Here is a 57,671-nt window from a genome sequence, read left to right as displayed (position 1 = left end):
GGACCCGGCCGACCACGGTCACCTCACCGCTCGGGGTGGCCGGCAGCTCGGGCCGCGCCGTCGCGTCCCCGCCGGGGGTGGGTGGCACCCAGCCCCGGTCCACCAGCACGGCCGAGCCGTCGGCCAGCAGCAGCGGGGTGACCAGCTCGAAACCGACCTGCCGTTCGACGCTGCGCCCCCGGATCCAGACCGAGTTCGTCGCGTCGTACCGCCCGGTGACGGTGACCCGGGTCCAGACGGTCGCCGCGTCCGGCGCGGCTCCGGTCGAGCCGGCCGCTCCGGTCGGCGCGGCGAGCACGTCGCGCAGCGGCACCGGCGTCATCCGCGCGGTCGCGTCGATGCGCTCGTTGATCGCCGAGCGCCCCTGGTAACGGTCGAGCTGCCAGTTGCCGAGCTGCACCATGACCGCGGCGGCGACCAGCGCCAGGACGAGGTAGCCCAGCCAGCGTGGCGTCAGGAGGAACCGGTACACGCCCCGAGGCTACTCGTACGACCGGAGCACCCGTCCCCGCCACCGGTGGACGGGTGAACGCGTGGCGGGGCGGTTACCGCCGTTCGGCGGAGTGGTTGGGTATCGTCACGCGGACGAACCGCCGGGCGGCGTCCGGGTCACCGTGGCACAACCGCCCGCGCGCCGCCACCGACCGTGCGCGTTCGCGCGTACCGCCGCCACGGAGGATCGATCATGAGCGTCGTGCCACGCCTCGTGGTCGCCGCGCCCTCGTCGGGGCACGGCAAGAACGCCGTCTCGATCGGCCTGGTCGCCGCCTTCCGGAAACGGGGGCTGGACGTCGCCGGGTTCAAGGTGGGGCCGGACCACGCCGACGCCGCGTACCTCGGGGTGGCCGCCGAGGTGCGGCCGGGCCGCAACCTCGACCCGCGACTGGTCGGGCCGGAACGCGTCGCCCCGCTCTTCGCGTACGGGGCGGCCGGGGCGAAACTGGCCCTGGTGCAGGGCACCATGGGTCTCTACGACAGTGTCGCCGGACCGTCCGAGGTCGAGTCCACCGCGGCGGTCGCCACCGCGCTGCGCAGTCCGGTGGTGCTGGTGGTCGACGTGTCGGCGATGGGGCAGTCGCTGGCCGCGCTGGTGCACGGCTTCCGCTCGTACGACGAGCTGCTCTGGCTGGGCGGGGTGATCCTGAACCGGGTCGCCTCGCCCCGGCACGAGGAACTGCTGCGGGAGGCCCTCGACGACATCGGCGTCCCGGTCTTCGGGTCGCTGCGCCGGGGGGACCTGCCCCCGATGTTCCCGGCCCGGTCGTACGGGATGACGCCGGCGTTGACCGGTGACCCGGACGTGACCCGGGCGGTCCGGCGGCTGGGGGAGGGGATCGCCGGCCGGGTCGACCTGGACGGGCTGCTCGGGCTGGCCCGCACCGCGCCGCCGCTGGCCGTCGAGCCCTGGTCACCCGGAGCGCCGACCACCGTCGCCCGGCCGGACCGCCCGGTGGTCGCGCTCGCCGGCACCGCCCGGGGCGCCTACGGGTATCCCGAGACGGCGGAACTGCTCGCCGCCGCCGGGGCCGAGGTGGTCCCGGTGGACCCGCTCCGCGACGAGGCGCTGCCGGCGGGCACCGCCGCGCTGGTCGTCGGGGCGGGGCTTCCCGAGGCGTACGCCGAGCAGCTCTCCGCCAACGGCCGGCTGCACGCGGCGGTGGCGGAGCTGGCCCGCGCCGGCCGTCCGGTGCTGGCGGAGGGGGCGGGCCTGCTCTGGCTGGCCCGGGAGCTGGACGGCCGGCCGATGTGCGGGGTGCTCGACGCGACCGCCGCGACGCAGGAGGGCATGGTGCTGGGCTACCGGGAGGCGACGGCCGCGACGGAGAGCCTGGTGGCGCCCCGGGGTGCGGTACGGGTGGGCTACAAGCAGCACCGGGCGGTGCTCACGCCCCGGGCCGGGGAGCGCCCGGCCTGGAGCTGGCCGGGTGGCCCGCCCGAGGGGCACGTCTGGTCCGGTGGGTACGCCTCACAGCTCGCCCTGCACTGGGCCGGCGCGCCGGAGATCGCCGCCCGGCTGGTGGCCGCCGCCCGGCGTGCTCCGGCACCGACCAGGCCCGGCCCCGCCCCGGCCGACCGCACCCTGGGAGTCCCGGCGTGATCGGTCAGGTGGCGGTGCGCCGGTTCCCGGAGCTGACCGTCTCCACCCCGCGCACGGAGGTACGGCGGCACACCGCGCGGGACGCCGACCCGGTCTCGGAGATCTTCGCGGACCGGTTGACCCAGCGCTGGCTGCCGTTGGCCGACGAGTCGGGGCAGATCGACGGGCTGGCCTGGTGTACCGACCTGGCCCGGCAGCGGCGGGACAGCGGCGACGGCGACCACTTCGCGGTGGTCCGCCGGGAGGACGCCCGGGTGGTCGGCTGTCTCTGGACCAGGCGGACCGACTGGGGTGCCCGGCTGACCGAGGTCTCGTACGCGATGGCGCCGGAGGCACGCGGCTACGGCCTGGCGGCGGAGGCGGTCCTCGCACTGGCCATCGCGCTGATCCTGGAGCACGGGTTCCAGCGGGTCGAGCTGCGGGTCGCCCCGGGCAACGTGGCGTCCCGGCGGGTGGCCGAGAAGGCCGGCTTCAGCTACGAGGGCCTGCTGCGCAACGCCGGCTACGTCCGGGGCAACCGCGTCGACCTGGAACTCTGGTCCTTCGTCACGGCCGACCTCCACTGACCCCCGTCCCGGCCGCCCGGCGGCCGGGACGGCGCGCGGTCAGCCGACCATGCGGTCGGGAGGCGGCGTGAACTGGCGGGTGGGTTGGCCCTTGAGCGCGTCCCGCAGGGTCTTCGCGACCGCGTCGATCGGCTTCTGCGACTGGCCGTCGCCGACCGCGTTGAACGGGTTGTCCGGATCGGCGATGAAGCTCGCCGCCGCCAGTTCCGGGGTGTAGCCGACGAACCAGGCGGCGCGGGTGCTGTCGGTGGTACCGGTCTTGCCGGCGACCGGTCGGCCGACCGTCCCCCGGACGCTGTCGGCGGTGGACCAGCCTCCGCAGCTGCCCCGGGCCGGCCGGTCGCCGGTCGGGCAACGGGCGGCGTCGGTGGCGGCCCGGGCCGCACCGGCGTCCACGACCTGTCGGCAACGCGGCTTGGCCACCTCCCGTTCCAGGCCGGCCGGCGTCCGGTAGGTCGCCGGGGTGCCGTCCCGGTTGGTGATCGACAGCACCGGGATCGCCTCGCAGTACCGGCCGTCGGCGGCGATCGCCGCGTACGCGTTCGCCAGCTCCAGCGGGGTCGCGTCGGAGACGCCGAGGGTGAACGCGCCCCACTTCTTCACCTTCTCCGGGGACGCCTGGGCCTTGTCGACGTCGGTGCGCCAGCGCAGTCCGAGCTGCTCGGCGAGGCGGACCGCCCGGTCGGCGCCGACCTTCTCCTCCAGCCAGACGAAGTACGTGTTGACCGACTTGCCGAAGCCGGACCACATGGTCTGCCGGCCGGTCATCGCCCCGCTCGCGTTCGACGGCGCCCACCCGTCGTAGACCTCGGAGCGGTAGCGGTGCGGCGCGTCGAACGCGGTGGACAGCGGCATGCCGGAGTCGAGGGCGGCGAGCATCGGGAACATCTTGAACGTCGACCCGGCCTGGTAGCCCGGCAGGTTGCCGCCGCCGAGCAGCGGCGCGACCGTGTTCGGGAAGTTGGCCTTCACCTTCGGGTCGGCCTCCGGGTTCGACGTCGGCCCGTTCTCGCTGGTGTCCAGGGAGTACGTCCGGTTCACCGCCATCGCCTTGACCCGGCCGGTGCCCGGCTCGGCGACGACCACGCCGTGCGCGAACGGGCTGCCGGTGCTGCCCTTCGCGTCGATGTTCTTCTCCGCTGCCTCCTGGATCCTCGGGTCGATGCTGAGCACGATCCGGTAGCCACCCCGGCGCAGCTTGTCGATGCGTTCCAGCCGGTTCTCCCCGAACGCGGGCTGGGCGCTCCACCAGTTCTTCAGGTAGTCGCAGGCGAAACCGAGGCTGTTGTGCCGCTGCGGGATCGAGGCGCAGTCGTTGCGCGGGTCGCTCTGGTCGATGCGCAGCGGTTCGGTGCTGGCCCGTGCGGCGGCCTCCGGCGAGAGGTAGCCGAGCTGGCCCATCCGCTCCAGGACGTAGTTGCGGCGGCCGATCGCCTCCTGCTGGTCGGAGGTGACCGGGTCGTACTCGGACGGGGACTTGACCAGCCCGGCCAGGGTGGCGGACTCGACCGGGGTCAGGTCCTTCGGCTTCTTGGAGAAGAAGATCTGCGCGGCGGCGTAGATGCCGTACGCCCGGTGCCCGAAGTACGCCGAGTTGAGGTAGCGCTCGAGGATGTCCTCCTTCGACATCTGCTTCTCCACGTCCAGGGCGAGCCGCATCTCCCTGACCTTGCGGATGCTGGTCTGGGCGGTCGCCTCCTGCACCTCCTGCGGCGTGGTGGCGCTGTCCCGCAACGCCATCCGGACGTACTGCATGGTGATCGTCGACGCGCCCTGGGAGACCCCGCCGGACTGCGAGTTGGCGACGAACGCCCGGAGGACACCCTTCGGGTCCACGCCCCGGTGCTGGTAGAAGCGGGAGTCCTCGGCGGCGACCATGGCCTGCTGCATGCTCGGCGCGATGTCATCGAGTTTCGTGTACTGCCGGTACTCCTCGTAGAACATCGTCAGCAGGGTCTTGCCGTCGGCGGCGTAGACGTAGGAGGTCTCGGCGGGCAGCGTGGTGCGGAGCAGGTCGGCCTTGTGCTCGGAGAACTCCGCGCCGACCTTGGCGCCGATGCCGGCGGCGGCCACGATCGGGTACGCCACGGCGGCCAGGATGATGCCGGCGATCAGCCCGGCACGCAGGAGAGGGACACAACGACCGAGGGAGGCAAGGGGTCGATAGCTCACGCCGTCAAGCTATGACATATCCCGTTAAGAGATGAGCAATATTCATAATTCTTCCGAGGTGGTGACGCGCCCCACGCCCCGATCCGCTGTCCTCCGCACCGGCTTCCCGGCAGGATCGCGGGCATGCGTGGTCAGCCGATCGGAGCGCCCCTGGGCGTCGTGCCGGAACCCGACCTCGGCCACCACGGTGACGTCGAGGTCGGCGAGGGCCTGGTCGACCTCGCGGTCAACGTCCGCCGGGCCCCGATGCCACCCTGGCTGGCCGGGCCGCTGGCCGCCTCCCTCGGCGACCTCGCCCGCTACCCCGACCCGGCCCCGGCCCGCGCGGCGGTCGCCGCCCGGCACCGCCGGCCCCCGGCGGAGGTGCTGCTCACCGCCGGGGCTGCCGAGGGTTTCGTGCTGATCGCGCAGGCCCTGCGCGGGGTGCGCCGGCCGGTGGTGGTGCACCCGCAGTTCACCGAGCCGGAGGCCGCACTCGCCGCCGCCGGGCACGAGGTGGAGCGGGTGCTGCTCGACGCGGCCGACGGGTTCCGCCTCGACCCGGCCCGGGTGCCCGCCGACGCCGACCTGGTCATGGTCGGCAATCCCACCAACCCGACCTCCGTGCTGCACCCGGCCGCGACCATCGCCGTGCTGGCCCGGCCCGGCCGGGTCTTGGTGGTGGACGAGGCGTTCGCCGACACCACCGCCGCGCCCGGGGTGCCGGGGGAGCCGGAGTCACTCGCCGGGCGGCGTGACCTGCCCGGCCTGCTGGTGCTGCGCAGCCTCACCAAGACCTGGGGGCTGGCCGGCCTGCGGATCGGCTACCTGCTCGGCGAGGCCGCCCTGGTGGACCGGCTGGCCCGGGTGCAGCCGCTCTGGGCGGTCTCCACCCCGGCGCTGGCCGCCGCGACCGCCTGCGCCGCGCCGGAGGCGGTCGCCGCCGAACGCGCCATCGCCGCGGGCCTCGCCGCCGACCGTGACCACCTGCTGGCCCGCCTCGCCACCCTTCCCGGGGTACGCGTCGCGGGCCGACCGGCCAGCGCGTTCGTGCTGCTGGAGATCCCCGGCGCGGACCGGATCCGGCTCGCCCTGCGGGAGCGGGGCTGGGCGGTACGCCGGGGCGACACCTTCCCCGGGCTCGGCCCGGACTGGCTGCGCGTGGCGGTCCGCGACCGGCGGACCACCGACGCGTTCGTCGAAGCGCTGGCGGACATCCTGGAGGCGTGATGTTGGAGACCACGATCGCGGCGATCGGCCCCCTCGACCAGACGGCGACGGCCGCCGCCCGGGACCTCCAGTCTCGGTTGACCAAGCCGGCCGGCTCCCTCGGTGCCCTGGAGGACCTCTCGATCCGCCTCGCCGGCCTGGCCGGCACCTGCCCGCCGCCGCTGCCCGAACCGGCCGCGGTGGCGATCTTCGCGGGCGACCACGGCGTCCACGCCCAGGGGGTCACTCCCTGGCCGCAGGAGGTCACCGCGCAGATGATCGGCAACTTCCTGGCCGGCGGGGCGGTGGTGAACGCCTTCGCCCGCCAGGCCGGCGCCTCGGTCACCGTGGTCGACGTCGGCGTGGCCACCCCGCTGCCGCCCGCCGTCGCCGACGGGCCGGACGCCCCCCAACCGGTGGCGTCGAACGCACCCCGGCTGGTCGAGGCCCGGATCCGCCCCGGCACCCGCGACCTGACCGTCACCGCCGCGCTCACCCGGGACGAGGCGCGGGCGGCGGTGGAGACCGGCATCCGGGTCGCCGACGAGCTGATCGCGGCGGGCGCGGGCATCCTGCTCACCGGGGACATGGGCATCGGCAACACCACCCCGTCGGCCGCCCTGGTCGCCGCCTTCACCGGGGCCGACCCGGCCGAGGTGACCGGCCGGGGCACCGGCGTCGACGACGAGACGTACCAGCGGAAGGTGGACGTGGTACGGCGCGCGCTGCGCCGGCACCGACCCGACCCGGCCGACCCGCTCGGTGTGCTCGCCGCCGTCGGTGGCCTGGAGCACGCCGCGCTGGCCGGGCTGATCCTGGCCGCCGCCGCCCGCCGCGTCCCGGTGCTGCTGGACGGCGTGATCGCGGTCTCCGCCGCGCTCGCCGCCGCCGCGTTCGCCCCGGACGCGGTGGGCGCGATGGTCGCCGGGCACCGCTCCACCGAACCGGGCGCCACCGTCGCGCTGCGCCACCTCGGGCTCGACCCCCTGATCGACCTGGGGCTACGTCTCGGTGAGGGCACCGGCGCGCTGCTCGCCCTGCCGGTGGTCACCGGGGCGGCCCGGGTACTGCACGAGGTGGCCACGTTCGACGCGGCGGGAGTGGCCGAGAAGTGAGCGAGCGAACCATCGGGCCCGGTGGCGGGGCGTCCCGCGCCGCCGGGGAGCGGAGCGAGGCGGCGGCGTGAGCGTGAACCCGTACCCGCTGGGACTGCGGCTGGCCGGTCGGCGGGTGGTCGTGGTCGGTGGGGGCACGGTCGCCACCCGCCGGGTGCCGGCGCTGCTGGACGCCGGTGCGGACGTCCTGCTGGTCTCCCCGGAACTCACCCCGGCGTTGCGGGCGCACGTGGACGCCGGCCGGCTGCACTGGGAGCCGCGTCGCTTCCTCCCGGCCGACCTGAACGGGGCGTGGCTGGTGCACGTGGCCGTGGACGACCGGGCCGCCGCCGCGGCGGTCAGCGCCGTGGCCGCCGAACGACGGATCTTCTGCGTCCGCGCCGACGACCGGTTCGCCGCCAGCGCCTGGACCCCCGCGGTGACCCGGCACGGTCCGGTCACCGTCGCCGTGCTCGGTGGCGGGGACCCGCACCGCTCGCGGGCGACCCGCGACGCCGTCCGCGCGTTGCTGGACGGCCCGGACAGTCCCCTGCGGACGGAAGCGACGGCGGGGACACGGCGGCGGGCCGGGCAGGTGGCCCTGGTGGGGGCGGGGCCGGGCGACGCCGAGCTGATCACCCTGCGGGGCTGGCGGCTGCTCGCCGAGGCCGACGTGGTGGTCGCCGACCGGCTGGTCCCCGGACTGCTCCTCGACGAGCTGCATCCCGACGTGGAGCTGGTCGACGCCTCGAAGATCCCGTACGGGCCGTCCCGGACCCAGGAGGAGATCAACCGGATCCTGGTGGACCGGGCGTCGGCCGGCGCGTTCGTGGTCCGGCTCAAGGGCGGCGACCCGTACGTCTTCGGCCGGGGCGGCGAGGAGCTGCTGGCCTGCACGGCGGCCGGCATACCGGTGACCGTGGTCCCGGGGGTGACCAGCTCGATCGCGGTTCCGGCGGTGGCCGGCATCCCGGTCACCCACCGGGGGGTGGCCCACGAGTTCACCGTGGTCTCCGGGCACCTCGCCCCGGACCACCCGGAGTCCCGGGTCAACTGGCCGGCACTGGCCGCGCTGCGGGGCACGTTGGTCATCCTGATGGGGCTGAAGAACCTGGCGGCGATCACCGCCACGCTGCTCGCGCACGGGCGGGACCCGGCCACCCCGGCGGCGGTGGTGCAGGAGGGGACGACCACCGACCAGCGGACCCTGCGCGCCACCCTCGCCACGGTGGCGGCGGAGGCGGCCGGGGCGGGCCTGCGGCCCCCGGCCGTGGTGGTCGTCGGCGACGTGGTCACCGCCCTCGACCGCCCCTGACCTGGACGCCCCCGGGCGGGAACACACGACGACGGCGGCGGGGAACCGGAGTTCCCCGCCGCCGTCGTTCGTCAGCGGATCAGACCTTGAGCATGTTGTCCAGCAGCAGGGCGCACCGGATCAGCCCGAGGTGGCTGTACGCCTGCGGGTGGTTGCCCAGCCCGCGTTCGGCGAGCGGATCATACTGCTCGGGGAGCAGGCCGGTCGGCCCCGCCGTGTCGATCATCTGGCTGAACAGCTCCTCCGCGTCGGTGCGCCGACCGGTGCGCAGGTACGCCTCGATCAGCCACGCCGTGCAGATGTGGAAGCCGCCCTCCCGGCCGGGCAGGCCGTCGTCCCAGTGGTACCGGTAGACGACCGGGCCGCTGCGCAGGTCCGCCTCGATCCGCAGGACGGTGGAGAGGAAGCGCGGGTCGTCGCCGGGGAGCAGCCCGGACAGGCCGATCCAGAGCGACGAGGCGTCCATGTCCTCGTCCCCGTACGCGACGCTGTACGCCTCGACGCCGTCGTGCCAGCCGTGCTCCAGCACGTTGGCGCCGATCCGGTCACGCAGCTCCACCCACTCGGGCCGGTCGCCGTCGCCGTGCTGCCGGACCACGTGCAGCGCCCGGTCGACGGTCATCCAGCACATCACCTTCGAGAAGATGTGGTGCCGGGGAGGCAGACGCGCCTCCCAGATGCCGTGGTCGGGCTCGTGCCAGCGGCGGCGGACCGCCTCGACCATGTTCTCCAGCACCCGCCACTCGGTCTCGCGCACCGAGCCCCGGGCGTCCGCCACCGCGGCGATCAGGTCGGCGATCGGGCCGAAGACGTCGAGCTGGAGCTGGTGGTTGGCGAGGTTGCCCACCCGCACCGGCCGGGAACCGGCGTAGCCGGGGAGGGTGTCGATGACCGCCTCGGCGCCCAGTTCGTACCCGTCGACGGTGTAGAGCGGGTGCAGCCGCTCCGGGTGCCCGCCGGTGCGCTCGACGCAGCCGTCCACCCAGCGCAGCAGCCCTTCCGCCTCCTCGAGCGAGCCGAGGTCCACCAGCACCCGGGCGGTCATCGCCGCGTCCCGCAGCCAGCAGTAGCGGTAGTCCCAGTTCCGGACGCCGCCCAGCTCCTCCGGCAGCGAGGTGGTCGCCGCCGCGAGGATCGACCCGGTCGCCTCGTGGCAGAGCCCGCGCAGGGTGAGCGCGCTCCGGGCGACCAGGTCCCGGGCGGTCTGCGGCAGGCGCAGCGAGGCCACCCAGTCCTTCCACGGCTGCTCGGCGGCGGACTGCCGCTCGTGCACCGGCACCCGGTGGTGCTCCAGGCTGTGCGTACCGAAGCGCAGCTCGCAGGTGACCTGCCCACCGGCGGCGGAGAGGTCGACCACCGCCTTGGCGGTCTCGTACCCGCCGTCGTTGGTCACCTGCCACTGCACGCCGGGGGAGTAGAGCGCCACCGGCTCGTTGGAGCCGAGCACCAGCAGCCCGTCGGCGAGCGGCTGGAGCTGCACGGCCACCTGACCGAACTCCGGCCGGGGGGCGAACTCCAGCCGGACCCGGCCGGAGCCGGTGAAGACCCGGATCAGGGTCGAGTCGCCGGAGACGACGGTCGACTCGTTCGGCACGTGGTCGCGGGACGGCCGGTCGAGCCAGTCGGTCACGGTCAGCCCCGACCAGCGGGTCTCCACCGTCATGGTGCCGTTGCGGTACCGCTGCCCCAGCGGGATGCCGCCCCGCTCGGGGGCGACGCTGAAATGCCCGGCCGGGCTGCCGCCCACCAGGTCGGCGAAGATGGCCGCCGAGTCCGGCTTGGGGTGGCACAGCCAGGTGACCTTGGCTTCCGGGGTGAGCAGCGCCACGGTCCGCCCGTTGGCGAGCATGGAGTGCCGCTCGATCGGCACCGCCCGCTCGCCGAACAGCCAGTGCCGCCGGGTCTCCAGCAGCAGCGCCAGCGCCCGGGCGGCCTCGATCGGCTCGGCGACCCGGAAGTGCGCCTTCGTCTCCCCGGTGCCGATCTTGATGCCGACGTCGGGGCCGTGCAGGTTGCCGAAGGCGTTCTCGTCGGTGACGTCGTCCCCGATGAACAGCACCGCGCTCGCGGAGAGCTGGGTACGGAGCTGGTCGACGGCGGTGCCCTTGTGCGTGGCGACCACCGACAGCTCGATGACCTCCTTGCCCTGGGTGACGGTGACCCCGTCCCAGGTGGCCGGACCGCTGCGGACCGCCTCGATGGCGCCGGCCGCGATCTGCGGCGGCACCCCCCGGGTGTGCACCGCGACGCTGGCCGGCTTGCGCTCCAGCCGCACGCCCGGGTGGGCGGCGGCGATCTCGCGCAGCTCGTTGCGCAGCCGGGTACGGACGGCGATCAGCTCGGGGCTGAGCCGCTCGACGAAGCCGATGTCGAACTCGGAGCCGTGGCTGCCCACCAGGTGGACCTCGCTCGGCAGCCGGGACAGGGCGGCCAGGTCGCGTAGCGCGCGTCCGGAGACCACCGCGACGCTGGTCTGCGGTAGCGCGGCGAGCGCCCGGACGGCCGCCACCGACTCGTGCAGCGGGACGGCCTTGGTCGGGTCCTCGACGATCGGGGCGAGCGTGCCGTCGTAGTCGCAGGCGACCAGAAGTTGGGGGACCCGGGCGATCCGACCGATCGCCGCCCGCAGTTCGGGGTCGATGACCCCGTGGGTCTGTGCGGGCTCGGTGACACTCGTGTTCACGCAGCCTCCACGCCGGGTGTGCCGAGTTCGCTGAGGAACGACCTGGCCCAGTGGCCCACGTCGTGGGTCCTGAGGTGTCGTTGCATGATTCGCATGCGGCGGCGGGCCTCCGTCCGCTCCACGTGCACAGCCTTCAGCAGGGCTTCCTTGACCGCTTCCGGGTCGTGCGGGTTACACAGAAACGCCTGGCGCAGCTCCGTCGCCGCACCGGCAAACTCACTGAGCACGAGCGCGCCGCCCTGGTCGGCGCGCGATGCCACGTACTCCTTGGCCACCAAATTCATTCCGTCTCGCAGCGGGGTCACCATCATCACGTCCGCCGCAACATACATGGCGGCGAGCTCACTGCGAGAGTACGACTGGTGGAGGTAGTGGACCGCCGGCACGCCGACCCGTCCGTACTCGCCGTTGATCCGGCCGACTTCGCGCTCGACCTTCACTCTGAGTGCCTGGTAATGCTCGACCCGTTCCCGACTCGGGGTGGCGACCTGCACCATGACGGCGTCCGGGACTGTCAGCTTTCCGTCAGAGAGCAGCTCGCGGAAGGCCTTCAGGCGCAGCTCGATGCCCTTGGTGTAGTCCAGCCGGTCCACGCCCAGGATGATCGTCTTCGGGTTGCCCAGCTCCTCCCGGATCTGCTTGGCGCGGGCCTGGATGGCCGGGTCGGAGGCGAGCCGCTCCATCTCCCGTACGTCGATCGAGATCGGGAACGCGCCGGCCTTCACCTGGCGTCCGTCGACCTGGATCATCTGCCCCTCGTAGCGCAGCCCGAGCAGGTGCCGGGCCAGCCGGACGAAGTTCTGCGCGGCCAGCCGCTGCTGGAAGCCGACCAGGTCCGCCCCGAGCAGGCCGCGCAGCACCTCGGCGCGCAGCGGCATCTGCATGAACAGCTCGATCGGCGGGAAGGGGATGTGCAGGAAGAAACCGATCCGCAGGTCGGGGCGGAGTTCACGGAGCATCGCCGGGACCAGTTGGAGCTGGTAGTCCTGCACCCAGACCGTCGCGCCCTCGGCCGCCACGTCCGCTGCGGCCTCCGCGAACCGGGCGTTGACCAGCCGGTACGCGTCCCGCCAGCGCCGCTTGTACGCCGGGGTCTCCACCGCGTCGTGGTAGAGCGGCCAGATGGTGGCGTTGGACTGCCCCTCGTAGTAGCGCTCCAGCTCGTCGCCGCTCAACGGCACCGGGTGCAGCCGGATGCCCTCCAGCTCGAACGGTTCGGGGGCGGCGCCGGTGCCACCGGCCCACCCGACCCAGGTGCCCTGACGCTCGGCGAGGACCGGGTGCAACGCGGTGACGAGTCCGCCCGGGCTCCGGCGCCACTGCCGTCCCTCCGGAGTGCTCACCTCGTCGACCGGTAGACGGTTCGCCACTACGACAAAGGAGCTACGGACGGTCACGATCGGCCACCTCCGGTAAGCGACGGGTCCACCGCATGAGCGTACTGAGCGTATCTGCGGTGTCTGGGGCCCCGTGCGGCAGTTACTTCCCCGGTCAGCGGGCACCGAACCTGGACGTGATCTGCCCGACGTTCCCCGTGGCGCGGTGGGCGGGGGGCAGGTGGCGGCGTGGCCGCAAGGGGCGGGGTGATGTGGGCGGAGCACGGCGTACCTGTCAGGATTGACGATGGCGTGCGTGCGCCCGGCCGACGGCCGGCGGCACGCGGGCGGTCCGGTCCGCCCTTCGCTCGCCGGCTCCCAATCGCAACGTACGGAGGTAGCCCGCACCGTGGCCCAGTACATCTACGTCCTGGAAAAGGCGCGCAAGGCGCACGGCGACAAGGTCGTGCTCGACAACGTGACGCTGAGCTTCCTGCCCGGTGCCAAGATCGGTGTGGTCGGCCCGAACGGCGCGGGTAAGTCCAGCCTGCTCAAGATCATGGCGGGGCTGGACCGGCCGAGCAACGGCGAGGCCCGGCTGATGCCCGGCTTCTCCGTCGGCCTGCTCGCCCAGGAGCCGCCGCTCAACGAGGCCAAGACCGTGCTCGGCAACGTCGAGGAGGCGGTCGCCGAGACCAAGGCCAAGCTGGAGCGGTTCAACAAGATCGCCGAGCAGATGGCGACCGACTACTCCGACGAGCTGATGGAGGAGATGGGCAAGCTCCAGGAGGAGCTGGACCACGCCGACGCGTGGGACATCGACTCCAAGCTCGAACTGGCGATGGACGCGCTGCGCTGCCCGCCGCCGGACGCCGACGTCACCCAGCTCTCCGGTGGCGAGCGCCGCCGGGTGGCGCTGTGCAAGCTGCTGCTGGAGGCGCCCGACCTGCTCCTGCTCGACGAGCCCACCAACCACCTGGACGCGGAGAGCGTGCAGTGGCTGGAGCAGCACCTGGCCAAGTACGCCGGCACCGTCCTGGCGATCACCCACGACCGGTACTTCCTGGACAACGTGGCCGGCTGGATCCTCGAGCTGGACCGGGGCCGGGCCGTCGGGTACGAGGGCAACTACTCCACGTACCTGGAGAAGAAGGCCGCCCGGCTCTCCGTCGAGGGTCGCCGGGACGCCAAGATGAAGAAGCGCCTCTCCGAGGAGCTGGAGTGGGTCCGCTCCAACGCCAAGGCCCGGCAGACCAAGTCCAAGGCCCGGCTCGACCGGTACGACGAGATGGCCGCCGAGGCGGAGAAGACCCGGAAGCTGGACTTCGAGGAGATCCAGATCCCGCCGGGCCCGCGCCTGGGCAACACGGTCATCGAGGCGAACGGCCTGACCAAGGGCTTCGGCGACCGGGTGCTGATCGACAACCTCTCCTTCTCGCTGCCGCGCAACGGCATCGTCGGCATCATCGGCCCGAACGGCGTCGGCAAGACCACCCTGTTCAAGACCATCGTCGGGCTGGAGCAGCCGACCGGCGGTCAGGTCCGGGTCGGTGAGACCGTCTCCCTCTCCTACGTCGACCAGAACCGACAGGGTCTGGCCGGCGACAAGACCGTCTGGGAGGTCGTCTCCGACGGGCTGGACCACCTCATGGTGGGCAGGGTCGAGATGCCGTCCCGGGCGTACATCGCGGCGTTCGGATTCAAGGGACCGGACCAGCAGAAGCCGACCAAGGTGCTCTCCGGTGGCGAGCGCAACCGGCTCAACCTGGCGCTGACCCTGAAGATCGGCGGGAACGTGATCCTGCTCGACGAGCCGACCAACGACCTGGACGTGGAGACCCTCTCCAGCCTGGAGAACGCGCTGCTGGAGTTCCCCGGGTGCGCCGTGGTCATCTCCCACGACCGGATGTTCCTGGACCGGGTCGCCACGCACATCCTGGCCTGGGAGGGCGACGAGGAGAACCCGGCGAAGTGGTTCTGGTTCGAGGGCAACTTCGAGTCGTACGAGAAGAACAAGATCGAACGGCTCGGCGCCGAGGCGGCCCGCCCGCACCGGATCACCTACCGCAAGCTCACCCGCGACTGAGCATGAGCGACCGGTTCGTCTACCACTGCACGCTGCGCTGGTCCGACCTGGACGCGTACGGCCACGTCAACAACGCGCGCTTCCTCACCCTCTACGAGGAGGCGCGGGTGGCGTTGATGTTCGCCGGTGGCCGGGCGTGGGGGGTCGGCTCGTTCGCCGAGGGCGTGGTCATCGCCCGGCACGAGATCGACTACGTCCGCCCGGTCGACTACGCCCTCGGCCGGGCCAGCGCGGAGGCGGCCCCGACCGTCCGGATCGAGCTCTGGGTGGAGGAGATCCGGCGGGCCGCCTTCACCATCGCGTACGAGCTGTTCGACGGTGACGTGCTGGCCAGCCGGGCCCGGTCGGTGCTGGTCCCGTACGACCTCGCGGAGAAGCGGCTGCGCCGTCTCACCGACGCCGAACGGACCTTCCTGGAGAACTACGCGCTGCCGCCGGTGCGGGAGCCGGCGTGACCGGCGCTCCGGTGGCCGGTCGGCCCGTGTCCGCCGCACCGTACGGGCACGGGCTGGCCGGCGTCGCCGACGCGGGCGCGTTCCTGGCCCGGCTGGTGCGGTTCGACCCGGCGGCGGTGGTCCGGCTCCGTCCGGTCGGGCCGTCCGGCCCGACGGCGCTCTGGGCCCGGCTGCCCTGGGGGGTGCTGGTCTGCCGGACGGTCGCCGGTCCGGGACCGGGCGACGCGACGGTGGCCGCCGCCGACCTCCTGACCGAGCTGGGCCGGGACGGCCGGGCCCTGCCCGGGCGGCGGGACGCGCAGTGGCGCTGGCCGCTGCCGCCGGCCGCCGGCCGGGTGGTGGAGACGATCCCCGCCGGTGAACTGCGCCGGGTGGCCGAGGCGGCGGCCGGCACCCTGCGCGCCGCCGCGACGCACGGGGTGGCGGGACGGGCGGTCGGGCAGCGCGCGGTCCGCGACGCCCTGCTGGACCACGTCGCCGTGGTGGTCACCGGGGAGGCGGGGGAGCGGGTCGAGGTGACCCAGCGGCTGGTTCAGGGGGTGGTCCGGATGGGCTTCCTCGGGCCGGCCGGTGCCGCCGTTCCGCGGGATGTGCAGGTGCGCCTGGCCAACCGGTGGACCGGCCTGGTAGCGCCGTACGGAGTGGTCTGGTCGCAGAAGGTGGCAGACCTTGCCATAAAGCCCCAGGGTGATCACCCGAACGGATGACCCCTATTCCTTCTTCTGTCCCGGGGCTGGCGTTGGGGGGATGCTTCACGCCGGCTGTCCGGGTACCGTCCATCCTCGGATCCAACGCACGGTAGGCGTCCGGATCCGCTGGGGAGTGAGGTGCGCGAGTGATGCCGTGGTGGTCATGGCGCCCCGGCCACGCCAGTGGTGGCGAGCCGGACAATCGGAGTGGGATCACAGTGGAGGGCAACGTCCGGGTCGGACCACCGGCACCACGCGAGCCGGGAGACGACTGTCTCTCCGCCGCGGCCGCTGACCGGACGGTGCGTACGGAGATGTCGGCCGCCGTCGCCCCGGTGAACCTCGGCCGGGTCTGCGACGCGCTCGACCTGTTGGACGTCCGCTACCTTGCGGACGGCGACGGCAACCTGTTGGCCATGTGGGAACGGCACGCGGTGCTGGTCACGCTGGAGGGGCCGGAGGACGAGATCCTCGTCATGCGGGCCCGTCCACACGCGACCGTTCCGCCGGACTGGGCCGACCGGGCGTACCGGGTGGTCAACGAGTGGAACCACACGCGTCGGTTCTGCAAGGCGTACATCGGTGACCCGACCGAGCGCGGGCAACTGCCGATCTACGCCGAACTCCAGGTGCCGCTCGGCGCGGGGACTCACGACGCGCTCCTGGTCGAGCTGCTCGACTGTGGCGCGGCGGTCGCGACGAACTTCGTCGACTGGCTGCACGACGAGGGTGCCCTGCTCTGAGGAGATGACGTCGCGGCGATGCCGGTCGGTACCCCCGGCCGGCCGCCGTCACCTCCGCCGGTCGGGGTGCGCCGTGACGCCCGCGGGCCGGGCGGTCCCCGCCCGGTGGGCTCGGATCAGCGTACGGCCGGGTCGTCCATCATGTTGACCATGAAGTACGCCGCCCGCTCCAGGTAGTCCCAGAGCGTCGTGGCCACGTCCGGCGGCAGGTCCAGGGAGTCGACCGCCTGTCGCATGTGCCGCAACCAGGCGTCCCGCTCGGCGGGGCCGATCCGGAACGGCGCGTGCCGCATCCGCAGCCGGGGGTGCCCGCGCTGGGCGGAGTAGGTGTTCGGCCCGCCCCAGTACTGCATCAGGAACAGCGTCAGCCGGTCGGCGGCCGGGCCGAGGTCCTCCTCGGGGTACATCGGGCGCAGCAGCGGGTCGGCGGCGACACCGGCGTAGAACTCGTCGACCAGCCGGCGGAATGTCGGCTCACCCCCGACCGCCTCGAAGAAGGTCGTCGTCGGCTGGGTCCGGTCGGAGTCACCTGCGGCAGTCACCGTTCCATCCTGCCAGGTGCCTCGGGACACGGCGGGTACGCCCGCCCGCGCTGCGGTGCGGGCTCGGTCACAGCGTGGCGGTGCCGCCCGCCGCCGCGCGCCGCCCCGGCATCGGGCCCTCGTCACGTGTCCCCTCGGCGACCGGCGCGGCAGCGCGCCCGGTCGTCTCGGCGGGGGTGCCACCGCCTGCCGGTGCGGCGGAGCCGGGGCGCGGACCTGGCGCCTTGGCTGCGGCGATGGCGGCGTCGAAGGCGGCGGTGCTCGGCCAGCGGGCCACCACCACCAGCATCAGGAGCACGCCGGCCGCGCTCCAGAGGCCGACCACGCGGGGAATGGAGAACCGCTCGGCGAGCAGGCCGGTGACGATCACGGCGGAGCCCTGGATCACCTGCATGCCGGTCGCCATCACGCCGAACGCCCGGGCGCGGTAGCCGTCGGGCAGGGCCCGGACGAAGAGCCCGTTGGCGACCGGCAGCAGCCCGGCCACCGAGAAGCCGCAGACCGCGACGAGCAGCGCCACCACGCCCGGCGGTGGGTCGAGTAGAGCCGGCACCAGGACCAGGGGCGCCAGCACGGCGAACGGCCGGATAAGGGCCACCCGGCGGGCGGGCCGGACGGCGCGTCCGATGATCAGACCACCGAGGATGAAGCCGACCGGCGCGGCGGCCATGATCACCGCCTGGGTGGCGGCGGCGTCCACGCCTCCGCCCGACCGCTCACCCGCCCAGGCGCCGGCCAGCCCCTCGGGGACGATGGAGAAGAGCATCGAGCTGAACACCAGCACGGCGATCGACCGCAGCACCGGGGTGCCGAAGACGATCCGGAACCCGTCCCCGGTCTCGCGCAGCAGGGACGCGCGGGGATCGCCGGTGGCGACCCGGGGATGGTCGCGGACACCGAGCCGCACGATCAACGCGGACGCGCCGAAGCTGGCCGCGTTGACCAGCAGCGCGACCGTGGGGCTGGCGGTGGCGATGGCGGCGCCGACGAGGTAGCCGGTCACCTGGGCCGCCTGCCCGACGCTGCTGTTGACCGAGAGACCGACCACCAGCTTGTCGCCGGTGAGGATCACCGGCATGAGCGCCGAGCGCGCGGCCTGGCTCGGTGGGTTGGCCAGGGTGGTGGCGAAGAGGAGACCGAGGATCGCCCAGACCGGCAGGTGCGGCACGGCGACCAACGCGACCAGCGCCATCCGGAACAGGTCGGAGTTGACCATCACGGACCGGTACCGGCACCGGTCGGCCACCGTGGACAGCAGCGGGCCGCCGACGAGCCACGGCAGGTAACTCACCGCGAACGCCGCCGCCGACAGGGCCACCGACTCGGTCTCCCGGTAGACCAGGACGGTCACCGCGGCCTTCGCGATGTAGTCGCCGATCCAGGAGAGGGTGGTGGCCGTCAGGACCGCCCGGTACTCGCGCTGGGCGAACACTTCACCGAAGGTGGCCGGACCTTCGTGGAGGGGTCGCTCGTCGGACACCGTGGCCTCCATCGTCCCCGACGGCGCCACTCGTGGTGGTCGGGCCGGGAATCGTCGTCAGATCTACGGAGCAGCGAGGACGTGATCACGCTCCGGAGGAGCTCGTTCCCGGATTCTGCCCGATCGTCTGAAGGCTGGCTAGGGTGAACGGATTGATCGTCGCATCTCCGACTGAACGAACGGACGATACCCGAGGGGCCGGGCGGATCGCGACCCCTCGGTGGTCGGCCACCTCGACTATGGCTGGTCGACCGGGGCGAGGCGCAGGTCAGACCGGGGCGGTCGGCGCGGCGGTGGGGATGCCGGGGTAGAAGCGGGCTGCGGCGATCTTGGCGGTGATGCCCGAGTTCTCCAGGGCCTCGGCCAGCCGACGGCGCAACTCCCGACCGACCGCGAACTGTCCGTCCGCGCTCGTCTTGACCACCGTACGGATCACCGCGCCGTCGATGGTCACCTGCTCCACGCCGAGCACCTCCGGTGGCTCCACGATCTGCGGGGCCAGATCCGGGTCGAGCGCCACCGACGCCGCGGCGGTCCGCAGCACGGCGGTGGCCTCCTCCGTGCTGGCGAAGCCGATCGGCAGGTCGACCACGACCAGTGCCCACCCCTGGCTCTTGTTGCCGACCCGGACGATCTCGCCGTTGCGGATGTACCAGAGCACCCCCCGGGCGTCGCGGACCGTGGTGACCCGCAGGCCCACCGACTCGACCACCCCGGTCGCCTCGCCCACGTCCACCGTGTCGCCCACGCCGTACTGGTCCTCCAGCAGCATGAACAGCCCGGCGATCAGATCCTTGACCAGGCTCTGCGCGCCGAAGCCCAGCGCCACGCCCGCGATGCCGGCGCTGGCCAGCAGGGGCGCGAGGTCGAAGCTGAACTCCTTGAGGATCATCAGCAGGGCGATGCCGAACACGAAGGCGGTGACCATGCTGCTCAGCACCGACCCGATCGCCTCGGCCCGCTGCCGACGCCGCTCGGGTACGAACTCCCCGGGCTCGGTGGCGGCGGTGGGGATCCGCTCCCGCAAGGGCTTGAGCAGGGTCGGCACCGCCGCGTCCGTGGTGCTCCGGACCAGCCGCCTGATCGCCCGGTGCAGCAGGAACCGGGCGGCGACGGCCAGCAGGAGGATCATCACGATCCGCAGCGGCTTGAGCAGGATCCAGTAGCTGCCCTCGGCGAACCAGGTGGAGCCGGTCAGGTCGTAGACGTTCTTGCAGAGCGCGTCGGAGAGGCAGTCGGGGCTGAGCTCCAGCGTCGGGGTCTCCGTGGCCGGTGGCGTCGGCGGGGCAGCAGTCACGTCTGTCTTCGTACCGCACGCTTCGCCGGGGGCGCAGGCCACCCCGCCTGCCGGCGGCTCCGACCGGGTTTCGGGGGGCGCACCGTTGATCAACCGGTGCGAAACCGGTCATCCTTGCACAGTCGAAAAAAGCTTCACCAGGGACCCCGGATTAGTGCGTGCAATCCGGGTTCCGATCAGGGACGATTGGCGCACGGAACGTCGGTGATCCCTCCGGCGTCGACCGTGGCTGGCCTCGTGTCCTCCGCGGTCGGCCGCGAGGACGCGACGCGGCTGGACCGGGAGGGTGAGCACGATGCCTGACATACGACCCGCAATGGGCTCCGGCGCGTTGGTCCTCAACGCCACCTACGAGCCGTTGTGTGTCGTGTCGGTGCGTCGGGCCGCGATCCTGGTGCTCACGGCCAAGGCCGTCTGCGTGGCCGACGGGGACGGCGTCCTGCACAGCGCCTTCGACGCGTTGCCGGTTCCCTCGGTGGTCCGGCTGACCCGCTTCGTCCGGGTGCCGTACCGCACCCACGTCGGGCTCTCCCGGCGGGCGATCTTCGCCCGGGACGGGTGGCGGTGCGCGTACTGCCGGGGCCCCGCCGAGACCATCGACCACGTCTTCCCGCGCAGCCGGGGCGGCCGGCACGCCTGGGAGAACGTGGTCGCCGCCTGTGCCCGCTGCAACCACACCAAGGGGGACAAGACCCCGGCGGAGATGGGATGGCGGCTGCACGCCATGCCGACGACCCCCAAGGGCACGGCGTGGCGGGTGCTCGGCCACCGGGCGCCCGACCCCCGCTGGGCGGACTGGCTCGACCTGCGGGAGAACGAGCTGACGACGACGCCGGTCGCCGAGGCGGCCTGACCGGCTCCGGCGTCCGGCGCGGCCCGAGGGTGGTCAGGGCTGACGCGCCCGGACCAGGGAGGCGAAGACGACGACGTTGTCGGCGTACCCGGTCGCCCCGCCCACCCAGCGGCCGCCACAGGTGATCAGCCGCAGGCTCGGGCGGCTGAAGTCGCCGAAGACCTCGTCCACCGGCAGCCGTTCCTTGTCGAACCGCTCGACCGCGTCCACCTCGAAGACCGCCACCGACCGGTCCGCCCGGTCGACTTCGATCCGGTCGCCGGACCGCAGCCGCTTCAGGTCGTGGAAGACCGCCGGACCGGTCGAGGTGTCCACGTGGCCGACGACCACCGCCGGGCCGTACTGCCCCGGAGTCGGGCCCTGGTCGTACCAGGCGGCCTCGTGGGCACGCTTCTCGTCCGGTACGCCGATCGTGCCGTCGGCGGCGAGCCCGACGTGGTGGACGGGCGCGTTCAGGTCCAGCGCCCGGATTTCGATCTCCACCGGCGGGCTGGCCGGCAGCACCGGGAACTTCCGGGGCGGCGGGCGCAGGCCGGCGCCGAGCCGGTCCGGCAGCAGGCTGGTTCCGGTGACCTGCTCGACCCCGAGCATCGCCACGATCAGCACCATCAGCGTGGCGACCACCAGCACCGGCGCTCCCGGACCCGAGCCCACCGCCCGACGACCCACCCGGCCCCGGACGCCCGTCCGTCGCGGATCGACGGGGTGCCCGGGTGCTCGCGGATCGACCGGGTGCCCCGGTGGCCGCCGGGCGGCCGGGTCGACGACCAGAACCCCCGCCCGGCTCGCCTCGGCCGCCACCCCCCGGAACCGGCGCAGCCCGCGCCCGAGGCCACGGCCGAGCACGAGGCCGGCGCGGCCGAGGGCGACGGCACCGTGCCACAGCAGGACGCCGTCGAGTCGCAGCCCGCGCCCGACGAGGACGAGCGTCCACCACAGCGCGCGGACCAGCCCGGCCGCGCCGCGCCCGAGCGGGGCGGACAGCCACCCCGGGAGCATCCGGCGCCGTGCGGCGGGTGCGCGGTGTGCGACGGGACGGGCGGGATCCCGCCGCCGGGTCGTCCGGCGGTCCCGGCGCGGGTCGCGCTGGCGTGAGCCGGCCATGGCGTACCCCGGTCAGGGACTCCCGGGCCGGCGGCGGCTGCCGAACAGCCCCAGCCCGGCCACGACGGCGGCGGTCACCAGGCCGCCCACCAGCAGCAGCGAGCCCGCTCCCCGGCCACCGGCGGTCCCCCCGCCACCGGTTGCCGGCCCCTTGCTGGGCTGGGTCATGTTCAGCACGGTCAACACGGTGCTCGCCCGGTTGCCGTTCGGGCAGCGCAGCTCCACCGGGTAGTCGCCCGGAGCGGTGCTGGCCGGGACGGTCACCGCGCCGGTGAGGAAGCCCGAGTCGGCGCGGTTGCCGTTGTGGTCGGGGCCGGTGCCGCTCCGTTCGTCGCCGCCCGACCGGTCGTCGTGCGGGCGGAGCACCACCCGACCGAAGGCGTCCGACGTGACCTCCGCCTGCCGGTCGTTGTTGCGGTCGCAGCCGGCCCGGATGTCCACCCGGCTGCCGGCCTGGATCGTGCTCGGCCGCACCTCGACGAAGACGTTCTCCCCCGCGAGGGCGGGGGTCGCAGCGGCCAGGACGACGATCCCGACCAGTGTGATCATGACCAGCGCCGTCGACACGGCGCGGCCGGGTCCGTGACCCCGCATGATCCTCCCCTTCCCGGCACCGGCGGTGCGCTGGGCGACCCGCCCTGCATTCCCGCTGCCCCGGAGGCAAACCCGGGCCCGGTGTCACCGGGACGCCCCCGCCGGCCACGCGGCGCCGCTGCTCCTGCCCGCCGGCCGTTGCTCGGCGCCGCTGCTCCTGCCCGCCGGCCGCCGCTCGGTGTCGCGCGACCCGCTCGGCGCGGATCAGCGGCGGCGGCCGGGCGGTTCCGGGCGGTCGGCCGGCTCCGACCCGAGCGGGGTGACCGGCTGCCAGCCCAGCGGGGTGGAGAGGACCATCGTGCTGGACGGCTGGCCGTACGGGGCGAGGCGATCGATCACCGCCTCGAACTCGTCGATCGAGCCGGCAGCGACCTTGAGCATGCTGCACGCGTCCCCGGTGATCCGGTGGATCTCCAGGATCTCCGGCCAGTCGGCCACCGCCGGGTCGTGCAGGATGCACCGGGGGCCGTAGCAGGACATCCTGATCAGAGCGAGGACGCTCCGACCGGCCCGGGCGAGGTCCACGTGGGCGTGGTAGCCGGTGATCACCCCGGACTCCTCCAGCCGGCGTACCCGTTCGGCGACCGCCGGTGGGGAGAGGTGGACCCGGCGGGACAGCTCACTGAACGACAGGCGCGCGTCGGCCTGCAACTCCCGCAACAGCGCCCAATCCATGTCGTCCACGCTCAACCTTCCTTTCCTGAAGCCAGGTAACCATTTCACCTTCGCCCCGACAGGTGGCGAGGGGCAAGGACCATCGTTCCGGCATTCCATCCGGCGTTGCGACCGCGAGATCATGAGGTCATCGGCTCACGGAGGGAGACACAGGTGGAGAAGACGGACCTGCGGGCGCCCACCCTGACCGCGACGGTTCGCCCGGTGACGCCGCGGCAGCGCGCGGTACGGGCGGCCCGCAACGGGGGCAGCCCGACGCTGGAGTTCACGGAGCGGGTGCCGTACGACGCGTACGTGCACGCCAGCACGCTGCACACGCTGCAACAGCCGCTCAGCGGCGACCCGGGTGAGATGTCCTTCCTGATGGTCAGCCAGATCATGGAGCTGTACTTCGGGTTGACCTGTCACGAGCTGCGGGAGGCCCAGCGGCTGCTCCGCGCCGACCGGATCTTCGACGCGCTGGCCCCGTTGCGTCGTACCGCCCTGCACCTGGAGGGCCTCAACGCGGCCTGGCAGAGCCTGCGCTGGATGACGCCGGCCGACTTCAACCGGTTCCGCGACCTGCTCGGCGAGGGCTCCGGGTTCCAGTCGGCGAAGTACCGGGAGCTGGAGTTCCTGCTCGGGCTCCGCGACCCGGCGCTGATCCGTCCGTTCCGGCGGCAGACCGAGGTGTACGCGCAGCTGCGCGCCGTCCTCGACGCGCCGAGCGTGTGGGACGACGTGATCGCCCTGCTCGCCCGACACGGCTTCGACCTTCCGACCGACCTGCTCGACCGGGACGTGGCCGTCGAACACGAGTCGCACCCGCTGGTCGAGTCGGCCTGGGTGAACGTCTACGGCGACGCCGGCCCCGACAACCATCTCCGGATGCTCGGGGAGGCGCTCACCACGGTCGCCGAGGAGTTCGGCGACTGGCGGTACCAGCACCTCAAGGCGGTGCAGCGGGCGATGGGCGCCAAGGTGGGCAGCGGCGGCTCGGCCGGGCTGTCCTGGCTGCGCCGCAGCATGGAGCGGGTGGTCTTCCCGGAACTCTGGTCGGCCCGCACCGCCATGTGAGCGCCCCCGCCCTGCTGCTGTGGTGGATGCAGGGGCCCCCTGTTACTCATTTCTGATGAGCAGGGGGCCCCTGCATCCACCTACCCCGCATCAAACCCGGGCGTCCGACCACCGGCCAGGCGGCGGGCGCGTGCCGCGGTCGACGTGGGCCGGCGGGCGGGGGAGGATGGCGGCATGGCCGAGCCACACGACCTGGACGCGCTGGAGCAGGCCGCCGCCGTCGCCCGGGGTGAGCTCTCCAGCGTCGAGCTGGTCGCGCACCACCTCGCCCGGGTGGACGCGCTGGGCGACACCGTCGGGGCGTTCGTCACCGTCACCCCCGAACAGGCCCGCCGGGCGGCCCGTGCCGCCGACGCGGTGCCGGCCGCCGAGCGGGGGCCGTTGCACGGAGTGCCGACGGCGGTGAAGGACCTGACCCTCACCGCCGGGGTGCGAACCACGTTCGGCTCGGCCGCCTTCGCCGACTACGTCCCGACCGTCGACGCCGACGTGGTGCGACACCTGCGGGACGCGGGGCTGGTCAGCCTCGGCAAGACCACCACCTCGGAACTGGGCTGCTCGCTCTACTCCGAGGGGCTGGTCGCGCCGCCGGCCCGCAATCCGTGGGACCTGGCGTACACGGCGGGCGGGTCGAGCGGCGGGGCGGCGGCGGCCGTCGCGGCCGGCCTGGTGCCGGTCGCCCAGGGCTCCGACGGGGGCGGCTCGGTGCGCATCCCGGCCGCCCTGTGCGGGCTGGTCGGTCTCAAGCCGAGCCGGGGGCTGGTCTCCGGTGGCCCGCTCGGCTTCGGCGCGTTCGGCCTGCCCACCAACGGCCCGATCGGCCGGACCGTGGCCGACGTCGCCGCGCTGCTGGACGTCCTGGCCGTCCCGGTGCCGGGGGAGCCCTACCTGCCACCCCCGCCGCCGCCCGGCGGTCACCTGGCGGCGGCGCGTCGGGCCACGCCCGGCCGGCTGCGGGTGGGACGCTTCACCCGCCCGATGCTCGTCGACGAGCCGGTCCACCCGGACTGTGTGGCCGCCGTCGACCGGGCCGCCGCGCTGCTCGCCGGGGCCGGGCACGAGGTGGTCGAGGTGGAGCCGCCGCTCGGTCCGGAGTCGTGGCCACTGTTCGAGACCGTGTGGTACGTCCTGGCGCTCGCCCCGGTGGCGCCGGAGCGGGAGTCCGACCTGCTGCCGCTGACCCGGTTCCTCCGCGAGCGGGGCGCGCGGGTGAGCGCCGCCGCGCTGACCGGCACCCTCGCCGAACTCCAGGCCCTGGTCCGCCTCGGTGCCCACCGGACCGCCGGGGTCGACCTGCTGCTCTGCCCGACCCTGGCCACCCCGCAGGCCCCGGTCGGCTGGTTCCACTCCGGCGTCGACCCGGCGGAGGACTTCGACCGGCAGCGGCGGTTCTCGCCGTACTGCGCGGTTTTCAACCTCACCGGCCAGCCGTCCGTCTCGCTGCCGGTCGGCCGGACCGGCGAGGGGCTCCCGGTGGGCGTCCTACTCACCGGTCGGTACGGCGACGACGCCCGGCTGTTGGCCGCTGCCGCCGAGGTCGAACAGGCCGACGGCGGGTGGGATCATCGCCACCCCGCGATATGGCGGGCGGCCGGCTCCGCTAACGTGAACAGCAGCGGGGTCGGAGGGGCGACACCATGACGCCCGATCCGGCCCGGTGGATCTGGTCTCTCTTTCCGCCTGGGGGCGTTGGGATTGTCTGTTACCGAGACGTTGGTGGTCTTCGTCGGCATCCCGGCGGCGGCGACGCTGGTGATCGCCGGGTTGGCCCTCGCCGGTGGTGGTCGTGGCGGCCGTGGTGGTGCCAAGCGCTACCGGCCGGGCCGGCCCTTCGATTTCACGCCGGTCTGGTTCCTCGCCCGGCCGGAGCAGCTGGCCGACTCGGCCGGCACGGCGCTGGCCGCGGGCGCGCAGGCCCCGGCGTTGAGCAGCCGTAAGCAGGAGCAGGCCGGCATCGAGGCGCCGGCCGGGGCAACCGGAGGCGCAAGTGACCGTTGGTGAGAAGCAGATCGAGGCGGGCACCCCGCCCGAGGTGCTGGACGGCCCCTTCACCACCCGGCAGCTGCTCCGCATCGACGAGGCGCTGCGCCTGGCCGACCAGGGCACCGGGCTGGTCTTCTCGGTCTTCGTCGGCGGTCTCGACGAGCCGGCCCGCGAGCACGCCGAGCGGCTGCACCGGCAGCTCGCCGAGCCGGACCGCTCGGTCCTGATCGCCGTGTCGCCCAACCAGCGCCGGCTGGAGATCGTCACCGGCAAGCAGGCCCGCAAGCGCATCCCGGACACGTACGCCAAGCTCGCCGCGCTCTCCATGGTCGCGGCCTTCGGCGGCGGTGACCTGGCCGGCGGGATCATCAACGGTCTCGACCAGCTCGCCACCCACGCCGGCAAGGGCTGACCCACCCCGGTACGACGACACCCGGCCCGCCGCTCGGCGGACCGGGTGTCGGTGTCTGCGGGGCCCGGTGGCTCAGCGGGGCCAGGCGGCCGGGGTGAGGGTCCGCCGGTAACCGTAACGGGCCGGAGCGGGCGCGGGGGTGACCCGCGCCCGCCCCGGTTCGGTCGGTGCCGGTCAGGCGCTCCGGGCATCCCTCGCACGGGCCTTCAGAGCCCGGACCACGCCGTCGCGCCCCTCGGCCACCAGGCGGCGCAGCGGCGCCGGGTGACCCTCGCCGGCCAGCCAGGCGTCGGTCGCGGCCACCGTGTCCTCCGAGACCAGGTACGCCGGGTACGCCAGCTGGGTGAACTCCTGTGCCGGCTCGCTGTCCCGGTTGGCCCAGACCTGCGCCACGGTGGCGAAGTACCGCTCCCGGTAGACCTCGGTCAGCTCCACCTGGGCCGGGTGCGCGAAGCCCTGCAACAGCGCCCGGTTGCGCCAGTTCGGCAGTGCCTCCGTGCCGGTGAGCTGGGCCCAGACCGCGGCCTTGTTCTCCGGCGTCGGCACCAGCGCGTGCGCGTACGCCGCCTCGCGCTCGCCGCTGGCGGTCTTGTCGCGCTCCAGTTCGGCCTCGATCTCGGCGGCCCCGGCGCGGTCGTTGGCGACCAGCGCCTGGAGCAGCGTCCAGCGCAGCTCGGTGTCGATGGTGAGCCCGGTCGGCACGTTCGACCCGTCCAGCCAGCCGCGCAGGGTGGCCAGGTCCTCGGCGGAACGGGCCGCCGAGGCGTACGACCGCGCCCAGGCGAGCTGGAAGCCGCTGCCCGGCGCGGCGGCCTGCATCGCCGCCTTCGCGGTACGCGCCAGCTCGGCCCAGCCGGTGGGGGCCCAGGCCGGGTCGGCGTAGAAGATCAGCGTGCTGACCGCCTGGCGCAGCGTCGCGGTGACCAGGGTGATGTCCGCCTCGGCGGGCAGCCCGGCGAGCACCAGTGCCACGTAGTCGCGGGCGGCGAGTTCCGCGTCCCGGACCATGTCCCAGGCGGCGGTCCAGCACAGGGCCCGGGCCAGCGACGACTCGAATCCGGCGATGTGCTGTACCACGGTGGACATGGACCGCTCGTCGAGGCGCAGCTTGGTGTAGCTGAGGTCGTCGTCGTTGAGCAGCAGCACGTCGGCGGCGGGCTTGCCGTGCAACGCGGTCAGCTCGGTGCGCTCGCCGGTCACGTCGACCTCGATCCGCTCCCGGCGCACCAGCCGGCCGTCGGTCAGGTCGTAGAGGCCCACCCCGATCCGGTGCGTACGCAGCGTCGGGTGCTCGGCCGGGGCGTCCTGGCGCACCACCACCCGCTCGTAGGTGCCGGCGGCGTCGATGCCCACCTCGGGGCGGAGCGTGTTGACCTGGGCGGTCTCCAGCCACTGCGCGGCGAACTTGCGCAGTTCGCGCCCGGAGGCCGCCTCCAGCTCGGAGAGCAGGTCGTCGAAGGTGGCGTTGCCCCAGGCGTGCTTGCCGAAGTAGCTGCGCAGGCCGGCCAGGAACGGCTCCATCCCGACGTACGCGACGAGCTGCTTGAGCACGCTGGCGCCCTTGGCGTACGTGATGCCGTCGAAGTTGACCTCGACCGCCTCCAGGTCCGGCATCTCGCAGTAGACCGGGTGGGTGGAGGAGAGCTGGTCCTGCCGGTAGCCCCAGTTCTTGCGGACGGAGAGGAAGGTCGTCCAGGCGTCGGTGAACCGGGTGGCGTGGGTGTTGCACCAGTGGCTGGCCCACTCGGCGAACGACTCGTTCAGCCACAGGTCGTTCCACCAGCGCATGGTGACCAGGTCACCGAACCACATGTGCGCCATCTCGTGCAGGATCGTGTTGGCGCGCTGCTCGTACTCGAAGTCGGTGACCTGGGACCGGAAGATGTAGTGCGACTCGGCGTGCGTGACGCAGCCGAAGTTCTCCATCGCCCCGGCGTTGAAGTCGGGCACCCAGAGCTGGTCGTACTTCGGCAGCGGGTATCGCACGCCGAACTGCTCGTGGAAGAAGTCGAAGCCCTGCTTGGTGATCAGGAACAGGTCGTCGGAGTCGAGGTACCGGGCCATCGACGCCCGGACGAAGAGGCCCAGGTCGATGCCGTCGTGGCTGTCCCGCACCTCGTGGTAGGGGCCGGCGCAGAGCGCGGTGATGTAGGTGCTCATCCGCGCCGACTCGACGAAGTGGACGGTCTTGCACCCCTCGGCGGCCGGCTCGTCCCGCTCGACCGGCATGTTGGACACCACCCGCCAGTGCTCCGGGACGGTGGCGTGCCAGGTGTAGACGCTCTTCAGGTCGGGCTGGTCGAAGCAGGCGAAGACACGCTGCGCGTCGGCCGTCTCGAACTGGCTGTAGAGGTACGTCTCACCGTCCACCGGGTCGACCGTGCGGTGCAGGCCCTGCCCGCTCGTCGAGTACGCGAAGTCGGCGTCGACCACGAGGGTGTTCTCGGCGGCCAGGCCCGGCAGCACCAGCCCCTTCTCCGCCGACCAGTCGCCGGTGTCCAGCGGCGTGCCGTTGAGCGTCGCCGACCGCACCGACTCGGCCGCCACCTCGATGAAGGTGCTCGCACCCGGCTCGCTGCACCGGAAGCGGACCTCGGTCACCGAGTTGAACGTGTGGCCGTCGGCCGGCTGGACCGCCGACGACAGGTCCAGCCTGATGTCGTACCCGGTCACGTCGAGCAGGCGGGCCCGTTCGGTCGCCTCCACCTGCGTCAGGTTGCGCACTCCCGGCACTGTTTGTCTCCATCCCACGGTCAACGGCGTCCCTGCCAGCTTGCCGGCCCGGTGGCCGGACCGACAGCGGATTCGAGTCTTCCATGCAGGCGCCCTGACCGGCGTGCGAGGTTGTCGCGGGCGGTGGCCGAGGTCACCGTGGAATGCGCTGCCGGGCGACGGCGCGGAGGACGAAGATCGAGGAAGGTGCCGCGCCGCCGGCGCGGCCGGCTTCGTGAAGGGAATCACCGTGGCCGAACGCGTCACCGTCGACATGTGGTTCGACCCGACCTGTCCGTGGGCGTGGATCACCTCCCGCTGGCTGCTGGAGGTCGAGCAGGTCCGTCCGCTGGACGTCCGCTTCCACGTGATGAGCCTGTCGGTCCTCAACGAGGGGCGGGAGCTGCCCGAGCGGTACCAGGAGCTGATGCGGGCCGCCTGGGGCCCGGTCCGGGTCTGCATCGCCGCCGAACAGCGGTACGGCACGGAGGTGCTCCGGAAGCTCTACACCGCACTGGGCACCCGGATCCACCTCGGTGGGGAGCGCAGCCCGGACACCATCGCCGCGGCGCTGGCCGACGCGGGGCTGGACCCGGCGCTGGCGGCGGCGGCCACCAGCACCGACTACGACGACGCGTTGCGGGCCAGCCACCACGCCGGCATGGACCCGGTCGGCCAGGACGTCGGCACCCCGGTGATCCACGCTCCCGGCCCGGACGGCCGGCAGGTCGCCTTCTTCGGCCCGGTGATCACCCCCGCGCCGAAGGGTGAGGCGGCCGGACGGCTCTGGGACGGTGTCCTCCTGGTCGCCGGTACTCCCGGCTTCTTCGAGCTGAAGCGCTCCCGGGACGTCGAGCCCAGCTTCGAGTGATCGGCCGTCGGGCCGGTGGGAGCGCGGGTGACCGGGCCGTCGTCCGTCACCGGGCGGTGCCGGGGTCGTTGCATCCGGTGTCGCTCCCGCCGGCCCGCACCGGGCCGCGTCCGCCCCGGAGGCATCCCGATGGCGAACCACCGCCGCGCGTCCACCCGTCACGCCGCTCGCCGGCCGGTCGCCGCGCCGCCCGGCGAGTCGTACTGGTCGGTGGACGCCGGCGCCTGGTCGTCCTGGCGGCCGGGGCTGCCCGCGCACCTGGGGGACCTGCTGGCCCCGCCGATCGTGGTGGGTGTCGCGCGGGCGGCCGACCGTCCGGCGGGGGGTGGCGGCGGGGGAGCACCCCGTCCCGGGCAGCGGTGACAGGGGGCCCTCCTTTCACCTGGTGGACCCGGTAGCGTCAACGCACATGACGGTCGTGCATCCGATCGCCCGGGCCTGGATCACCACTGGCGGCACCGGCGCGCAGAACTACGACGAGTTCGCCGACGACGCGGAGATCACCGCGATCATCGAGGCGAATCCGCACAGTGCCCTGGGCATCGAGATGCCCCACCGGGCGCCGGAGAGCCTGGGCAGGTCGTTCCTCGACGCCCTCCCCGACGCGGTGGCGCGGCTCGCCGAGGCCAAGGCCGACGGCAGTTACACCCCCGCCGAGCAGGTGGTCGTCCTCTACCGGATCAGCGCGGCGGGGGAGGAACCCGCGTACGGGATCTTCGCGATGGTCGACACCGACCAGATCTCCACGAGCCGCGACGAGCCGGGTCTGGTGATCCGGAACGAGGACGTCTTCATCGCCAAGGTGCGGGAGCGGGTCGCGCTGGCCGAGACGCTCGGGCACCTGCTGTCGCCGGTGCTGCTGCTCCAGACCGGCACGGGCGAGGAACTGCACGCCCGGCTCGCCGCCGCCACCGAGGCGGCCGGCCCGCCCGCCGCCACCGACACCGACCAGGCCGGGCGCACCCACGCGATCTGGCTGGTCGGGCCGGGCCCGGAGCAGGACGAGCTGACCGCGCTGGCCGGCGGCGGTGAACTCGTCGTCGCGGACGGCAACCACCGCAGCCTGGCCGCCCAGACCGGTGGCCTGCCGCGTTTCCTGGCCGTGGTCACCACGCCCCGGTCGGTGGCGATCCAGCCCTACAACCGGCTGGTCAGCGAGCTGACCAGCAGCCCGGAGGAGCTGCTCGACCGGCTCCGTGCGGCCGGCGCGGAGATCCGCCCGATCGACGGCCCGGTGGAGGTCCCGGCGGCCGGCGGCACCGTGCACCTCCGCCTCGCCGGCCGGGGGTACGCGGTCACCCTGCCCCACGACGAGCCGGCCGGACAGTTGGAGAACCTGGACCACGCGCTGGTCGAGCGGCTGTTGCTACGGGACGCCCTCGGGCTCGACCCGGGCGACAAGCGGATCACCTACGTCGGCGGCGACTACCCGGCGAGCTGGCTGACCGGCGAGGTGGACGCGGGCCGCGCCGAACTGGCCGTCCTGATCGCGCCGGTGACCGTGGACGACTTCGTGGCGGTCAACCTGGCCCGGGAGAAGATGCCCCGCAAGAGCACCTGGTTCACCCCGAAGGCGCGGGGCGGCCTGGTGGTGGCGGAGCTGTCCCGCTGACCCGCGACGAGCCCCCCGGGGTGTGACGAACCGGATCCGCGGTGCCGCCCTCGGCGACACCGCGGAGACCGGCCTGACAGACTGCGCGGTATGCGCGTCTACCTGGGATCCGACCACGCCGGTTTCGAGCTGAAGGTGCACCTGGCCAGTCACCTGGCCACGCAGGGGTACGAGCTGGTCGACGTCGGCCCGCACGCCTTCGACCCCGACGACGACTACCCCGCGTTCTGCCTGCACACCGGTGACCGGGTGGTGCGGGACCCGGGCAGCCTCGGAGTGGTCATCGGCGGCTCGGGCAACGGCGAGCAGATCGCCGCCAACAAGATCCCCGGGGTACGGGCGGCGCTCGCCTGGAACACCGACACCGCGCAACTGGCGCGGCAGCACAACGACGCCAACGTGGTGGCCGTCGGCGCCCGGCAGCACACCCTGGACGAGGCCACGGCGATCGTCGAGGCGTTCCTCGGCACGCCCTTCTCCGGCAACGAGCGGCACGCCCGCCGGATCGCCCAGGTCTCCGCGTACGAGACCTCCGGAAAGCTGCCCGACCTGCCCTGAGGCGTGCGGTCCGGGTCGGCAGGGGTGGTCAGCGACCGGGGCGGGGCAGCTCGTCGCGCGGCACCCAGTTGCGGCGGACCAGCACCAGTCCGGCCTCGGCGTCGGCCACGTCCTGCTCGGTGGGTCGGCTGGCGTCCCGCGCCCGCAGCGCCGCCGTGACGCCGACCTGCGAGGTGCCCGAGCCGACCAGGCCACGCAGGCCCCGGTCGCCGTCGCGCTCCTCCGGGCCTCCACGACGGCCCGGGGCGTGCGTCCCGTCGTGCGTCCCGGCGGTCGTCGCCGCACTGCCCGTCTGCTCCCGGTCGTGTCCCGCCGGGTGCCGCTGGCGCCGTCGCCGTCGCTCGGTGTCCGCCATCCGCCGACGGTACCGCACCGGGGGATGCGCCCGCGTCGCCTGCGGTGCGCGCTGGCTACCCTCGGAAGGGACAGACCGATCCGCAGGGCCGGCGTCAGGGAGGAAATTGAGATGTCAGACCAGACACAGCCGTGGGCGGAGCGGACCGTGGAGGTGCCGAAGGACTCCGGCCCGGTGATTCCTTCCCAACGGGACGGCTTCCAACGGGGGGTGGCGTCGGTCGGTCGACCGAGGGCTCCGCGCACCGAGGCCTTCCCCGCGGTCGAGCCGGAGGAGCCGACGGGCTGGTTCTCCCCGGGGCCGTCCCGCCCGCTGAGCTGGTACCTCGCCCAGTGGCGCAACGGGGCCGAGTGGACCGCCGCCGGGGGACTCTTCGCCTTCGTCTGCTGGGGCATCTGGGCGATCTCGTCGCGGGGTGACCTGACCTCCCCGGTGGTGACCTTCCTGCTGACCCTGCTGGTCGCCGCCGGTCTCTTCGCACTCGCCCGGCTGCTCGGCCGGCTGGTCTGGGAGCGTCAGCTCGGCCGGGTGCGGCGCAGCGCGCGGGGGGCGCACGCGGTCACCGCGGTCTTCCTGGCGGGCGTCGGTATCGCCTACCTCCAGCAGACCGGGTGGGTGGTCTCCGCCTGGAACTGGGTCACCGGCGGCTGAGGCGTACGCGTGACGCCCGGGTGGGTCGGCATCGTGCCGCCCGCCCGGGCGTCGTCGTCGCGGGCCCACCGCGACAGCGGTCCTCCTCCACCAGGTCGACCGGGGTTACCCGGCCGGCCGCGGTTCATCCCCACCGGGCCCTGCCGTGCCGCCGCCGGCCCGGGGCGAGGCGACCCTACCCGGTGGGCGCCGTGCAGGGGGCTCCCGCGCAGGTGTCCACCAGCGTTCCGGAGTCGAGGAAGTGCGCGATCATCGCCCGGATCTGCGGTGAGTTGGCGGGGTGTCCGTGCGGGTCGAGGCCCTCGCGGGGCGGGGTGTTCCCGGCCGGGGGCGCCGGCGAGCCGCTGTCGACCATGACGAGGGCGCTGCCGGCGTAGGGCATCGCCGGGACCGCCGGGATGCCCCAGAACGGTACGACGTCACGGCTGCGACCGGCCGCCAGCGCCGGGGTCCGCAGGTGTGCCCCGATGGTGCGGGCCTGCACCTCGGTGGCGACGTTCGCCACCTGGTGGTCGCCGAACGCCTCGACCATGATCACCTGCTTGGCCGGGGTGCCGGGCAGCGGGTCGCGGGTCAGGTGGTGCAGGTACCCGTTCGCCTCTCCGCGGTCCCAGAGCATCTGGGCCAGGGCCAGGCAGAGCTGTTGGTCGACCGGGTCGGGGTACGCGTTGTGGAAGACCGGGTGGAACTGGTCGAAGTCGACACTGCGGTCCAGCAGGGTGGAGTAGTTCGCCGCCGGTACGCCGAGCGAGCAGCGGGTGAAGTCGGTGGCGACGGCGCAGAGCGCCCCGCCCAGGATCCCGCCCTGGCTGTTGCCGAGGTAGACGAGCTGGCCGCTCCCCGAGCGGGTGAGCGGCCCGGCGGCGTCCCGGAATGCGTCCTTCGCGGTGACGCCCCGGGCGTGGATCAGGGCCCGGCCGAGGAAGAGGAAGTTCAGGAAGCCCTGCTGGGTCCGGTCCGGGATCGAGCCGAACTGGGAGAAGTCGCCGAGGGAGTAGACGACGTTCGGGATGTCCGCGGTCGCCATGCCGATCCACGGGGTGGCGCAGAGCATCGAGTTGGACTCCCGGGCGTACTGCTTGAGCTTGCGGGAGTCGATCTCGGTGGGGGAGCCGAGCAGGCCGTGGCCGTACAGGGCCGGGCGGGCCGGGGTGGCGGCGCTCGCCGAGCGGGGGATGTTGCAGTAGAACTTCGCCGCGAGGGTCAGGTCGCGTCGTTCGGGCAGCCCGTCCGGGCCGTAGTCGAGCCGGGAGCCGGGGAGGCCGAGTGCGGTGTCGAGGTAGCTGGGTACCCGTACGGTCCCCTCGACCTGCCGGCGGACGTCCGGGTCCTGCTCGGCGGTGTAGTCGGTGACCCGGTCGACGGTCACCGTCGGGGCGAGCGTGCCGAGCTGGCCGAACGCGTCGTCGCGCATGTGCCGGACGCGTTCGGTCAGGTTGCGCCCGCTGGCCACCGTGAAGTCCCACGCGAGATGCAGGCTGGCCGGGTCGACGCCGGCGGCGTCCAGCGCGCCGATGGCCCGCTGCGCGTACTCCCAGCGCCGGTGCAGCGCCGGGTCGGCCGGTGCGGTGGGCGTCCGCAGCGTGGTGAACAGCTCCGACGCCGGGATCGTCGCGCCGGCGGAGTCGCGGAGGTTCCGCAGGCCCACCGCGTACCGGGTGTTCTCGTCGAGGTTGCGCGCCGGCCGGATGATCAGCACCTGGCGGTCCGGGGCGTCGGCCGCGTTGGCGTCGAGTTCGGCCCAGTACGGGTGCCGTTCCCCGGTCCGGGTGTTGACCAGCACGATCGGGGCGTCCGGCGCGAGGGACCGGCCGATGTCGGTGGAGGGGGCGATCCCGGAGGCCACCGGGTCGAGCCCCGGTATCCGGGTGAGCAGCATCGAGCCGGGGGAGAACCCGTCGTTGCGGTTCCAGTCCGTCGGGTCGATGTTGGCGCCGAAGATGTTCTCCGGCATCGCGGAGCGTTGCAGGTCGACCCGGATCCCGGTGTCGGTGGCCGGGTCGGCGACGGTGTACAGGTCGCTGGGGAACGGCAGCAGGCAGGCGGCCGGGTCGACCGGGTCGCAGCCGTCGGCCAGGCTCGCGGTGCCCCCGTCCCGGGCGGATGCCGACGGGGGTGCGGCGGACGCCGGTACGGCGGCGGCGGGGACGGCGAGCAGCAGCGCCAGGACGGCGGAGCGGAGTACGTGCGTGCTTCGAGGACGCATGGGCCCCTCCGGGAGCGGGTGGCCGGCAGGTTACGCCCATCACACCCCGTATAAAGATCGACGTCAATACGTAACGTCGGGTCGATCATTGTGCACTCTGGGCGGTCGGGCGCGCGGGCGGTGGTATGACGAATGCGGAATAGTCGTCATGCATTGCCAATCATCGATGGAAAAACGTAGGCTTCGGCCATCGTGATCTCGGCACGCCGCGGCGTGCCACCCCCAGGTTCGGGAGGCTCCAATGGCACGTTGGCGCAGACTGCTCCACCGCACGGCCGTCGCGTTGGCGGCGGTGACCGTGGGCTCGTTCGTCGTGGCGGCACCGGCCGCCGCCCAGCCCGATGCCGACGTGACCCCGTACGTCGTCGGCGGCACCCCGGCCGCCCAGGGCGAGTTCCCGTGGATGGTCCGGCTCTCGATGGGCTGCGGCGGCTCGCTCTACAGCCGGAACCTGGTGCTGACCGCGGCGCACTGCGTGGGCCGCACCGGCGCGAACACCACCATCACCGCCACCCTCGGGGTGGTCGACCTCCAGTCGTCCAGCCGGATCACGGTCCGTTCGAACTACGTCTACCGGGCGCCGGGCTACAACGGGTCCGGCGACGACTGGGCCCTGATCCGGCTCGCCACCCCGGTCACCACGCTGCCGACCCTGAAGATCGCGAACACCACCGCGTACGACAACGGAATGTTCACCGTGGCGGGCTGGGGCGCCGCCCGTGAGGGCGGGGCGCAGCAGCGCTACCTGCTCAAGGCGAACGTGCCCTTCGTCGACGACGCCACCTGCCAGGCCAACTACGGCGGCGACATCATCCCGGCCGAGGAGATCTGCGCGGGCTACGCCAGCGGTGGGGTCGACACCTGCCAGGGCGACTCCGGTGGCCCGATGTTCCGCCGCGACGCCAACAACGCCTGGATCCAGGTCGGCGTCGTGAGCTGGGGCAACGGCTGCGCCCGCGCGGGCTACCCCGGTGTCTACACCCAGGTGAGCTACTTCGCCTCGGCGATCGCCTCGGCGGCGGCCAGCCTCGGTGGCTGACCGGCGGTGACCCGCGCCACCGACCGGTCGTGACGGAGCCGACCCTCCGCGACGGGGTCGACCCTCCACGACGACCGGAGCGGGTGCGATCCCGTGGTGGCTCGGGAGGCTTCCCTCCACGGTGACCCGGCCGACGGAACATTCGTCGGCCGGGTCACCGGCGTGTGCCCACGGGCCCCGAGTAGGAACACCGATCCACCGGGAATCCCATCACCGAAAGTTACATATTCCCATTCATCGATGACTGCTCTAATGTCCCTGCCCAGCGACGAGTGACACCGATCACCCGTGGCCGGCGTCGGTGACGCGCCGGCCCGGCCCGGACGTTGGGGGGCGGCATGAGATCCGGTGACACCGGCTCCGCGGTACCGGTCGACGCCGCCGACGGCCTCACCTACCGGTACGTCGTGGCCCGACCGGCGGTCCGCGCCGCCGAGGACCCGACCGCCACCGCGCTGCTGGCCGCCGTCGAACTGGCCGACCGGCTCGGCCGGGAGCTACCCGTCCGGGTGCGGACCGGTACGGAGACCCTGCACCTGCCGGCGTGGCCGGCGAACCTGCACCAGCTTCCGGGCGGACCGGCCCGGACCGCCGTCCGGTCGCTGGCCACCGCCGAACCACTCGCCGACGACGACGCCGGGCCCCTGGCCGTGCTCCTCGACGGCGACCCGGGAGCCGACCTGGCCACCGTGCCGGTGCTGCTCAGCGCCGGGCTCTCCGCCGACGGGGTCACCGTCGTGGTCCGCTGCGCCCCCGCCGACCCGTGGTCGGTGAGCGTACCGGCGGTTGCCGAGATCTTCGCCGAGGTGTTCGCCGCGCTGCTGGCGGACCCGCACCTGCCGTCCGGCCGGGCCCCGGCGGTCGGCCCGGCCACACGGGCGCTGGTGTTCGGCCGCCTGGCCGGGCGGCCGGTGGACGACACACCCTTCCGGGCGATCCCCGCCATGATCGAGGAGCGGGTCGACCGGCACCCGGACCGGCCCGCCGTCTCCTTCCGGGGACGCCGGCTCAGCTACCGGCAGCTCGACGAGCTGGCCAACGGCTTCGCCGCCGCGCTGGCCACCCGGGGCGTGACCCGTGGTGACGTGGTGCCCGTACTCCTCGCCGACGGGCTGGAACTGCCGGTCGCGTACCTGGCGCTGATGAAGCTCGGGGCGGCGTTCGTCCCCTTCGACCCGGGGTGGCCCGCCGACCGGCTGCACGCCGCCCTGGCGGTGGTCCGCCCCCGGCTGGTGGTCACCGGTCCCGCCCCGGCCCGTGCCGCCTCCGGCCCGGACGCGGTGCCGGGGGTGCCGGTACGGCTCCACACGATCACCCCCACCGCCACCCGACCGGGCGTCCCGATCGGACCCGACGACCTGATCTACGGGATCTTCACCTCCGGCACCACCGGCACCCCGAGGTGCGCCATGAACCGGCACGACGGGCTGGCCAACCGGTTCCGCTTCATGACCCGCTGGTTCCGGGCCACCGGCGACGAGGTGGTGCTCCAGAACAGCCGGCACACCTTCGACTCCTCGGTGTGGCAGCTGTTCTGGCCGCTGACCACCGGCGGCCGGGTCGTCGTGCCGGTGCAGGGCGGCTTCCTCGACGTCGAGGCCACCGTCCGCACCATCGCCGACGAGCGGGTCACCATGACCGACTTCGTCCCGAGCATCCTCGGTCTCCTGGTGGCCATGGTGGACCGGGACCCGGACGCCCGCCGGGCGGGCGGCACCCTGCGTCACCTGATCGTGGGCGGCGAGGAGATCGACCCGGCGGCCGTACACCGACTCGGCGAGCTGGTTCCGGCCATCGCGGTCACCAACGGGTACGGCCCGACCGAGGCCTCCATCGGGATGATCTTCCACCTGGTGACCCCCGCCGACGGCGACACCGTCCCCATCGGCCGGCCCATCGACAACTGCTACGCGGCGGTGGTCGACACCCAACTGCGTCCCCTGCCGCCCGGCGCGGTCGGCGAGATCGTCATCGGCGGTGTCTGTCTCGGCGCGGGCTACCTCGGGGCGCCCGCGCGCACCGCCGAGGTGTTCGTGCCCAACCCACTGCCGGAGATACCCGGTCACCGGCTGTACCGCACCGGGGACCTGGGCCGCCTCGACGCCGACGGGCGGCTGCACTTCGTCGGTCGCCGGGACTTCCAGCTCAAGGTCAACGGCGTCCGGATCGAGGCCGGCGAGATCGAGACCGCGGCGACCCGGTTCCCCGGGATCCTCCAGGCCAAGGTCGTCGTGGCCCGGGACGGCGGTACGAAGTCCCTGGCCCTCTTCGTCGCCGCCGACCGCGAGGTGACCGAACCACGGCTGCGGGAACACCTGCGCCGGCTGCTGCCCCGGACCAGCGTGCCACGGCACCTGGTCGTCCTCGACACGCTGCCGCTGACCCGCAACGGCAAGGTGGACCGGCGGGCGTTGCAGGGCCATCTCGACGTCCTGTTCCGGGAGCGGGCCACGCGGCTGGCCGGCGGCACCGGCGACGGCCCACGGCCGGACCCGGTGCTGGCGGTGTTCCGGGCCGTCCTCGGCCGGCCCGACCTCGACGCCGACACCGACTTCCTCGCCGCCGGGGGCGACTCGCTCCAGGCCGTCGCGGTGACCACCGCGCTCACCGGGGAACTCGGCGTCCCGCTCGGCGTCCAGGACCTCTTCGACCATCCCACCCCCGCCAAGCTGGCCGACCTGTTCGCCCGACGCCGGCGCGTCCCGGTCGAGCCCGAGGCGGAGCTCGTCGCACGGGACGCCCGTCCTCCGGTCGACCTGGTGGTCCGGGCCGCCGACCTGCGTCGCGAGATCCGCAGCGTGCTGGTCACCGGCGCGACCGGCTTCGTCGGTAGCCGGCTGGTGCACGAACTGCTCACCACCACCGACGTGCGGGTGCACTGCCTGACCCGGGCCGCGGACGACGCCGAGGCCACCGCCCGGGTGGTCCGGGCCCTGGTCGACCGGGGCCTGTGGGCGCCACACCTCGCCGCCCGGCTCGCCGGCTACGCGGCCGACCTGTCCCGCCCCGCCGTCGGCCTGGACGCACGCACCTGGGACCACCTGGCCCGGGACTGCGACCTGGTACTGCACGTCGGCGCGCTGGTCAACTTCCTCTTCGACTACCGCGCCCACCGCCTGGCCAACGTGCACGGCACCGCCGAACTGCTCCGGCTGGCCCTCCAGGACCGGCCGAAGCCGCTGCACCACGTCTCCACCCTCGGCGTGCTCGACACCGAGGCGGCCCGGCACCGCCTGCCGCTGCCCGAGACCTTCGACCCGGCCGCAGCCGCCCCACCGGCCAGCGGGTACAGCCGGTCCAAGTGGGTGGCCGAGCGGCACCTGACCGCCGCCCGCCGCCGGGGCGCGACGGTCACGCTGCTGCGGCTCGGCGAGGTCATGCCCGCCGCCGACAACGGGACGCCGAACCGCCACGCCCTCACCCACCTGCTCCTCGCCGCCTGCCACCGGCTCGGCCTGCGGCCCGACGCGGCGATCCGCTCCGACTGGACCCCGGTCGACTACGCGGCCCGCCGGATCGTCGCCGCCGTCACCGACCGGAGCACCTGGGGCCGGGCGCTGCACGTGCTGCACCCGCGCAGCGTCGACTTCACCGAACTGCCGGCCGGTGACGGCGTACCCCGGGTCAGCTGTGCCCAGTTCCTCGCCGCGCTGCGCGACGCCGTGGCCGACGGCGACCGGGACGCGGCGGCGTTGCTGGCGCTGTTCCCGACCCGGCTCGGCGCGGACGAGGAGCAGCTCCGCGCGGTGTTCGGCGCGCTGCTCACCGACAATCCCCGGCTCTTCCGCCGGGACGGGTGTGACCGGCTGGAACGCCGGCACGGCTTCACCGACGCGGACCTCGCCCCGTCGGTCGACGCCTACCGGAAGTGGCTGACCGGGCAGGGACGGACCGGCGGGGACCGGACGCCGTTGCCAACAGCGTGACGAAAGGAACATGCGCATGCGGTATCGCAGGTTGGGTCGCCTCGGCTGGGAGATCAGCGAGGTCGGGTACGGGATGTGGGGCATCGGCGGCGGTCCCGGCGGGTTCACCGGCTGGGACTACGACGTCGCCCCGCGCTGCCTGGACGAGGCGGTGGAGCGCGGCTGCAACTTCTTCGACACCGCCTGGGTGTACGGCCGGGGGGTCAGCGAACGCCTCCTCGGCGACCTGGTCCGTCGGCACCCGGACCGACGGCTCTACCTGGCCACCAAGATCCCGCCGAAGAACCGGGAGTGGCCACCCGGCCCGCACGACACCCTCGACGACGTCTTCCCGGCCGACCACATCCGCGAGTACACCCGGTACAGCCTGGAGAACCTGGGCGTGGAACGGATCGACCTGATGCAGTTCCACGTCTGGGAGGACCGCTGGGCCGCCGACGGGCGCTGGCAGGAGACGATCGCCGACCTCAAACGGGAGGGGCTGGTCGACGCGGTCGGCATCAGCGTGAACCGCTGGGAGCCGACCAACTGCCTGGCCGCCCTGGACACCGGGCTGATCGACGTCGTCCAGGTCATCTACAACATCCTCGACCAGGCCCCCGAGGACGAACTGTTCCACCGGGCCCTGGCCGACGACATCGGCATCATCGCCCGTGTCCCGTTCGACGAGGGCACCCTGACCGGCACCCTCACCGCGACGAGCACCTGGCCGCCGGAGGACTGGCGCAGCACCTACTTCGGGCCGGAGAACCTGCTGCCCAGCGTCGCCCGCGCGGAGAAGCTCGCCGCCGACGTGCCGCCCGGCATGACCATGCCGGAACTGGCGCTGCGCTTCATCCTGCACCACCCGGCGGTGAGCACGGTGATCCCCGGCATGCGCCGGCTGGAACACGTGCGCGCCAACCTCGCGGTCAGCGACGGCCAGGCGCTCGACCCGGAGCTGCTGGACCGGCTCCGCGCCCACCGCTGGGACCGCCAGCCGACCTGGTGGTCGCAGTGAACCCGGCGGCACCGTGGCGGGTGGGCGGCTGCGCGCCGCCACCCGGCGTGATCGTCCGGACCGGACCGCGCCGCCCGGCCCCGCCCACGCCCCCCACCCGTCCCGCACGCCGACCGGCCCCGGCGGAGGCGGTGGCGCATCCCGCCCCGGCGCAGGCGGCACGTCGCGGTGCACCGACGGAGACGCCATGGCGCTGATCGCCATGTGGGCGCACCCCCGGGCGATCTCCACCGCCTTCCTGCGGATGATGATCGCCCGGGGCGACGTCACGGTGGTGCACGAACCCCTGGTGACCCTGGTGGACACCGGCCGGGTCGCGTTGCCCGCCGCCGACGGGGGCACGGTGACGGTCACCAGCCCCGCCGAGGTCACCACGCACCTGGTCGAGCTGGGCCGGGACCGTCCGGTCTTCGTCAAGGACACCCTGGAGTACCGCTACGGGCACCTCTTCGAGGCCCCGGAACGGATCGCCGACGTCACGCACACCTTCCTGGTCCGCCACCCGGCCCGCACGATCAGCTCGCACCACGCGATCAAGCCCACCGTGGCCTGCCACGAGATCGGCTACGAGCACCAGTGGGAGCTGTTCAAACTGGTCCGGACCGCCGCGCGTCGGCCCCCGGTGGTGCTCTCCGCCGAGGCGCTGCTGCGCGACCCGACCCGGGTGGTGGCCGCCTGGTGCGCGGCGGTCGGCCTGCCGTACCGGCCGGAGGCGCTGACCTGGGACCCCGGGGACCGGACCGAGTGGGCGCGGACCCGGATCTGGCACCTGGACGTCGAGCGCACCTCCGGCTTCCGGCCGGTGGCGAAGGACTTCGCGGCGACCGTGGAGAACGACGCCACCCTGCGCGCCTACTACGAGCACCACCTGCCCTTCTACCAGCGCCTCATCCAGCACGCCATCCCGGTCGAGGAGCCCTCATGACCAGCGCCAGCGCGCCGCCCGTCACCCGATCCCCCGGCGAGGAGTTCGCCGCCGCGTACGCCGCCGACCCGGCCGGTGCCGAGGTCCGGTTCGACTTCACCATCACCGACGCGTTCCAGCCGACGAAGGAACGGCCCCGGGTCACCGTCCGCAACCTGTTCCGGAAGCGGCCGGTCGGGATGGAACCGGTCCGGTTCTGGTGCGAGGGACGGCCGGACGCCGCCGAGGCGGCGGCGGTACGCGAGTCGGACCTGCGCCGGGAGGCCGCCTTCCGGTTCGGCATGGCCGAGGCCGGGGTGCACCCGATCCGGGCCTGGGTGCAGATCCCCGAGGAGTTGGCGAAGGACCCGGAGGGGCTGGCCGTCTTCGTCGACTACCGGCTGCTGGTCCGGCTCGCCACCGCCGAGAACCAGGCGCTCACCATCGGCGAGCACGGGCTGCTGCGCCACCCGGAGATCGCGAGGCTGCCGTACCGGCACGACTACCTGAGCGGACTGCTGGCCGCCTGCGACGAGATCGAGCAGACCGGGGCCACCCCGCACGCGATGATCGTCAATCCCCGGGACTACTACACCCACCTGTTGGGCCGGGGCGGTCTGCTGGAGGATCTGGCCCGCAACGGCGTGCAGATCTCCCGTACCCGGATGGTGGCCCCGGGGGAGGCGGTGGTGGGCGACTTCGCGATGGCCGCGCGCCTGCTCGACGCCGGACGCTCGGCCATCCGGATCGCCGTACCGCCGCCCGGTACCTTCGCCACGGACGGCCCGGCGGTCTGCGCGGAGATCCACGAAGGACTCGCCATCCACCTGCCGACCCACTTCTTCCACGTCGTCCCCGCCTAGGAGAGACCCGCTGATGACCGCGACCGCGCCCGGCGGCACCCTGACGTTCTACCGTCCGTACCTGCCGCTCTTCGGGGCGATCTTCTGCTGCCTGCTCGGGGTGGGGGCCTCGCTGGCGGTGCTGCCCTTCCTCGTCCTCGACGAGCTGGACGGCAGCCGCGTCGAGGTGGGGGTGGTGATCGCGGCCATCGCGGTCGCCGCGGTCGTCGCCCGGCCGATCGCCGGCCGCCTCGGTGACCGGCACGGCTACCGGACGGTGATGCTCGCCGGAGCGGCCCTCTGCGGCCTGGCCGGCCTCGGCTACCTGCTCGCCGGGAACGTCGCCGTGCTGATCGCGGTCCGGATCGTGCACGGTGTCGGGGAGGGGGCGGTCTACACCGCCGGGGCGGCCTGGCTGGTGGCGCTCGCACCGGCCGAACGACGTGGCCGGATCGTCGGGCTCTACGGCATCCACATGTGGGCCGGGATCACCCTCGGCGCGCTGCTCGGCACGGTCCTGCTGCGCACCGCCGGGGGGTACCCGGCGGTCTGGGTGTTCGCGGCGCTGACGTCGGCGGCCGGGCTGGCGCTGGTCGCCAGCCGGCCCCGGCCGACCCAGGCCCCGGCCGCCGGGAAGGCCGGCTTCCTGCCGCGCAGCGCGGTCGCGCCGGGGGTCGCGCTCTCCCTCGCCGGCCTCGGGTACGCCGGCCTCGCCGCCTTCGCCGCGCTGCACCTGGCCGACCGGGGGGTGGAGAACGGCATCGCCGCGTTCAACGCCTTCGGCGTCACCTACGTCGGGGTACGCCTGTTCGCCGGTGGGCTGCCGGACCGGCTGGGGGCGGGCCGGGTGGCGCTCTGGTCCGCCCTGGTGGAGGCGGTCGGCCTGCTGCTGGTGGCGGTCGCGGCGAACCTGTGGGTGGCGATCCTCGGCGGCCTGGTCATCGGGGCCGGGCTCTCGCTGCTCTTCCCGGCGCTGGCCCTGCTGGTGATCAACCGGACCGACCCGGCGCACCAGGGCGCGGCGTTGGGGGCGTTCACCTCGTTCTGGGACATCGGCCTGGTGGCCGGTGGGCCTCTCGCCGGCCTGGTCGCCAGCGCCGCCGGCTACCCGGCGGTCTTCTGGGCCACCCTGGTGGCCGCTCTGCTCTCCGCCCTGCTCTCCGCCTCCCCCCTCAGCGCGCCCACTCCGAAGGCCACCTGACCCCGGCCGGGGTCCTCCCGGTGACCCCGACGTCGCGTGGTCAACCGGTGGTGAAGCGGGCCGGGGAGTAGGGGGTGGGGTCGACGGGAGCGGGCTGGGCGGTGGCGAGGGCGGCGAGGAGCGTGCCGGCGGCCGGCGCGGTCTGCACGCCGTAGCCGCTGAGCCCGGCGAGCCAGAGGAAGCCGGGCGCGTCCGGCGCCGCTCCGATCACCGGTACGTCGTCCGGGGCGGCGGTGCGCAGCCCGGCCCAGGCGTGCCGGATCCGCCGGACGGTCAACGTGGTGGCCTCCTCCACCCGGGCCGCCCCGAGCGCGACGTCCAGGTCGTCCGGACGGACGTCACCCGGCGGGACCGGGGTGGCGTCCACCGGGGACACCAGCAGGTGGCCGGACTCCGGCTTGAGGTAGAAGGTCCCCGCCAGGTCGGCGACCATCGGCCAGCCCGTGACGTCCAGGTCGGGCGGCGCGTCCACCAGGAATGCGGTACGCCGCAGCGGGGTCAGCCCCATCGGGTGTACGCCGGCCGCCACGGCGATCTCGTCGGCCCACGCCCCGGCGGCGTTCACCACCGTACGGGCGGTGACGTCCCCGGCGTCCGTGTCGACCCGCCAGCGTCCCCGCTCCCGGCGTAGCGACCGGACCCGGGTGAGCCGGCTGACCGTGCCCCCGGCCGCGCGGATGCCCCGCAGGTAGCCCTGGTGCAGCGCGTCCACGTCGATGTCCCGCGCGGCGGGCTTCACCATCGCCCGGCGCAGCCGGTCCCGCCGCACGATCGGGCAGATCCCCGGGATCTCGGCGAGGTCGATCTCCCGGGCCGGCGGGTCGACCTCGGCCCCGTCGCGCAGGTGCGCGTCGAACACGTCCTCGTCGCCGGGCGGGCAGAGGGTCAGCACGCCACGCGGGGTGAGCAGCGGGTGCGCGGCGAATCCCGCCGGCAGGTCGGCCAGCAGGTCGCGGCTGACCCGGGTCAGCGCGCGGACGGCCGGGCCGCCGTAGTACTCGGAGAACAGCGCGGCGGAGCGGCCGGTGGAGTGGTGACCGGGCACCTGCTCCATCTCGACCAGCAGCACGCGACCGTACCGGGCAAGGTGGTAGCCGGCGGTGGCACCCGCGATGCCACCGCCGATGATCATATAGTCGATCGTCACTGGATGGGACGGTAGTCGGGTCCACGGCCACGGGCAATGCCCCGACGTGGGGCAGGCGGTCGTGGCCACCCGGGAGCGCCGGGTGGCCACGCGGGACGTGTGCCGGGCAGTGGCGGACGGGTCAGGGGCCGCAGTAGAGCAGCCGGTTCGGGGTGCCGGAGACCACGCCGCCGACGATGTTGGCGGTCGCCCGGCTGGTCAGGTAGCCGGAGACCTGGCCCGGGGTCCAGGTCGGGTTCGTCGACAGGGCGAGCGCGGCACAGCCGGCGACGTGCGCGGAGGCCGTCGAGCCGCCGCTGATCGTGGTGACGGCGGTGTTGCTGGTGTACCAGGCGGAGGTGATGTTCTGGCCCGGTGCGTGCAGGTCGATGCAGCTGCCGTAGTTGCCGCTCGGCAGCCGGGCGTCGGTTGCCGAGGTGCCCACCACGGTCAGCGCGCCCGGCACCCGGCCGGGGGAGAAGTTGCACGCGTTCGTGTTGGAGCTGCCCCCGGTGGTGACGTAGGTGATCCCCCGGTTGATCGAGTTGGTCACCGCGGCGTCCAGGGTGGAGTTCGCGGACCCGCCGATGGCCAGTTCGACCACCGCCGGACGGAGGGCGTTCGCGCTGATCCAGTCGATGCCGGCGATCACCGTGGCGTAGGTGCCGCTGCCGGCGCAGTTGAGCACCCGGACGGGGTGGATCCGGACCTCCTTGGCGACGCCGTGGCTGGTGCCGCCGATGGTGCCGGCCAGGTGCGTACCGTGGCCGTTGCAGTCGTCCGCCGGCAGCGCGCCGTCGACGAGGTCGACCCCGCCGGTGACCCGGGTGCCGAAGTCGACGTGGGTGGCCCGGACACCGGTGTCGACGACGTACACGTGCACGTTGTGCGCGGTGTTCGGGTAGCTGTACCGGTTGTCCAGCGGCAGGTTGCGCTGGTCGATCCGGTCCAGCCCCCAGGACGGCGGGTTGAGCTGCGTGCCGGGGCCGATCAGCGGGGTCACCCGGTTCTGCTCCACGTACGCCACCGCCGGATCGGCGGCGAGGCGGCGGGCGGCCCGCTCCGACAGGCGTACCTCGAAACCGGTCAGGGCGCTGCCGTAGACGTGGCCGACGGTCCCGCCGTAGCGGGCGCGCAGCCGGTCGGCGACCCGGGTGACCCCGGCGGTGCCCGTGGCGCCGGCGGCCGGGCGTACCACGTCGTCGCGGAGCACGACGATGTAGCTGTCCCGGACGGCGTCGGCGGCTCCGGCGTGGCGGATCGTTCCCTCGGCGGCGGACGCTCCGGCGCGGCGGGTCGTCTCCCCGGCGGCGGCCGACGCGACGCCGGTCGGCGCGAGGACGGCGGTCAGGGCGGTCGCCAGGCTGAGGGCGAGCAGCCGCCCCCGGAGGCGTGTTCTGGTCATCGTCTCTCCTCGGGAGAAGGGGCCGGCCCCGGGGCGAGAAGTCGCCTCGGGGCCGGTGGAGGGGGTGTGGATCAGAAGGTGGGGGCCAGGTAGAGCAGCCGGTTCGGCGAGCCGGTGCCCGGGTTGGTGATCACGCCCGTGGTGGCCTGGCTGACGATGTAGGAGTGCACCTGGGCCGGGGTCCAGGTCGGGTTCACCTGGAGCACCCGGGCGGCCGCACCCGCGACGTGCGGGGAGGCCATCGAGGTGCCGCTGATGGACGAGGTGGCGGTGTCGCTGGTGGACCAGGCCGACAGGACGCCGACGCCCGGGGCGAAGATGTCGGTGCAGGTGCCCCAGTTGGAGAAGCTCGCCCGCGCGTCGTTGCTCTGCGACGCGTTGACGGTCAACGCGGTCGGCACCGAGGCCGGCGAGAAGTTGCAGGCGTTGGCGTTCGAGTTGCCGGAGGCCACCGCGTAGGTGACGCCGTCGGCGATCGAGTTGGCCACGGCGGTGTTCAGCGAGCTGTTGACGCTGCCGCCGAGGCTCATGTTCGCCACCGCCGGCTGGCCGGGCTGGTGGTTGCTGGTCACCCAGTTGATGCCGGCGATGACCTGCGCCCAGGTGCCGCTGCCCTGGCAGTTGAGCACCCGGACGGCGACTAGTCGGACGTCCTTGGCGACGCCGTAGGTGTTGCCGCCGACGGTGCCGGCGACGTGCGTGCCGTGGCCGTTGCAGTCGGCGGCCGGCAGCGCGTTGTCGACCGCGTCGTAGCCGTCGACGGCCTGGCCGGCGAAGTCGACGTGCGTGGTCCGGATGCCGGTGTCGATGATGTAGGCGGTGACGCCCGCACCGGTGCTGACGTAGGTGTAACGGCCGTCCAGCGGGAGGGCCCGCTGGTCGATCCGGTCCAGGCCCCACGGCGGGTTGGTCTGGGTCGCCTGGGTCGTCACCGTGTGGTTCTGCTCGACGTAGTCGACCGCCGGGTGCGCCGCCAGGCGCTTCGCGGCCTTCTCCGAGAGCTTCACCTCGAAGCCGTTGAGCGCGTCGCCGTAGACGTGGCCCAGCGTGCCGCCGAAGCGCTCGGCGAGCGATCCGGCGGTGCTCTTCACCGCAGCCTGCCGGGTGCCGGCGCGGCCGCCGACGCTGCTGTCCTTGAGTACCACGATGTAGCTGTCGGCCACGGCCGTCGCGCCACCGGCGCTCCGGATCTCGCCGACGGACGGGGCTGCCGTTGCGGGAGCGCCGACCATGGCGGTGACCATGGCGGCGCCGGCGAGCGCGCCGACCGCGGCGAAGGTACGCCGGTGAGTGCGGGGGAGTGTCATCTCCCGGTCCTCCTACTGTGGTGGCCTCTCATGGGACTCGGGGCCCAGGTGAGAGGCGCTGGACGATGGGAGAATCCTAGCCGTGATATTTACAAACCTGGATCTCTGCAATGTTCACGATCTGAGGATGATATTGACTCCTTTCTACGCGTGAAGCGTTGCCTCACGGGCCGGTTACGCGCTACGCGCGACGCGCGCCCCGCCGGGAGGACCGCCCGCCCTCGCTGTCCGCCGCGCGACCCCGCCCTGCCGGCGCGCCGACGGAGTGGTCCGTGCGGGCTGCCGACCGGGCCCTGTCCCGCAATTGTTCCCGTCCGCTCCGACGTGCCTGCCGTCGCCTCAGTGACGTGCGCGGCGACGCCGAACCGATACGGCGAAGGCGCGTGACTGACGGCGGTGTTGCTCATTTTTGCCCGAAATCAAGCGATCTAGGAAATTTTTTGGGAATTCGCAGGAAGCCCGCATCCGGCGGCAGGTTAATCCGACCGATAGATCGATGAACGACATCGCCATGTGGTAAGGTGATTGAATTTCGAGCGTCCGCGACGGCGGCGGTGTCATTCAAGACAATACCATTCCTCTTCTTTCGGGTGCGTGCTGCATAATCTCGGGGGCGGGACTATGAAAACGAGACCGACACTAGAGAACCAGACGCCGGAAGCCGTGCCGACCGCTGTGTGTGTCACCACCGGTCTGCGGCCGGGGCAGCGGGATGAGGACGCCGACGGACGAGCCCTGCGGGACATCCTCGGGGCTGACGTGGACCACGAGCTGGTCGACTTCGCGGCCGGCGCCGGGGGGAACCCTCGTCTGCTTGCCGAACTCGCGCTCGGGCTCGTGGAGGAAGGACTGGCCAGTGAAGAGGGCGGCACGGTCCACCTGATCGCCCGGCGGACCCCGCGTCGCGTACTGGAATTCGTGATGAACCAGTTGGGCGGGCTGAGCGCGAACTGCCAGCAGTTCCTGAAGGTGGCGGCGGCACTGGGAAGATCCTTCATGCTGGAGGACGTGTCCAGAATGCTGGACCGATCCTCGGCCACCCTGCTCACCCCGCTGGACGAGGCCATAGCATCGGGATTCGTCGTGGTCGCCGAGCACCAGCTTGCGTTCCAGGGCGACTTCGTCTTTCAGGGGGTCGTCGAGTCCATCCCCGCGCCCGCGCACGATGCCCTCCGGCGGGAGGCGATGAGGCTCACCGAGGGGCGGATCCGGGAGCAGCTCCGGGTGACCGAGCGCCCGACCGACCCGTACGGCGTGGCCAGGCAGGAGCCCGGCGGCTCATGTTCACGGGCGCACAGCCTGATAATGGACGGCGACGCGGCAGCCGGCGTACGGGTCGCGGAACGCGTTCTCGCCAGCCCTGACGCGTCGGTTTCCGCCCGGCGCGACGCGGAGGCCTCGATCATCCTGGGCAACTTCCTGCTCGGTCGGGAGGAGGCCGGCAGGGTCTCCGAGAGGATCCTGCGGGAACGGGGGGTCGAGCCGGGCGATGTTCCCGCGGTGATGGCACTGACCGTGCGGTCCAACGTGCTCTGGCGGGCGGGGAAGTTGGCGGAGGGACTCAGCCTGGGGCGTACCGCCGTGCGCAACAGTGAGAACGTCGACCCGGTCTGGCGTCTGCACTTCCAACTCGCGCTGGCCGGAAAGCTCGCCAACCTTCGGGAGTTCGACGAGGCCGAACCGCTGATCGACGATGCGGAAGCCGGCCTGCGCGGGCTGCCCGCGCCGGTCTGGACCGCTGCGCCGGCGGCCATGCGGTCCCGGCTGCTCCTCCAGGCCGGGAGGATAGGAGAGGCGCGTCGAGAGGCGGGGTTGGCGACCGCCGCGGCGGGGCGGGACGCCGTTCCCCTGCTCCGGCCCCTCGCGTACTCCGTGCTCAGCACCGCCTCCTTCTACCTCGGGGATCTGTCCGCAGCCATCGACCACCTGCACCGGGCGCAGAGTGAGATGGCGAGCCAGGTGGTGCTCGACTCCGCGCAGTACGCCTGGACGGAGACGCTCATCACCGTCAAGAAGGAGGGACCTCGGGCGGCCGCCCGGCTGCTGTCCCACCGGTACAGCCATCTCCCGACGCAACGCAGCCTGTACCTCGAGGACCCGAGTGCCGCCGCGTTCCTCGTCCGTCTCGCGCGCGACGTGGGTGACAGCGACCTCGAACGCAGCGTTCTCGAGACGGTGGAGGGCCTCGCCGGGGACAACCCCGGCATGTCGGTGATCGGCCTCACCGCCATGCACGCCAAGGCGCTGGCGAACAGTGCCCCGGCTGCCCTGGCGCTCATCATCGTGCAGTCGCCGGACCCGATCTCGGTGGCCCTGGCGACGGAGGAACTCGCCAAGCTCTACGCGGCCAAGGCCCCGGTCGGGGGACGGCAGACCGCGTCGACCTACTCCGAGGAGGTCGACCCGCAGACGGCCGCCTGCTGGTCGGTCCTCTCCGACATGGAGCGGCGCATCGCCTACCTGGTGAGCGTGGGTCTGACGAACCGCCAGATCGCCAAGCAGGTGCACCTGTCCGCGCACACCGTGAACTACCACCTCAGGAAGGTCTACCGGAAGTTGGGCATCAACACCCGGGTGGAACTGGCACACGGAGCGGCGAGCTATTCGAGCCGAGCGGCGATCTACTCGATGGGGGACGAGGAGAGGTAGGGCTCCCGGCGACCTCGTCGACGATCAGACGGCCGACCCGGGCTGGTGCGCGGCGGCCATCACCGGTGGGAAGGCCTCGTGCGCGATGAAGTACCGGGTCAGTTCGACGCGGCTGCTGATGTCGAGCTTCGAGAACACGCGCCGGAGATGGCTGTCGACGGTGTGGGGCGACAGGAACAGCACACTCGCCGCCTCCCGGTTGGTCCGACCGTCGACGATCGCCCGTACGACGCGCAGCTCCGCACTCGTGAGGCTCTCCCAGCCCGACTTCGGCCGTTCGGCACCCAGTCGACGCACGTTGTGCCCGTCGAGACGACGTAGCTTCTTCTGCACCCGCTCCAGGTCGCACTGCGCCGCGCACTCCAGGTAGAGATCCATGGCCGACTCGAGGAGGCGGACTGCCCGGGTCCTGTCCCGCATGCTCTGTTCCACCCGCGCCGCGTCCTCGAGCGCGCTCGCCGCCGCCAGTGGGCGTCCGGCGAGCCGATGGAGATCCGCTGCGCGATGCAGCGCGAGCGGGTCGTTGCGCAGGAGGCCCTCGGCGTGTTCGGCGCCCCCCGCCAACGACTGCACGACCGGGTTGCGCTCGGCGAGGCGACGGGCGAACTCGGCCGCCCGCTCGGCCTCCGGGCCGAGCCCCACCTGCCTGGCCTGACGGACGAGCGTCGCCGCCGCCGTCGGCACCTCGGTGAAGAGCAGCGGATCGGGTACGACCTGCCCCTCGATGTTGATCAGCGTCTGGACCATCATCGCCGGACGCCCACTGGCCGCGTGGAACTGCGCGAGTGTCCAGTCCAGGCGGGCCCGGTCAGCGCTCGCGTCACCGGTCATCAGCCGCTCGGTCAGGCGCAACTGGTCGCTGGCGGTGGCGAGATCGCCGCGATGCAGGCTGACGCGGGCCAGCACGAGGCGCGCGGGCACGGAGTCCTCCGGTGCCGACCGCTCCGCCAGACGGAGCGCGGTCTCGGCTTCGACCCGTGCTTCCTCGAGCCGGCCCGCCGCTGCCAGGAGTTCGGCGTGGTGGCCGTACCACAGGGACCCGGTGGCGGCCCCGGCGCGCTTCTCCGTCTCCTGCCGGACGGCGGCGAGGACGGCTGTCGCCTCCTCGAACTGGTCGGCCGCGACGAGCGCCCGGACCAGCCACGTCCACAGCGGGCGTTCGCAGGTGTCGCACTGCCGGGAGACCGTCGGCTGTCCACGCCCCGGTGCCGGGACCTCGCCACCCGCGTCGCCCATGCGCCTGGCGGAGTCCGCGAGCGCCCGACCCAGTTTGGCGCGATCCAGTTCACAGACGTCCGGCCGCGCCAGCGTCCGCTGGACGAGTGCGGCTGCCAGGCCGTGGCTGCCGGCGTCCCGCAGTCCCTGCCCCAGTTCGAGCACCAGCTGGGCCTCGGCTGCCGCCTCCACCCCGGGGCGCAGGGCGACGTCCGCGAGGCGGCAGGCTTCGGCACCCCGCCCCGCTACGGCCAGCAGACGCAGGGCACGTGCCAGCGTTCGCGGTGCGTCGTCGGAGGGACCCGCCAGGTTCCGGACGGCCCGACCCGCCAGGTCGTCGCATTCGCATCCGGACGATCGCGCCGGCGCAGCGGAGGGCGCCACGATCGCCGGCACCGGACCCGACCGTTCGGGACGGGCGTCCGCCCCGCCGGTGTCGGGCCGGCGTACCCCGGTTTCCGGCGATGGCCGGCCGCCGGACGGTGCCCGGGACCGCCCGCCGGTTGCCCCCGTGCTGATCGCGGGCACGGTGGCGGGTACGGGCGCGGCGGGCTCCCGCTCCCGGAAGGCGGCATGCTGAAGCGCCTCCCCGACCACCTGGTGGGTGAACGTCAGCTCCACGCCGTCCCGTCGGAGCAGGCCCACCTGCACCGCCTCGTCGACGCCGGAGGCCAGATCGTGGGCCGACTCGCCGAGCAGGGCCGCCACCTCGTCGACGGTGAACGTGTGGCCGATCCGCCTGCCGTCGACGAGCAGGCGTCGCACCGCGGGCGACATCTCGCCGAGCAGACCGCGGACGGCAGCGCGGACGCCGTCGGGCAGCCGCTCGGTCACCACCGAGGCCGCGCCGTCCGCGATGATCATCTTTCCGGCCTTGATGAGCGCGCTGAAGACGTTCTCCATCAGCCACGGGTTACCGCCGCAGCGCTCCGCCCAGCCGAGCACGGACGCATCCGGTTTGGCGCCGAGGATGCTGGTGCACAACTCGGCCACCGCCTCGTTGTCCAACGCGCCCAGGTGCAGGCGGACCGCGACGTGGTCGATCAGCCAGTCGACGGCGTGCTGGGCGAGCGACCGGCTGGCAACCGGCCGGCGGGCGAGCAGCCACAGCACCGGTGACGAGGCCAACGACTGCACGAGCCCCCGAAGGGCGAGGGCACTGACATCGTCGATCCGCTGGGCGTCGTCCAGCACGACCACGAGAGGGTGCCGGCGCGCCGCGCTCTCGACCAGTTCACCCACCCGATCCATCAACCAGAAGGGGTTGCTGTCCGGGCGTACCAGCTCGTCGAAATCGACGTCACCGGGCATCGCGTGCCGCAGAAAGTTGATCAGCAGGTGAATGGGGATCGGCTGATCGGTGATACTCGCCCGCCCGGCGACCACGGTCAGTCCCCGTTCCGCCCCCTCCAGCGCCGTGGCCTTCAAGAGGTGGGTCTTGCCGATGCCGAAGGGCCCGTCGACGACGACGCAGCTGCTGGAGCCCCGCAGGGTGGCGTCCAGGTGCCGGCCCAGCGAGGACAGGATCTGCTCACGTCCCACCAACGGATTCATGAACACCACCGCCGTGTCTGTTTTGGAGAACCGTCCAGCGCGTGCCGTGGGCACGGCCATCATCGCGGTGTTCGACTGTCCGGTCCGGAGAGTCGAACACCCCGCGTTGAGCCGGGGCTCGGTTGACCGCCGCAGTGAAGAAGCTCACTCAGTTATACGGGATCCGCGGCCCTGTGGCGGGAATGGCGGTGCTAGCTCGCACTACTCGCGTGAGTAGTGGGCAGGACGGTGCACCACGATTACTGTCGATGGTGTCGATCAGCGCCCGGCCCGTGGATGTGCTGGTTCTCGAAATTGACCCTGCCGCCTGGTGGACCCGTGCGTTCGGGAATGGGTCAGAAATCCTGCGCCCGAGGTGACATGACTTCAACGAATTCATGGGAGCCCGAGGTGCATCAGCGTGAGAATGATCGTCGCCTCGACCGGGAGATGAGATCATGACCGTCAGCTATCTCGGGGCAGCGGCGGACACGGCTGCCGTCGATGCCGCGATCCGGGCCTTCCTCACCGAGCGCCGCGTCGAAGCCGACGCGCTCGGTGAGGACTTCGCGGCGATGGTCGCCGAACTCGAGAGCTACGTGCTGCGCGGCGGCAAGCGCATCCGGCCGACCTTCGCCTGGCTGGGGTGGATCGGTGCCGGGGGTGACCCGCACGACCCGGTCGCCACGGCGGTGCTGAGCGCCTGCGCGGGATTCGAGCTGTTGCACGCCTCGTGCCTGATCCACGACGACATCATCGACGCGTCCCGGACCCGCCGTGGCCATCCGGCGGCGCACGTGACGTACGCCGAGCGGCATCGGACGCGGCGCTTCTCCGGCGACCCCGACGCCTTCGGCACGGGCACCGCCATCCTGATCGGGGACCTGGCCCTGATCTGGGCCGACGTCCTGGTCCGCGAGGCCGGGCTGCCGGCGGACGCGCACGCCCGGGTCTCACCGGTGTGGTCCGCGGTGCGCTCGGAGGTCGTGTACGGACAGCTGCTCGACCTGATCAACCAGGCCAGCGGCGACGAGGACATCGACGCGGCACTGCGCGTCGACCAGTACAAGACGGCCTCGTACACGGTGGAACGCCCCCTCCAGTTCGGCGCCGCGATCGCCGGTGCGGAGGCCGACCTCGTCGCGGCCTACCGGGCGTTCGGCGCGGACATCGGGATCGCGTTCCAGCTCCGCGACGACCTGCTGGGCGTGTTCGGTGACCCGGCGGTGACGGGCAAACCGTCGGGTGACGATCTTCGTGAGGGCAAGCGGACGGTCCTGCTCGCGACGGCGCTCGAACGTGCGGACCGACACGACCCGGACGCGGCGGGTTTCCTCCGGGCGAAGCTCGGCACGGACCTGTCCGACGACGAACTCGCCCGGGTCCGCGCCATCCTCGTCGACGTCGGCGCCGTGGAGCACATCGAGGGGCAGATCGCGCTCCGCGCCGACCGGGCCCTGGCCGTGCTGGAGGCGAGCAGCGTCACCAGACCGGCGAAGCACCAACTCGCCGAGATGGCGATCAAGGCAACGCAGCGGGCCCAGTGATGCCGCCGACGAACCCGCTCACCTGTGCCGACCGCGGAAGCGCCCCGGGTGCCGGGCATGGTCGCGTCGGCGTGGGACGCGCCCACGGCAAGGCCATCCTGCTCGGCGAACACGCCGTCGTGTACGGCGCTCCGGCGCTGGTCATCCCGGTGCCGCAGCTGACGACCACCGCGAGCGCGACGCGCCTGCCCGGTCCGGACGACGGTGCGGACAGGATCTCCTTCGCGCTGGCCGGATCGCCGACCACGTCGGTGACCCCGCTGGCCACGGACGGCCTGCGGCACCTGGTGGCGGAGTTCAGGGAACGGACCGCCCTCGCCGAGCGGATGTGTGTCGACGTGCTCATCGACTGCGCGATCCCGCAGGGTCGTGGCCTCGGCTCCAGTGCCGCCTGCGCCCGGGCGGCCGTGCTGGCGCTCGCGGACGTCTTCGACCGTCGACTCGACGCCGGTACGGTCTTCGATCTCGTGCAGGCTTCCGAGAAGGTCGCGCACGGCAGGGCGAGCGGCATCGACGCGCTCGCCACCGGTGCGACGTCGCCCCTCCTCTTCCGGTCCGGCACCGCTCGGGAACTGCCCATCGTCATGCCGGGAAACGGCTGTGCACACGCCCCGGAGCGCACCGACCCTCGCCCCGGTGCCGGCCGGGCCGCCGGCTTCGACGGGCTCTTCGTCATCGCCGACAGCGGTGTCGGCGGCAGCACCAGGGACGCGGTGGAACTGGTGCGGCGCAGGTTCGCCGGCCGGGCGGAGACGCAGGACGCCTTCGTCCGCCGGGTGTCGAACCTGACGTACGCGGCCCTGCGCGACCTCGCGCACGGCCAGGTGGGCGACTTCGGCACGCGGCTGACCGAGAACCACCGGCTGCTGCACGACATCGGGATCAGCACCGACCGGATCGACGCGTTGGTCGAGGCGGCGCTCGCGGCGGGCAGCCTGGGGGCCAAGATCACTGGCGGTGGACTGGGCGGCTGCATGATCGCGCTGGTCGGGGACCCGGGCCGGGCAGAGGCGGTCGTGCGGCGTCTCCACGAAGCCGGCGCCGTCCGGACCTGGGTCGTACCGGCGGGGAGGTTCGCGAGCCATGCGCAGTGACCAGGTGCAGCCGGCCGGGCCGGCGGAGGAGGTCCTCGACCCCGGCGCGACCGCCGTCGCCCATCCGAACATCGCGCTGATCAAATACTGGGGCAAGCGCGACGAGCGACTCATGATCCCGTACGTCGACAGCCTGTCGATGACCCTGGACGTCTTCCCGACGACCACCACCGTACGGCTGCGTCCCACGGCACGGGCCGACAGCGTCACGCTCGACGGCTCGCCCGCGCGGGGGGAGGCGCGGCAGCGCGTCGTGGCCTTCCTGGACCTGGTACGCCAGATCGCGGGACGTACCGAACCGGCCGTGGTCGACACCCGCAACCGCGTCCCGACCGGGGCGGGTCTGGCGTCGTCGGCGAGTGGGTTCGCCGCCCTGGCTCTCGCCGGTGCCGCCGCGTACGGTCTCGATCTCGATCCCACGGCCCTGTCGCGCCTGGCCCGGCGTGGGTCCGTGTCGGCCGCCCGGTCGGTGTTCGGCGGCTTCGCGATCTGCCACGCGGGCCCGGGTACCGGCGAGGCCGCGGATCTCGGCTCCTACGCCGAGCCGGTGCCCGTGGCGGATTTCGACCCCGCGCTGGTGATCGCGCTGGTGGACGCCGGCCCCAAGGCCGTCTCCAGCCGCGCGGCCATGCGGCGAACCGTCGAGACCTCCCCGCTCTACCGGTCCTGGGCGACCTCCAGCAAGGCCGACCTGTCCGGGATGCGGGCGGCGCTGCGTCGCGGCGATCTCGACGCGGTGGGGGAGATCGCCGAGCGGAACGCCCTCGGCATGCACGCGACGATGCTGGCCGCGCGGCCGGCGGTGCGTTACCTGTCGCCGGCCACGGTGGCCGTGCTCGACAGCGTCCTGCGGCTCCGGGCGGACGGCGTACCGGCCTACGCGACCATGGACGCCGGGCCGAACGTCAAGGTGCTCTGCCACCGCGCGGACGCCGCCCGGGTGGCCGGGACGGTGCGCGACGCCGCGCCGGGATGCGCGGTGGTCACCGCCCGGCGCGGGCCGGGCGCCCGCCTGCGGACGGGGGCCGAGCAGTGACGGGAGCGGTCAGCCACGCGCCCGGCAAGCTCTTCGTCGCCGGCGAGTACGCGGTGCTGGAGCCGGGACACCCGGCGATCCTGGTGGCGGTCGATCGGCAGGTCGGCGTCACGGTGTCGGGAACCGACGGTGCGGACGTCGTGGTCGACTCCGACCTCCGCCCGACCCCGGTGCGACTGCGTCGGCACGGCGACGGGCTCGGCGGGGACGACGGGGGACCGGCGCCCGACGACCTCGGCCATGTGGTGTCGGCGATCGAGGTGGTCGACGGGTTGCTGACCGAGCGCGGGCTGCGCATGCCCCCGATCCACATCTCGATCTCCAGTCGCCTGCACCGCGACGGAACGAAGTTCGGCCTCGGGTCGAGCGGCGCGGTGACGGTCGCCACGGTGACCGCTGTCGCCACCTACTGCGGCGTGGACCTGCCGCCCGACGCACGCTTCCGGCTGGCGATGCTGGCCACGGCGCGACGCGACACCGG

At 73.2% G+C, this 57,671-nt stretch carries 47 protein-coding genes (2 of these 47 only partly in view); 30 read left to right on the top strand and 17 right to left on the bottom strand.

Annotated features, from left to right (window positions below; translation table 11 throughout):
- Positions 1–472, bottom strand: partial view of an SURF1 family cytochrome oxidase biogenesis protein gene (locus tag IGA62_RS06205; RefSeq protein WP_145815859.1) — the 5' portion only. It extends 404 nt beyond the left edge of the window; 472 of the gene's 876 nt are visible here — the first part of the coding sequence; its start codon is at positions 470–472; its stop codon lies beyond the left edge, outside the window.
- Positions 473–685: 213 nt separating this feature from the next.
- Here IGA62_RS06205 and IGA62_RS06200 point away from each other — a divergent pair, with 213 nt between their 5' ends.
- Complete coding sequence (locus tag IGA62_RS06200; protein WP_145815860.1) at positions 686–2,098, top strand: cobyrinate a,c-diamide synthase; 1,413 nt, start codon at positions 686–688, stop codon at positions 2,096–2,098.
- Complete coding sequence (locus tag IGA62_RS06195) at positions 2,095–2,664, top strand: GNAT family N-acetyltransferase (RefSeq protein WP_145815861.1); 570 nt, start codon at positions 2,095–2,097, stop codon at positions 2,662–2,664. Before IGA62_RS06200 ends, IGA62_RS06195 begins: the two co-directional genes overlap by 4 nt.
- Positions 2,665–2,703: 39 nt before the next feature.
- Here IGA62_RS06195 and IGA62_RS06190 read toward each other — a convergent pair whose 3' ends face one another.
- The gene (locus IGA62_RS06190; RefSeq protein WP_145815862.1) at positions 2,704–4,836 is read right to left on the bottom strand and encodes a transglycosylase domain-containing protein; all 2,133 of its coding nucleotides are present in this window, start codon (positions 4,834–4,836) and stop codon (positions 2,704–2,706) included.
- A 123-nt stretch (positions 4,837–4,959) separates the two neighbouring features.
- Here IGA62_RS06190 and cobC point away from each other — a divergent pair, with 123 nt between their 5' ends.
- From cobC to cobA, 3 genes are all read left to right on the top strand, one after another.
- On the top strand, positions 4,960–6,045 hold the full coding sequence (gene cobC / locus IGA62_RS06185; RefSeq protein ID WP_145815863.1) for an Rv2231c family pyridoxal phosphate-dependent protein CobC: 1,086 nt from the start codon (positions 4,960–4,962) through the stop codon (positions 6,043–6,045).
- Entirely contained in the window at positions 6,045–7,139 is a 1,095-nt protein-coding gene (cobT, locus tag IGA62_RS06180) for a nicotinate-nucleotide--dimethylbenzimidazole phosphoribosyltransferase (RefSeq protein ID WP_190289295.1), read from the top strand. Before cobC ends, cobT begins: the two co-directional genes overlap by 1 nt.
- 67 nt (positions 7,140–7,206) lie before the next feature.
- A complete protein-coding gene (cobA, locus tag IGA62_RS06175) occupies positions 7,207–8,433 on the top strand; it encodes a uroporphyrinogen-III C-methyltransferase (protein WP_190289260.1) in 1,227 nt (408 codons plus the stop codon).
- A 79-nt stretch (positions 8,434–8,512) separates the two neighbouring features.
- On the opposite strand, the gene otsB is transcribed toward cobA, so the two are convergent.
- A complete protein-coding gene (otsB, locus tag IGA62_RS06170; RefSeq protein WP_145815864.1) occupies positions 8,513–11,116 on the bottom strand; it encodes a trehalose-phosphatase in 2,604 nt (867 codons plus the stop codon).
- Entirely contained in the window at positions 11,113–12,513 is a 1,401-nt protein-coding gene (locus tag IGA62_RS06165; protein ID WP_145815865.1) for an alpha,alpha-trehalose-phosphate synthase (UDP-forming), read from the bottom strand. The genes otsB and IGA62_RS06165 overlap by 4 nt, the downstream gene beginning before the upstream one ends.
- 328 nt (positions 12,514–12,841) lie before the next feature.
- Here IGA62_RS06165 and ettA point away from each other — a divergent pair, with 328 nt between their 5' ends.
- The 4 genes from ettA to IGA62_RS06145 all read left to right on the top strand — a co-directional run bounded on the left by ettA (position 12,842) and on the right by IGA62_RS06145 (position 16,405).
- Complete coding sequence (ettA, locus tag IGA62_RS06160; RefSeq protein ID WP_145815866.1) at positions 12,842–14,518, top strand: energy-dependent translational throttle protein EttA; 1,677 nt, start codon at positions 12,842–12,844, stop codon at positions 14,516–14,518.
- Positions 14,519–14,520: 2 nt separating this feature from the next.
- Positions 14,521–14,973 carry an acyl-CoA thioesterase gene (locus IGA62_RS06155; RefSeq protein WP_145815867.1) on the top strand — a complete coding sequence of 151 codons (453 nt, stop codon included), beginning with the start codon at positions 14,521–14,523 and terminating at the stop codon, positions 14,971–14,973.
- Positions 14,970–15,680, top strand: coding sequence for a hypothetical protein (locus tag IGA62_RS06150; RefSeq protein ID WP_186499733.1), 711 nt, complete (start codon positions 14,970–14,972; stop codon positions 15,678–15,680). The genes IGA62_RS06155 and IGA62_RS06150 overlap by 4 nt, the downstream gene beginning before the upstream one ends.
- 131 nt (positions 15,681–15,811) lie before the next feature.
- Positions 15,812–16,405 carry a type III secretion system chaperone family protein gene (locus IGA62_RS06145; RefSeq protein WP_091459345.1) on the top strand — a complete coding sequence of 198 codons (594 nt, stop codon included), beginning with the start codon at positions 15,812–15,814 and terminating at the stop codon, positions 16,403–16,405.
- A 116-nt stretch (positions 16,406–16,521) separates the two neighbouring features.
- On the opposite strand, the gene IGA62_RS06140 is transcribed toward IGA62_RS06145, so the two are convergent.
- The 3 genes from IGA62_RS06140 to IGA62_RS06130 form a co-directional block, all read right to left on the bottom strand.
- Positions 16,522–16,947 carry a globin gene (locus tag IGA62_RS06140; protein ID WP_145815868.1) on the bottom strand — a complete coding sequence of 142 codons (426 nt, stop codon included), beginning with the start codon at positions 16,945–16,947 and terminating at the stop codon, positions 16,522–16,524.
- 67 nt (positions 16,948–17,014) lie between these two features.
- Positions 17,015–18,379 (bottom strand): MFS transporter, encoded by a 1,365-nt coding sequence (locus IGA62_RS06135; protein WP_377464998.1) that lies wholly within the window; start codon positions 18,377–18,379, stop codon positions 17,015–17,017.
- A gap of 316 nt (positions 18,380–18,695) precedes the next feature.
- Entirely contained in the window at positions 18,696–19,724 is a 1,029-nt protein-coding gene (locus IGA62_RS06130) for a mechanosensitive ion channel family protein (RefSeq protein WP_145815869.1), read from the bottom strand.
- Positions 19,725–20,019: 295 nt separating this feature from the next.
- On the opposite strand from IGA62_RS06130, the gene IGA62_RS06125 reads away from it, so the two are divergent.
- Positions 20,020–20,577 carry an HNH endonuclease gene (locus IGA62_RS06125; RefSeq protein WP_145815870.1) on the top strand — a complete coding sequence of 186 codons (558 nt, stop codon included), beginning with the start codon at positions 20,020–20,022 and terminating at the stop codon, positions 20,575–20,577.
- Between the two features lie 33 nt (positions 20,578–20,610).
- On the opposite strand, the gene IGA62_RS06120 is transcribed toward IGA62_RS06125, so the two are convergent.
- From IGA62_RS06120 to IGA62_RS06110, 3 genes are all read right to left on the bottom strand, one after another.
- Positions 20,611–21,576 carry a class F sortase gene (locus tag IGA62_RS06120; protein ID WP_145815871.1) on the bottom strand — a complete coding sequence of 322 codons (966 nt, stop codon included), beginning with the start codon at positions 21,574–21,576 and terminating at the stop codon, positions 20,611–20,613.
- A 117-nt stretch (positions 21,577–21,693) separates the two neighbouring features.
- A complete protein-coding gene (locus IGA62_RS06115; RefSeq protein WP_145821763.1) occupies positions 21,694–22,230 on the bottom strand; it encodes a hypothetical protein in 537 nt (178 codons plus the stop codon).
- A gap of 249 nt (positions 22,231–22,479) precedes the next feature.
- Complete coding sequence (locus tag IGA62_RS06110; protein WP_145815872.1) at positions 22,480–22,959, bottom strand: Lrp/AsnC family transcriptional regulator; 480 nt, start codon at positions 22,957–22,959, stop codon at positions 22,480–22,482.
- Positions 22,960–23,103: 144 nt separating this feature from the next.
- On the opposite strand from IGA62_RS06110, the gene IGA62_RS06105 reads away from it, so the two are divergent.
- The 4 genes from IGA62_RS06105 to IGA62_RS06090 all read left to right on the top strand — a co-directional run bounded on the left by IGA62_RS06105 (position 23,104) and on the right by IGA62_RS06090 (position 26,401).
- Positions 23,104–24,006 (top strand): tryptophan 2,3-dioxygenase, encoded by a 903-nt coding sequence (locus IGA62_RS06105; protein WP_145815873.1) that lies wholly within the window; start codon positions 23,104–23,106, stop codon positions 24,004–24,006.
- Between the two features lie 174 nt (positions 24,007–24,180).
- Complete coding sequence (locus IGA62_RS06100; RefSeq protein ID WP_145815874.1) at positions 24,181–25,647, top strand: amidase; 1,467 nt, start codon at positions 24,181–24,183, stop codon at positions 25,645–25,647.
- A gap of 54 nt (positions 25,648–25,701) precedes the next feature.
- Positions 25,702–26,007, top strand: coding sequence for an aa3-type cytochrome oxidase subunit CtaJ (ctaJ, locus tag IGA62_RS06095; protein ID WP_446685884.1), 306 nt, complete (start codon positions 25,702–25,704; stop codon positions 26,005–26,007).
- Positions 25,994–26,401, top strand: a complete 408-nt coding sequence (locus tag IGA62_RS06090) for a DUF5130 family protein (protein WP_145815875.1) — start codon at positions 25,994–25,996, stop codon at positions 26,399–26,401. Before ctaJ ends, IGA62_RS06090 begins: the two co-directional genes overlap by 14 nt.
- Positions 26,402–26,575: 174 nt before the next feature.
- On the opposite strand, the gene pepN is transcribed toward IGA62_RS06090, so the two are convergent.
- Positions 26,576–29,125: an aminopeptidase N gene (gene pepN / locus IGA62_RS06085; RefSeq protein WP_145815876.1), complete on the bottom strand. Its 2,550-nt coding sequence runs from the start codon at positions 29,123–29,125 to the stop codon at positions 26,576–26,578.
- A 238-nt stretch (positions 29,126–29,363) separates the two neighbouring features.
- On the opposite strand from pepN, the gene IGA62_RS06080 reads away from it, so the two are divergent.
- The 4 genes from IGA62_RS06080 (at position 29,364) to IGA62_RS06065 (ending at position 32,154) form a co-directional block, all read left to right on the top strand.
- Complete coding sequence (locus tag IGA62_RS06080) at positions 29,364–29,984, top strand: DsbA family protein (RefSeq protein ID WP_145815877.1); 621 nt, start codon at positions 29,364–29,366, stop codon at positions 29,982–29,984.
- Between the two features lie 129 nt (positions 29,985–30,113).
- On the top strand, positions 30,114–30,347 hold the full coding sequence (locus IGA62_RS06075) for a hypothetical protein (RefSeq protein ID WP_190289259.1): 234 nt from the start codon (positions 30,114–30,116) through the stop codon (positions 30,345–30,347).
- Positions 30,348–30,393: 46 nt separating this feature from the next.
- On the top strand, positions 30,394–31,596 hold the full coding sequence (locus IGA62_RS06070) for a DUF1015 family protein (protein WP_145815879.1): 1,203 nt from the start codon (positions 30,394–30,396) through the stop codon (positions 31,594–31,596).
- 90 nt (positions 31,597–31,686) lie between these two features.
- Positions 31,687–32,154 carry a ribose-5-phosphate isomerase gene (locus tag IGA62_RS06065; protein ID WP_091459373.1) on the top strand — a complete coding sequence of 156 codons (468 nt, stop codon included), beginning with the start codon at positions 31,687–31,689 and terminating at the stop codon, positions 32,152–32,154.
- Between the two features lie 28 nt (positions 32,155–32,182).
- Here IGA62_RS06065 and IGA62_RS06060 read toward each other — a convergent pair whose 3' ends face one another.
- Complete coding sequence (locus IGA62_RS06060) at positions 32,183–32,509, bottom strand: hypothetical protein (RefSeq protein ID WP_145815880.1); 327 nt, start codon at positions 32,507–32,509, stop codon at positions 32,183–32,185.
- A 111-nt stretch (positions 32,510–32,620) separates the two neighbouring features.
- Here IGA62_RS06060 and IGA62_RS06055 point away from each other — a divergent pair, with 111 nt between their 5' ends.
- Positions 32,621–33,160 (top strand): hypothetical protein, encoded by a 540-nt coding sequence (locus IGA62_RS06055; protein WP_145815881.1) that lies wholly within the window; start codon positions 32,621–32,623, stop codon positions 33,158–33,160.
- 175 nt (positions 33,161–33,335) lie between these two features.
- On the opposite strand, the gene IGA62_RS06050 is transcribed toward IGA62_RS06055, so the two are convergent.
- Complete coding sequence (locus tag IGA62_RS06050; RefSeq protein ID WP_145815882.1) at positions 33,336–35,366, bottom strand: hypothetical protein; 2,031 nt, start codon at positions 35,364–35,366, stop codon at positions 33,336–33,338.
- Positions 35,367–35,607: 241 nt separating this feature from the next.
- Between IGA62_RS06050 and IGA62_RS06045 the strand changes: the two genes are divergently transcribed.
- The 6 genes from IGA62_RS06045 to IGA62_RS06020 all read left to right on the top strand — a co-directional run bounded on the left by IGA62_RS06045 (position 35,608) and on the right by IGA62_RS06020 (position 44,278).
- Complete coding sequence (locus IGA62_RS06045; RefSeq protein ID WP_145815883.1) at positions 35,608–36,405, top strand: S1 family peptidase; 798 nt, start codon at positions 35,608–35,610, stop codon at positions 36,403–36,405.
- A 338-nt stretch (positions 36,406–36,743) separates the two neighbouring features.
- Positions 36,744–40,331: a non-ribosomal peptide synthetase gene (locus tag IGA62_RS06040; RefSeq protein WP_145815884.1), complete on the top strand. Its 3,588-nt coding sequence runs from the start codon at positions 36,744–36,746 to the stop codon at positions 40,329–40,331.
- Between the two features lie 16 nt (positions 40,332–40,347).
- The gene (locus IGA62_RS06035; RefSeq protein ID WP_145815885.1) at positions 40,348–41,331 is read left to right on the top strand and encodes an aldo/keto reductase; all 984 of its coding nucleotides are present in this window, start codon (positions 40,348–40,350) and stop codon (positions 41,329–41,331) included.
- A gap of 187 nt (positions 41,332–41,518) precedes the next feature.
- On the top strand, positions 41,519–42,256 hold the full coding sequence (locus tag IGA62_RS06030; protein WP_145815886.1) for a sulfotransferase-like domain-containing protein: 738 nt from the start codon (positions 41,519–41,521) through the stop codon (positions 42,254–42,256).
- Positions 42,253–43,098 carry a family 3 encapsulin nanocompartment shell protein gene (locus tag IGA62_RS06025; protein WP_145815887.1) on the top strand — a complete coding sequence of 282 codons (846 nt, stop codon included), beginning with the start codon at positions 42,253–42,255 and terminating at the stop codon, positions 43,096–43,098. The genes IGA62_RS06030 and IGA62_RS06025 overlap by 4 nt, the downstream gene beginning before the upstream one ends.
- A 13-nt stretch (positions 43,099–43,111) precedes the next feature.
- Complete coding sequence (locus tag IGA62_RS06020) at positions 43,112–44,278, top strand: MFS transporter (RefSeq protein ID WP_145815888.1); 1,167 nt, start codon at positions 43,112–43,114, stop codon at positions 44,276–44,278.
- A 40-nt stretch (positions 44,279–44,318) separates the two neighbouring features.
- Here IGA62_RS06020 and IGA62_RS06015 read toward each other — a convergent pair whose 3' ends face one another.
- The 3 genes from IGA62_RS06015 to IGA62_RS06005 all read right to left on the bottom strand — a co-directional run bounded on the left by IGA62_RS06015 (position 44,319) and on the right by IGA62_RS06005 (position 48,116).
- Entirely contained in the window at positions 44,319–45,425 is a 1,107-nt protein-coding gene (locus IGA62_RS06015) for an NAD(P)/FAD-dependent oxidoreductase (RefSeq protein WP_198501211.1), read from the bottom strand.
- Between the two features lie 121 nt (positions 45,426–45,546).
- A complete protein-coding gene (locus tag IGA62_RS06010; protein ID WP_145815889.1) occupies positions 45,547–46,809 on the bottom strand; it encodes a S8 family peptidase in 1,263 nt (420 codons plus the stop codon).
- 71 nt (positions 46,810–46,880) lie between these two features.
- Positions 46,881–48,116, bottom strand: a complete 1,236-nt coding sequence (locus IGA62_RS06005; RefSeq protein ID WP_145815890.1) for a S8 family peptidase — start codon at positions 48,114–48,116, stop codon at positions 46,881–46,883.
- Between the two features lie 759 nt (positions 48,117–48,875).
- On the opposite strand from IGA62_RS06005, the gene IGA62_RS06000 reads away from it, so the two are divergent.
- Positions 48,876–50,765, top strand: coding sequence for a helix-turn-helix transcriptional regulator (locus tag IGA62_RS06000; RefSeq protein WP_198501210.1), 1,890 nt, complete (start codon positions 48,876–48,878; stop codon positions 50,763–50,765).
- A 24-nt stretch (positions 50,766–50,789) separates the two neighbouring features.
- Here the strand turns inward: IGA62_RS06000 and IGA62_RS05995 are convergent, their stop codons facing one another.
- Complete coding sequence (locus IGA62_RS05995) at positions 50,790–53,534, bottom strand: helix-turn-helix transcriptional regulator (RefSeq protein ID WP_145815892.1); 2,745 nt, start codon at positions 53,532–53,534, stop codon at positions 50,790–50,792.
- 437 nt (positions 53,535–53,971) lie between these two features.
- On the opposite strand from IGA62_RS05995, the gene IGA62_RS05990 reads away from it, so the two are divergent.
- The 4 genes from IGA62_RS05990 to IGA62_RS05975 all read left to right on the top strand — a co-directional run.
- A complete protein-coding gene (locus IGA62_RS05990; RefSeq protein ID WP_145815893.1) occupies positions 53,972–55,060 on the top strand; it encodes a polyprenyl synthetase family protein in 1,089 nt (362 codons plus the stop codon).
- A 71-nt stretch (positions 55,061–55,131) separates the two neighbouring features.
- Positions 55,132–56,154 carry a mevalonate kinase gene (mvk, locus tag IGA62_RS05985; RefSeq protein ID WP_232624896.1) on the top strand — a complete coding sequence of 341 codons (1,023 nt, stop codon included), beginning with the start codon at positions 55,132–55,134 and terminating at the stop codon, positions 56,152–56,154.
- The gene (gene mvaD, locus IGA62_RS05980) at positions 56,144–57,190 is read left to right on the top strand and encodes a diphosphomevalonate decarboxylase (protein WP_145815895.1); all 1,047 of its coding nucleotides are present in this window, start codon (positions 56,144–56,146) and stop codon (positions 57,188–57,190) included. The genes mvk and mvaD overlap by 11 nt, the downstream gene beginning before the upstream one ends.
- A protein-coding gene (locus IGA62_RS05975) for a phosphomevalonate kinase (protein ID WP_232624895.1) crosses the window boundary here: on the top strand, positions 57,187–57,671 show its 5' portion. The gene runs 616 nt beyond the window's last position; 485 of the gene's 1,101 nt are visible here — the first part of the coding sequence; the start codon lies at positions 57,187–57,189; its stop codon lies beyond the right edge, outside the window. Before mvaD ends, IGA62_RS05975 begins: the two co-directional genes overlap by 4 nt.

It is taken from the genome of Micromonospora sagamiensis, from assembly GCF_014680085.1.
Taxonomy (GTDB): Bacteria; Actinomycetota; Actinomycetes; order Mycobacteriales; family Micromonosporaceae; genus Micromonospora; species Micromonospora inyonensis.
Note: the sequence above shows the minus strand (reverse complement) of the source record. Positions and strands in the feature narration are given on the sequence as shown.

Coding starts and splice junctions, on each gene's coding strand:
- IGA62_RS06060 (WP_145815880.1), bottom strand. CDS start 32,509: ATGGCGGACACCGAGCGACGGCGACGGCGCCAGCGGCACCCGGCGGGA.
- IGA62_RS06120 (WP_145815871.1), bottom strand. CDS start 21,576: ATGCTCCCGGGGTGGCTGTCCGCCCCGCTCGGGCGCGGCGCGGCCGGG.
- IGA62_RS06025 (WP_145815887.1), top strand. CDS start 42,253: ATGACCAGCGCCAGCGCGCCGCCCGTCACCCGATCCCCCGGCGAGGAG.
- IGA62_RS06115 (WP_145821763.1), bottom strand. CDS start 22,230: ATGATCACACTGGTCGGGATCGTCGTCCTGGCCGCTGCGACCCCCGCC.
- cobC (WP_145815863.1), top strand. CDS start 4,960: ATGCGTGGTCAGCCGATCGGAGCGCCCCTGGGCGTCGTGCCGGAACCC.
- IGA62_RS05990 (WP_145815893.1), top strand. CDS start 53,972: ATGACCGTCAGCTATCTCGGGGCAGCGGCGGACACGGCTGCCGTCGAT.
- IGA62_RS06155 (WP_145815867.1), top strand. CDS start 14,521: ATGAGCGACCGGTTCGTCTACCACTGCACGCTGCGCTGGTCCGACCTG.
- IGA62_RS06045 (WP_145815883.1), top strand. CDS start 35,608: ATGGCACGTTGGCGCAGACTGCTCCACCGCACGGCCGTCGCGTTGGCG.
- IGA62_RS06020 (WP_145815888.1), top strand. CDS start 43,112: ATGACCGCGACCGCGCCCGGCGGCACCCTGACGTTCTACCGTCCGTAC.
- IGA62_RS06075 (WP_190289259.1), top strand. CDS start 30,114: ATGGCGAACCACCGCCGCGCGTCCACCCGTCACGCCGCTCGCCGGCCG.
- IGA62_RS06200 (WP_145815860.1), top strand. CDS start 686: ATGAGCGTCGTGCCACGCCTCGTGGTCGCCGCGCCCTCGTCGGGGCAC.
- IGA62_RS06035 (WP_145815885.1), top strand. CDS start 40,348: ATGCGGTATCGCAGGTTGGGTCGCCTCGGCTGGGAGATCAGCGAGGTC.
- IGA62_RS06100 (WP_145815874.1), top strand. CDS start 24,181: ATGGCCGAGCCACACGACCTGGACGCGCTGGAGCAGGCCGCCGCCGTC.
- IGA62_RS06005 (WP_145815890.1), bottom strand. CDS start 48,116: ATGACACTCCCCCGCACTCACCGGCGTACCTTCGCCGCGGTCGGCGCG.
- IGA62_RS06040 (WP_145815884.1), top strand. CDS start 36,744: ATGAGATCCGGTGACACCGGCTCCGCGGTACCGGTCGACGCCGCCGAC.
- IGA62_RS06145 (WP_091459345.1), top strand. CDS start 15,812: ATGCCGTGGTGGTCATGGCGCCCCGGCCACGCCAGTGGTGGCGAGCCG.
- IGA62_RS06010 (WP_145815889.1), bottom strand. CDS start 46,809: ATGACCAGAACACGCCTCCGGGGGCGGCTGCTCGCCCTCAGCCTGGCG.
- mvaD (WP_145815895.1), top strand. CDS start 56,144: ATGCGCAGTGACCAGGTGCAGCCGGCCGGGCCGGCGGAGGAGGTCCTC.
- IGA62_RS06055 (WP_145815881.1), top strand. CDS start 32,621: ATGTCAGACCAGACACAGCCGTGGGCGGAGCGGACCGTGGAGGTGCCG.
- IGA62_RS06125 (WP_145815870.1), top strand. CDS start 20,020: ATGCCTGACATACGACCCGCAATGGGCTCCGGCGCGTTGGTCCTCAAC.
- IGA62_RS06030 (WP_145815886.1), top strand. CDS start 41,519: ATGGCGCTGATCGCCATGTGGGCGCACCCCCGGGCGATCTCCACCGCC.
- cobT (WP_190289295.1), top strand. CDS start 6,045: ATGTTGGAGACCACGATCGCGGCGATCGGCCCCCTCGACCAGACGGCG.
- IGA62_RS06065 (WP_091459373.1), top strand. CDS start 31,687: ATGCGCGTCTACCTGGGATCCGACCACGCCGGTTTCGAGCTGAAGGTG.
- IGA62_RS05995 (WP_145815892.1), bottom strand. CDS start 53,534: ATGAATCCGTTGGTGGGACGTGAGCAGATCCTGTCCTCGCTGGGCCGG.
- IGA62_RS06050 (WP_145815882.1), bottom strand. CDS start 35,366: ATGCGTCCTCGAAGCACGCACGTACTCCGCTCCGCCGTCCTGGCGCTG.
- IGA62_RS06070 (WP_145815879.1), top strand. CDS start 30,394: ATGACGGTCGTGCATCCGATCGCCCGGGCCTGGATCACCACTGGCGGC.